Source organism: Paenibacillus chibensis (assembly GCF_004001045.1).
GTDB lineage: Bacteria > Bacillota > Bacilli > Paenibacillales > Paenibacillaceae > Paenibacillus_AQ > Paenibacillus_AQ chibensis.
Genome location: NZ_BIMK01000005.1, coordinates 230,686 through 288,356 on the forward strand (window position 1 = coordinate 230,686; position 57,671 = coordinate 288,356).

53 protein-coding genes (2 of these 53 only partly in view) are annotated in these 57,671 nt (G+C 47.6%); 50 read left to right on the plus strand and 3 right to left on the minus strand.

The features are described from left to right. The 25 genes from flgK to PCH05_RS06155 all read left to right on the plus strand — a co-directional run. A protein-coding gene (gene flgK, locus PCH05_RS06035; RefSeq protein ID WP_127601455.1) for a flagellar hook-associated protein FlgK crosses the window boundary here: on the plus strand, positions 1 to 1,026 show its 3' portion. The gene continues 549 nt to the left of window position 1, outside the view; only the last 1,026 of its 1,575 coding nucleotides appear in the window; its start codon lies beyond the left edge, outside the window; it ends in the stop codon at positions 1,024 to 1,026. A gap of 18 nt (positions 1,027 to 1,044) precedes the next feature. Continuing rightward, on the plus strand, positions 1,045 to 1,932 hold the full coding sequence (flgL, locus tag PCH05_RS06040) for a flagellar hook-associated protein FlgL (protein ID WP_127601456.1): 888 nt from the start codon (positions 1,045 to 1,047) through the stop codon (positions 1,930 to 1,932). Between the two features lie 37 nt (positions 1,933 to 1,969). Beyond that, the gene (locus PCH05_RS06045) at positions 1,970 to 2,362 is read left to right on the plus strand and encodes a DUF6470 family protein (RefSeq protein WP_127601457.1); all 393 of its coding nucleotides are present in this window, start codon (positions 1,970 to 1,972) and stop codon (positions 2,360 to 2,362) included. After that, positions 2,359 to 2,802 carry a flagellar assembly protein FliW gene (gene fliW / locus PCH05_RS06050; protein WP_246049377.1) on the plus strand — a complete coding sequence of 148 codons (444 nt, stop codon included), beginning with the start codon at positions 2,359 to 2,361 and terminating at the stop codon, positions 2,800 to 2,802. The genes PCH05_RS06045 and fliW overlap by 4 nt, the downstream gene beginning before the upstream one ends. Then, a complete protein-coding gene (gene csrA, locus PCH05_RS06055; RefSeq protein ID WP_127601458.1) occupies positions 2,802 to 3,041 on the plus strand; it encodes a carbon storage regulator CsrA in 240 nt (79 codons plus the stop codon). The genes fliW and csrA overlap by 1 nt, the downstream gene beginning before the upstream one ends. A gap of 29 nt (positions 3,042 to 3,070) precedes the next feature. Continuing rightward, on the plus strand, positions 3,071 to 3,442 hold the full coding sequence (locus PCH05_RS06060) for a flagellar protein FlaG (protein WP_246049378.1): 372 nt from the start codon (positions 3,071 to 3,073) through the stop codon (positions 3,440 to 3,442). A 29-nt stretch (positions 3,443 to 3,471) separates the two neighbouring features. Next, positions 3,472 to 4,893: a flagellar filament capping protein FliD gene (gene fliD, locus PCH05_RS06065; protein WP_127601460.1), complete on the plus strand. Its 1,422-nt coding sequence runs from the start codon at positions 3,472 to 3,474 to the stop codon at positions 4,891 to 4,893. Between the two features lie 29 nt (positions 4,894 to 4,922). Next, the gene (fliS, locus tag PCH05_RS06070; protein WP_127601461.1) at positions 4,923 to 5,312 is read left to right on the plus strand and encodes a flagellar export chaperone FliS; all 390 of its coding nucleotides are present in this window, start codon (positions 4,923 to 4,925) and stop codon (positions 5,310 to 5,312) included. Continuing rightward, positions 5,305 to 5,697, plus strand: a complete 393-nt coding sequence (locus PCH05_RS06075) for a flagellar protein FliT (protein ID WP_127601462.1) — start codon at positions 5,305 to 5,307, stop codon at positions 5,695 to 5,697. The genes fliS and PCH05_RS06075 overlap by 8 nt, the downstream gene beginning before the upstream one ends. Positions 5,698 to 5,838: 141 nt before the next feature. Further along, positions 5,839 to 6,654: a flagellin N-terminal helical domain-containing protein gene (locus tag PCH05_RS06080; RefSeq protein WP_127601463.1), complete on the plus strand. Its 816-nt coding sequence runs from the start codon at positions 5,839 to 5,841 to the stop codon at positions 6,652 to 6,654. A 153-nt stretch (positions 6,655 to 6,807) separates the two neighbouring features. Continuing rightward, positions 6,808 to 7,389 carry a DUF8042 domain-containing protein gene (locus PCH05_RS06085; RefSeq protein WP_127601464.1) on the plus strand — a complete coding sequence of 194 codons (582 nt, stop codon included), beginning with the start codon at positions 6,808 to 6,810 and terminating at the stop codon, positions 7,387 to 7,389. Position 7,390: 1 nt separating this feature from the next. Beyond that, positions 7,391 to 9,250: a motility associated factor glycosyltransferase family protein gene (locus tag PCH05_RS06090; protein WP_127601465.1), complete on the plus strand. Its 1,860-nt coding sequence runs from the start codon at positions 7,391 to 7,393 to the stop codon at positions 9,248 to 9,250. Positions 9,251 to 9,301: 51 nt separating this feature from the next. Then, positions 9,302 to 10,369, plus strand: a complete 1,068-nt coding sequence (locus PCH05_RS06095; protein WP_127601466.1) for a UDP-N-acetylglucosamine 4,6-dehydratase family protein — start codon at positions 9,302 to 9,304, stop codon at positions 10,367 to 10,369. Then, positions 10,317 to 11,030 (plus strand): acylneuraminate cytidylyltransferase family protein, encoded by a 714-nt coding sequence (locus PCH05_RS06100; protein ID WP_127601467.1) that lies wholly within the window; start codon positions 10,317 to 10,319, stop codon positions 11,028 to 11,030. Before PCH05_RS06095 ends, PCH05_RS06100 begins: the two co-directional genes overlap by 53 nt. Further along, positions 11,008 to 12,087, plus strand: coding sequence for an N-acetylneuraminate synthase (gene neuB, locus PCH05_RS06105; protein ID WP_127601468.1), 1,080 nt, complete (start codon positions 11,008 to 11,010; stop codon positions 12,085 to 12,087). The genes PCH05_RS06100 and neuB overlap by 23 nt, the downstream gene beginning before the upstream one ends. Next, positions 12,084 to 13,223 (plus strand): UDP-N-acetylglucosamine 2-epimerase, encoded by a 1,140-nt coding sequence (gene neuC / locus PCH05_RS06110; RefSeq protein WP_127601469.1) that lies wholly within the window; start codon positions 12,084 to 12,086, stop codon positions 13,221 to 13,223. The genes neuB and neuC overlap by 4 nt, the downstream gene beginning before the upstream one ends. Positions 13,224 to 13,236: 13 nt before the next feature. Next, the gene (locus tag PCH05_RS06115; RefSeq protein ID WP_127601470.1) at positions 13,237 to 13,869 is read left to right on the plus strand and encodes an acetyltransferase; all 633 of its coding nucleotides are present in this window, start codon (positions 13,237 to 13,239) and stop codon (positions 13,867 to 13,869) included. Positions 13,870 to 13,883: 14 nt separating this feature from the next. Next, a complete protein-coding gene (locus PCH05_RS06120; protein ID WP_127601471.1) occupies positions 13,884 to 15,023 on the plus strand; it encodes an aminotransferase class I/II-fold pyridoxal phosphate-dependent enzyme in 1,140 nt (379 codons plus the stop codon). A 131-nt stretch (positions 15,024 to 15,154) separates the two neighbouring features. Further along, positions 15,155 to 16,714 (plus strand): lipopolysaccharide biosynthesis protein RfbH, encoded by a 1,560-nt coding sequence (gene rfbH, locus PCH05_RS06125; protein WP_246049379.1) that lies wholly within the window; start codon positions 15,155 to 15,157, stop codon positions 16,712 to 16,714. A gap of 19 nt (positions 16,715 to 16,733) precedes the next feature. Continuing rightward, positions 16,734 to 17,537, plus strand: a complete 804-nt coding sequence (rfbF, locus tag PCH05_RS06130) for a glucose-1-phosphate cytidylyltransferase (protein WP_127601472.1) — start codon at positions 16,734 to 16,736, stop codon at positions 17,535 to 17,537. Further along, the gene (gene rfbG, locus PCH05_RS06135) at positions 17,534 to 18,616 is read left to right on the plus strand and encodes a CDP-glucose 4,6-dehydratase (protein WP_127601473.1); all 1,083 of its coding nucleotides are present in this window, start codon (positions 17,534 to 17,536) and stop codon (positions 18,614 to 18,616) included. Before rfbF ends, rfbG begins: the two co-directional genes overlap by 4 nt. Next, the gene (locus PCH05_RS06140) at positions 18,616 to 19,500 is read left to right on the plus strand and encodes an NAD-dependent epimerase/dehydratase family protein (RefSeq protein ID WP_127601474.1); all 885 of its coding nucleotides are present in this window, start codon (positions 18,616 to 18,618) and stop codon (positions 19,498 to 19,500) included. Before rfbG ends, PCH05_RS06140 begins: the two co-directional genes overlap by 1 nt. Further along, positions 19,493 to 20,278 (plus strand): transketolase, encoded by a 786-nt coding sequence (locus PCH05_RS06145; RefSeq protein WP_127601475.1) that lies wholly within the window; start codon positions 19,493 to 19,495, stop codon positions 20,276 to 20,278. The genes PCH05_RS06140 and PCH05_RS06145 overlap by 8 nt, the downstream gene beginning before the upstream one ends. A gap of 1 nt (position 20,279) precedes the next feature. Further along, positions 20,280 to 21,173, plus strand: coding sequence for a transketolase family protein (locus PCH05_RS06150; protein ID WP_127601476.1), 894 nt, complete (start codon positions 20,280 to 20,282; stop codon positions 21,171 to 21,173). Between the two features lie 40 nt (positions 21,174 to 21,213). Beyond that, on the plus strand, positions 21,214 to 21,972 hold the full coding sequence (locus tag PCH05_RS06155) for a TylF/MycF/NovP-related O-methyltransferase (RefSeq protein ID WP_127601477.1): 759 nt from the start codon (positions 21,214 to 21,216) through the stop codon (positions 21,970 to 21,972). Between the two features lie 76 nt (positions 21,973 to 22,048). On the opposite strand, the gene PCH05_RS06160 is transcribed toward PCH05_RS06155, so the two are convergent. Continuing rightward, entirely contained in the window at positions 22,049 to 23,914 is a 1,866-nt protein-coding gene (locus PCH05_RS06160) for a glycosyltransferase family 2 protein (RefSeq protein WP_127601478.1), read from the minus strand. A 339-nt stretch (positions 23,915 to 24,253) separates the two neighbouring features. Between PCH05_RS06160 and PCH05_RS06165 the strand changes: the two genes are divergently transcribed. The 15 genes from PCH05_RS06165 to PCH05_RS06235 all read left to right on the plus strand — a co-directional run bounded on the left by PCH05_RS06165 (position 24,254) and on the right by PCH05_RS06235 (position 42,525). Continuing rightward, a complete protein-coding gene (locus tag PCH05_RS06165) occupies positions 24,254 to 24,451 on the plus strand; it encodes a cold shock domain-containing protein (RefSeq protein WP_018887618.1) in 198 nt (65 codons plus the stop codon). Between the two features lie 267 nt (positions 24,452 to 24,718). Continuing rightward, positions 24,719 to 25,294, plus strand: a complete 576-nt coding sequence (gene hpf / locus PCH05_RS06170) for a ribosome hibernation-promoting factor, HPF/YfiA family (protein WP_127601479.1) — start codon at positions 24,719 to 24,721, stop codon at positions 25,292 to 25,294. 454 nt (positions 25,295 to 25,748) lie between these two features. Next, a complete protein-coding gene (gene secA, locus PCH05_RS06175) occupies positions 25,749 to 28,253 on the plus strand; it encodes a preprotein translocase subunit SecA (RefSeq protein ID WP_127601480.1) in 2,505 nt (834 codons plus the stop codon). A 227-nt stretch (positions 28,254 to 28,480) separates the two neighbouring features. After that, positions 28,481 to 29,594, plus strand: a protein-coding gene (prfB, locus tag PCH05_RS06180) for a peptide chain release factor 2 (protein ID WP_127601481.1) whose coding sequence is annotated in 2 segments (ribosomal slippage) — positions 28,481 to 28,552 and positions 28,554 to 29,594 — 1,113 coding nt in all. Because the reading frame shifts where the segments join, the coding sequence is not laid out codon by codon here. A gap of 153 nt (positions 29,595 to 29,747) precedes the next feature. Next, positions 29,748 to 30,638: a YitT family protein gene (locus PCH05_RS06185; RefSeq protein WP_127601482.1), complete on the plus strand. Its 891-nt coding sequence runs from the start codon at positions 29,748 to 29,750 to the stop codon at positions 30,636 to 30,638. A gap of 282 nt (positions 30,639 to 30,920) precedes the next feature. Further along, entirely contained in the window at positions 30,921 to 31,988 is a 1,068-nt protein-coding gene (gene argC, locus PCH05_RS06190; protein ID WP_127601483.1) for an N-acetyl-gamma-glutamyl-phosphate reductase, read from the plus strand. A gap of 20 nt (positions 31,989 to 32,008) precedes the next feature. Beyond that, a complete protein-coding gene (gene argJ / locus PCH05_RS06195; RefSeq protein WP_127601484.1) occupies positions 32,009 to 33,235 on the plus strand; it encodes a bifunctional glutamate N-acetyltransferase/amino-acid acetyltransferase ArgJ in 1,227 nt (408 codons plus the stop codon). Between the two features lie 97 nt (positions 33,236 to 33,332). Then, positions 33,333 to 34,100 (plus strand): acetylglutamate kinase, encoded by a 768-nt coding sequence (gene argB, locus PCH05_RS06200; RefSeq protein WP_246049389.1) that lies wholly within the window; start codon positions 33,333 to 33,335, stop codon positions 34,098 to 34,100. Positions 34,101 to 34,354: 254 nt separating this feature from the next. Then, positions 34,355 to 35,554: an acetylornithine transaminase gene (argD, locus tag PCH05_RS06205; RefSeq protein WP_246049380.1), complete on the plus strand. Its 1,200-nt coding sequence runs from the start codon at positions 34,355 to 34,357 to the stop codon at positions 35,552 to 35,554. 57 nt (positions 35,555 to 35,611) lie between these two features. Next, positions 35,612 to 36,565: an ornithine carbamoyltransferase gene (gene argF, locus PCH05_RS06210; RefSeq protein ID WP_127601487.1), complete on the plus strand. Its 954-nt coding sequence runs from the start codon at positions 35,612 to 35,614 to the stop codon at positions 36,563 to 36,565. Between the two features lie 97 nt (positions 36,566 to 36,662). Further along, positions 36,663 to 37,895, plus strand: coding sequence for an argininosuccinate synthase (locus PCH05_RS06215; RefSeq protein WP_127601488.1), 1,233 nt, complete (start codon positions 36,663 to 36,665; stop codon positions 37,893 to 37,895). A 97-nt stretch (positions 37,896 to 37,992) separates the two neighbouring features. Then, entirely contained in the window at positions 37,993 to 39,396 is a 1,404-nt protein-coding gene (argH, locus tag PCH05_RS06220; protein WP_127601489.1) for an argininosuccinate lyase, read from the plus strand. Positions 39,397 to 39,598: 202 nt separating this feature from the next. Next, entirely contained in the window at positions 39,599 to 40,153 is a 555-nt protein-coding gene (locus PCH05_RS06225; protein WP_127601490.1) for a type IV pilus modification PilV family protein, read from the plus strand. Beyond that, complete coding sequence (locus tag PCH05_RS06230; protein WP_127601491.1) at positions 40,137 to 40,703, plus strand: PulJ/GspJ family protein; 567 nt, start codon at positions 40,137 to 40,139, stop codon at positions 40,701 to 40,703. The genes PCH05_RS06225 and PCH05_RS06230 overlap by 17 nt, the downstream gene beginning before the upstream one ends. Before the next feature lie 43 nt (positions 40,704 to 40,746). After that, positions 40,747 to 42,525 carry a hypothetical protein gene (locus tag PCH05_RS06235; RefSeq protein WP_127601492.1) on the plus strand — a complete coding sequence of 593 codons (1,779 nt, stop codon included), beginning with the start codon at positions 40,747 to 40,749 and terminating at the stop codon, positions 42,523 to 42,525. Between the two features lie 207 nt (positions 42,526 to 42,732). Here the strand turns inward: PCH05_RS06235 and PCH05_RS06240 are convergent, their stop codons facing one another. Continuing rightward, positions 42,733 to 46,413 carry a DUF5057 domain-containing protein gene (locus PCH05_RS06240; protein ID WP_127601493.1) on the minus strand — a complete coding sequence of 1,227 codons (3,681 nt, stop codon included), beginning with the start codon at positions 46,411 to 46,413 and terminating at the stop codon, positions 42,733 to 42,735. A 257-nt stretch (positions 46,414 to 46,670) separates the two neighbouring features. Between PCH05_RS06240 and PCH05_RS06245 the strand changes: the two genes are divergently transcribed. From PCH05_RS06245 to PCH05_RS06275, 7 genes are all read left to right on the plus strand, one after another. Continuing rightward, complete coding sequence (locus PCH05_RS06245; RefSeq protein ID WP_127601494.1) at positions 46,671 to 48,335, plus strand: GspE/PulE family protein; 1,665 nt, start codon at positions 46,671 to 46,673, stop codon at positions 48,333 to 48,335. Positions 48,336 to 48,351: 16 nt separating this feature from the next. Beyond that, a complete protein-coding gene (locus PCH05_RS06250) occupies positions 48,352 to 49,401 on the plus strand; it encodes a type IV pilus twitching motility protein PilT (protein WP_246049381.1) in 1,050 nt (349 codons plus the stop codon). Continuing rightward, a complete protein-coding gene (locus PCH05_RS06255) occupies positions 49,401 to 50,606 on the plus strand; it encodes a type II secretion system F family protein (RefSeq protein ID WP_127601495.1) in 1,206 nt (401 codons plus the stop codon). Before PCH05_RS06250 ends, PCH05_RS06255 begins: the two co-directional genes overlap by 1 nt. A gap of 67 nt (positions 50,607 to 50,673) precedes the next feature. After that, a complete protein-coding gene (locus PCH05_RS06260; RefSeq protein ID WP_127601496.1) occupies positions 50,674 to 51,123 on the plus strand; it encodes a prepilin-type N-terminal cleavage/methylation domain-containing protein in 450 nt (149 codons plus the stop codon). Positions 51,124 to 51,567: 444 nt separating this feature from the next. Then, the gene (locus PCH05_RS06265; RefSeq protein ID WP_127601497.1) at positions 51,568 to 52,317 is read left to right on the plus strand and encodes a prepilin peptidase; all 750 of its coding nucleotides are present in this window, start codon (positions 51,568 to 51,570) and stop codon (positions 52,315 to 52,317) included. A gap of 12 nt (positions 52,318 to 52,329) precedes the next feature. Continuing rightward, complete coding sequence (pilM, locus tag PCH05_RS06270; RefSeq protein WP_127601498.1) at positions 52,330 to 53,985, plus strand: pilus assembly protein PilM; 1,656 nt, start codon at positions 52,330 to 52,332, stop codon at positions 53,983 to 53,985. Next, positions 53,963 to 54,559: a type 4a pilus biogenesis protein PilO gene (locus PCH05_RS06275; protein ID WP_164766560.1), complete on the plus strand. Its 597-nt coding sequence runs from the start codon at positions 53,963 to 53,965 to the stop codon at positions 54,557 to 54,559. Before pilM ends, PCH05_RS06275 begins: the two co-directional genes overlap by 23 nt. A 69-nt stretch (positions 54,560 to 54,628) precedes the next feature. On the opposite strand, the gene PCH05_RS06280 is transcribed toward PCH05_RS06275, so the two are convergent. After that, positions 54,629 to 55,621 (minus strand): ketoacyl-ACP synthase III, encoded by a 993-nt coding sequence (locus tag PCH05_RS06280; protein ID WP_127601538.1) that lies wholly within the window; start codon positions 55,619 to 55,621, stop codon positions 54,629 to 54,631. Between the two features lie 238 nt (positions 55,622 to 55,859). Between PCH05_RS06280 and PCH05_RS06285 the strand changes: the two genes are divergently transcribed. The 3 genes from PCH05_RS06285 to PCH05_RS06295 form a co-directional block, all read left to right on the plus strand. Next, the gene (locus tag PCH05_RS06285; protein ID WP_127601500.1) at positions 55,860 to 56,345 is read left to right on the plus strand and encodes an RrF2 family transcriptional regulator; all 486 of its coding nucleotides are present in this window, start codon (positions 55,860 to 55,862) and stop codon (positions 56,343 to 56,345) included. Positions 56,346 to 56,474: 129 nt separating this feature from the next. Further along, positions 56,475 to 57,368, plus strand: a complete 894-nt coding sequence (locus tag PCH05_RS06290; protein ID WP_127601501.1) for an rRNA adenine N-6-methyltransferase family protein — start codon at positions 56,475 to 56,477, stop codon at positions 57,366 to 57,368. A gap of 272 nt (positions 57,369 to 57,640) precedes the next feature. Continuing rightward, positions 57,641 to 57,671: the beginning of a YhbD family protein gene (locus tag PCH05_RS06295; RefSeq protein ID WP_127601502.1), read on the plus strand. The gene runs 608 nt beyond the window's last position; only the first 31 of its 639 coding nucleotides appear in the window; its start codon is at positions 57,641 to 57,643; its stop codon lies beyond the right edge, outside the window.

Genomic DNA, 57,671 nt, shown 5'->3' on the forward strand with positions numbered 1-57,671 from the left:
ATCGATAACATCGCACAGCTCAACCTGGCGATCCGTAAGAACGAAGCGCTGGGCGACAATGCCAACGATTACCGCGACCAACGGGATCTTCTCGTCGACAAGCTGTCCTCGATTGCGGATATTACGGTTACCGAAGGCGCCGACGGCATGTACAGCATTACTGCGGCAGGCGTAAACGTGATTGATGGGGAAGCCGTAACACCACTGACGAGCGATGCCGCCCAGACGGCGACCTCGGGACAACTGAACGGCTACACGAAATCTTTGCAGGAAGTCCAGAAAATTCGGGATCAGCTGAACGGCATGGTGAAAACGCTTGTGACCGGAACGGCCAAAGTGACCCTGGATAACGGCTACGTGACGCCGAAAGACATGACCGCGCTGAACGATGTGACCCTGAAGGACGGAAGCATCATTACAGCAGGTAATACGATCCCGCAAGGGTCGGTTATTGCCTCCAAGATGGAGATAGAGGTAAACGGGTTTAACGGGCTTCATGAGCTTGGATACGGCTTGTCCGATCCTGCGACAGCGGGCATTCCATTCTTCGTAACATCGGACGGCGGGGATTTCTCGATCGATAATATTCAGGTCAATCCCGAGATCGTGAAGGATACGAACAAAATTGCAGCCTCCTCCAAGTATGAAACGGTGGGCGGCGTGAATAAAACGATCCGCGGCAACAGCGATATCGCCAACGCGCTCGCGGGTCTGAGAGATAACGTATTCAAATTCCCGGATTCACTGACTTCGCTTTCCCAAGGCACGACGGACGACTATTTCCGGGCTTTGACAGGCGACCTGGGCATTCGGGCAAGCAATACGGAACGGAATTTCAACAACCAGCAGAACATGACCGATTCGCTCCAGATTTCCAGACAGGAAGTCAGCGGCGTATCCATGGATGAAGAGATGTCGGATATGATCCGCTTCCAGCAGGCTTATAATGCCGCGGCGCGGGCGATGACGACGGTGGACGAAATGCTTGACCGGATTATCAATAACATGGGCGTTGTCGGCCGATAGTAGCGGAGGAGGATGGCAATGAGAGTAACGAATAATATGCAGAGCATGCAGCTGCTCAAGAACCTGAACAACATCAATACCAGCATGACCAAGGGGCAGAACCAGCTGGCTACCGGACAAAAGATCAACAAGCCCAGTGATGACCCCATCGGCGTGGGCTACCAAATGCGGTACGATACGGACCTTGCCCGCAGTGACCAGTTCATGCAGAATGCCCAAACCGGCAATGATATCCTGAAAACGATGGATTCCTCGTTGTCCCAGGCCAATGATGTGCTGAAACGAGCGCGTACCTTGGCGCTGCAGGCTTCGAATGGAACCTATGATGGAGAGCAACGAAAGGCTATCTCTGCAGAAATTAAGCAACTGAAGGAACAGCTGGTGGAGATCGGCAACAGTCAATATAACGGTCGTTATCTGTTCAACGGCCAGAAAACGGATGTGGCGCCGTATACTTCGGCGAATGCAGCGAATGACGTGACGGACCAAGGTGTATTCTCGCTGCATGTGAGTGCGGCTGTCGCTGTGCCTGTAAGTATAACGGGCGAAACGATCTTCGGAGCAGCAGGTTCAGATAACGTGTTTAAGGTACTGGATGACTTGGCGAATGCACTGGATAACAATCAAGTTGCGGGTATCTCGGCGAGTTTGGATAAAATTGATGCGGTTTCCGATAAAATCTCGATCAGCTGGGCTGAAATCGGCGCGAGAATGAATCGCTTCGACCTGATGCAGAACCGGATCACGGATAATCAGGTGAACTTGAAAGAGCAGCGCTCCCAGGTAGCGGATGTCGATTTTGCGACTGCGATCACCGACCTCAAGTCGAAAGAGAATGTGCTTCAAGCTGCACTTTCCACTGGAGCTCGTATAATGCAAACCTCGCTGCTTGATTTTATGAAATAGAATGTGATTTGAGCCTCTAAAGAAAGGATGGATTTGCTTGGTAGGAATTACGCCAGCAAGCTCCGGACCGCTATATGTCCCTGCTGAGTTAACGATCCGGACACAGGCTGCGGATCTGCAGACCGATATGACCGAGGTGTATGAAGATCTGGGACTGAAACGTCCATCGACGTTCAGGCAGGAAGACACGGCGGAAACCCGGCAAATCCTTCTTGAGAATATTGCATTGAAGGCTCAGGAGGGCGACCGGATGCTGAACCCTAAAGCCCGTAAAGGAAATGTATTTGGAGATGTTGCTCATCAACGGTATATGCGGACTGGACCCAAGGAAGTAACGATTGAGGCGCTGCCAAGGCATGGCGTGTACATCGATTTCCGGATTCATCCGCCTGAGATCCATATTGAAGCGAAAGGAGCTCTCCCATCGTGAACAGTAAGCACAAACAGCAGGTGATCCAAAGCTCAGTTTATGGTTCCTTGGAAATAGCGGAGGATCAAATCTACCATTTCGAGTCTGACATATTGGGGATTCCACACATCAGAGAATATGCGCTGCTGCCCATCGATGATACGCTCTTCTTTTTACTGCACGCGGTTGAAGAGGACGTAAGCTTCGTACTTTTGCCGGCCGCACAGGCGGTAGAAGGATACGGCTTTCAACTGCAGGAGGAGACGGTCAGCCTGTTACAGCTGGACTCTCCTGACGACGTCGGCGTCATGCTGATCGTGAATATTCATGATCAGGATATTTACGTCAATCTGAAAGCACCGATCATCCTTTCACCCCACTCCCATAAAGGCTGCCAATTCATCATTAATGATCAGGATCTGCCCATCAGGCATCGCCTTGAACGCAAGGGGGAATCCTGATGCTTGTACTCAAGCGCCGGATCGGTGAGACGGTCATGATCGGCAATGACATTCAGGTGCAGATTCTTGGGATTGAAGGGGATCAGATCAAGCTTGGTTTCGTAGCTCCTAAAGACGTGCAAATATTGCGGGAAGAATTGTACCAGGGAATCGTAGCAGAGAACATAGCGGCTAAGGAACAAACAAAACAAGGCCAGCAGGAGGAAATCCTTAACTTGCTTAAACAATTTAAAGTGTAATCCATTTTAAAGATTAGGTGGGATTGAGGTTGAATATTGGTCGGGTGGACCGGGTTACCCCGGAGGTTAGCATCAAAAAAAGCATTGAGGATATCAGCTCCCTAACGGAGTCCTCGAGCAAACTAGCAGGAGATTTACAAAACAAAACCTTTTCGTTTCAAAACCTCAGCGAAGAGGAAAAGAAAAAGCTGGACGAGCAGTTGAAGAAGTTGAACGAGTCCATCTCCTCCACTGGCAAACAGCTTCACTTCAAGTATAACGATGAAGCCAAGCAGCTCTACGTGGAAGTCGTGAACAGCAAGACGCAGGAGGTTATCTCAAGTCTTCCGCCGGAGTTTCTGATTGATCTCTCGATTAAGATGAAGGAAATGATCGGGATGTTTTTGGATAAAAAGGTTTAATAAATATTTCGAAAGGATGGTAATGAGATATGGCAACAATCAGTTTTGCAGGACTAGCTTCGGGGTTTAACTCCACCAGCTATATTGAAGCTGTAATGAAGCAGGAAAGCATTCCACTGACGAATTTGCAGACGAAAAAGACCAACACAACTGCGTATAAAAATACCTTTGATTCCATTAATACAAAGCTTCAAGCCTTAAAAGATGCAGCATATGCTCTTAAGGATAAATCGGTTTTCCAACAGACGAGTGCAACAAGTTCGGATACAACTAAGGTTTCGGTAACGGCAGGAGAAAGTGCATTTTCCGGGAGCTACCAAGTAGATATAGTCAATTTGGCTAGATCGCAGCAGTCAAATAGTACAGCTTTTGATTCAAGTACTGATTTTTCGACTCTGCCCGATATGCTTAATTTCGGAACGGACAAAGATGGCAACGCGATTAACGTCGATATTAAAGATGCAAAAGGCAAGAATCTGGATGACGCACTCAAGATCATAAGTGATCGCATTAATGCGGCAGGCATTGGCATTAATGCTGCAGTAATTGAAACGTCAAGTGATAAAAGGGTACTTACCCTCACAGCAGCTAAATCTGGTGAAGCTGGTAAATTTACAAATCCTACGGATTCTTTTTTCGGATTTGTTACGGATCCAAATCAGGCTGCAAAGGATGCAACGGTAAAAGTTAATGGCATCGAGATTACAAGCTCAACTAATGAACTCAAAAATGCTGTTCCAGGTGTCACGCTTCAGTTAAATGCAACTGGTACCTCGACCGTTAAGGTGGCAATGGACTCCGATAAAGTCGCATCAAAAGTGGAAGCATTTGTAAAGGCATATAATGATGTTATTAACTCAATCAGAGACGTTACAAAGAAATCAGAGAAAAATTCGGATGGGACTTTAACGTTGACTTTACAGGGAGATTCGACATTAAGAGATCTTCAGTCACAGTTAAATGACATGATGAATAATATCATGGGCAATTCGGATGGATATAGGTTGTTGGGGGAAATTGGCCTTGAGGTTGACAAGGGAGTAACTTCTGCATCGTTGATGACAGGTAATATAACTTTTGATAAAGACAAGTTCAAAACGAAGCTTGCTCAGAATCCTCAGGCTTTGCAAAATATGTTTACGAGCATAGCAACAAGAGATGATGACAACAAAGTTACATCTGGGTTTGATGGTTTAGGGGCTTTATTTGACGATAAACTCAAGTTGTGGACCAATACTGTCGACGGCATTATGACTTCAAAAATTAAAGGGTATACATCGGATATCTCGTATATTGATGAACAAATTACAAGTATGCAGGAAAGACTGGATATGCGTGAAGCTAATTTGAAAAAGCAATATGCAAATCTTGAAGTTGTCATGACCGGGCTAAATAACCAAAAGGATTGGATTACAAGTCAAGTTGCACAGTTGAACAAGTCATCCAAATAATAGACTGTAAGGCATGGAGTTGAATTCATATGACAGCACCTAATTTAGCAGGCTATAAAGCATATCAGAATAATAAGTATCAAACGGCATCTCCTCATCGGTTGATACTTATGCTTTATAATGGAGCGATTCAGTTTGCGGGAAACGCGGTCCAGGCAATACAACAGGGGAATATTTCTGATGCAAATAAGTACATTCAGAAGACTCAGGATATCGTCTACGAGTTGCTCTCATCGTTAAATGTGAAGCAGGGCGGTGAACTAGCAAGGAATTTGCAGAATTTATACTTTTATGTCATTGACCGTCTCATCGAAGCCAACTTAAAAAAACAAGAAGAACCGCTTCATGAGGCTATTAAGATAATTTCCGAGATCAAATCTTCCTGGGACGAAATAGGAAGGAGAGGTACTCTTGGATAACGGCAACATGCATTTATATCAAGAACTTCTGGAATGTACGAGTAAACAAAGACAAATTATGGATGATCTTAGTATCAATTTAGAAAAGGAAGGAGATATTCTTCCTTTTTTTTTAGAATATTTTGAATATTGGGATCGAATTACAGAGGCGATAGGAAATTCGAAACCAGAAGAGAGAATTGAAGAGTATGAATCTCAGGCATTACTTAACATTATGGAGTCAATTAATGCGAATGTGGAGCATATCCATGCACAACTTCAAGTAAAAACCGATCATACAGGAAGTGACTTGCGTGGTGTTCGGACTCAGCAAAAGGTATTAAATGCATACTATAATTTAAATAATAAGGATCAAGTTGCTTTGTATTTCGATGCTAGAAAATAATTAATCTGTCCTAATTGAATGAGGTAAAATAATTTATGAAAAAACTTAATAAACTCTAAACTAGCGGAAAGATTTACCGATATATATATTAGGCCACAAGGATGTGACCAATTCTAACCGAAATCATGGAGGATGATCACGATGGGTATGTTTATTAACACTAACGTTGGCGCAATCAACGCTAACCGTAACCTGAGCTTCAACAATACGAACATGAGCAAAACAATGGAGAAGCTGTCTTCCGGCTACCGTATTAACCGTGCTGCCGACGATGCTGCTGGTTTGGCAATTTCCGAAAAAATGAATTATCAAATCAATGGCTTGAACCAAGCACAGCGTAATGCTCAAGACGGTATCTCCCTCTTGCAAACAGCTGAAGGTGACTTGACTGAAGTTCACTCCATGCTGCAACGTATGAACACTCTTGCTAACCAAGCAGCAAACGGTACTTATCAAAATGAAGACCGTTCTAACTTGCAAAAAGAAGTAACGCAATTGGTTACTGAAATCAACAGAATTACTGCTAACTCTAACTTTAACGGAGTAAGCCTGTTGAAATCTTCGGGATCTGTTAAATTCCAAATCGGTGTAACATCCGGTGAGTCCCTGACTGTTACTTTGTCTAGCAACAAAGCTAGTGCTCTTGGTATCAGCGGACTTTCGATCAGTACGGCTACTAAAGCGACAAGTGCTCTTTCGCTGATCAAATCTGCAATTTCTAAAGTTTCTACTAACCGTGCTAATCTGGGCGCTTATCAAAACCGTTTGGAACACACTATCAACAGCTTGGGTGTAACATCCGAAAATCTGTCTGCCGCTAACTCCCGTATCAAAGATGCTGATATGGCTACAGAAATGACAGCTTTCACAAAGAATCAAATCCTTGTTCAAGCTGGTACAGCTATGCTGGCGCAAGCAAACTCCGCTCCACAAGCTGTTTTGAAACTGTTGGGATAATTAGCTTTATAAAATCAGGAGAGGTCCAGCAATTGCTGGACCTTTTTTTTATGCTGAAATTCTCTTCAGAATATGTACTTTGTGGAATGTATTCATTACAAGCGAGGAAAATCCGATAAATATAGTAAACAAGAACGTAAGGTTGTGATAAAAATGAAAGTAACAATTGATAATCATGAAGCACAATATCTTGCACATGATATAGAAGCAATTAATGAATGGTGGAAGAAATCCACTTCTCAAATTTACAATCAAAAACGCTTGATATACTGCTTAGAAATAGATGGAGTGAAGATGTATACTGGCTATGAATCTGTTATTGTTAACAATTACAATAACATAGATAAAATTGAAATTATGACAAAAGGATACGAAGAAAGCATTTGTGAAACCTTACAGGAGATGGGATTATATCTGAAAGTTTTTATTCCAAGATCGCTTATTATAGCCGATTATTTTTTTGGTGAGGTTTCAGAGGAAGCATGGGGTGAATTTTCAAAATTCATTGACGGTCTGAATTGGATTATAAGTTCGCTTGAATTTATACAAACTATTTCTGATCCTTGTAATGATGCTGTAGAATTAGTACTACGCAAGTTAGAACCAGTGGTTGCCAATTTAGAACAGAGTATTCGAAATGGCGACCATGTTGACGTGGCTGATTTAATTAAATATGAACTAATTCCTATTATTGAGCCTTTGCAACAGATTTGTGGGATACAACAGGGGGATTAACATGACTTTTTATGAGTCTAATAGTAATTTTTTAAAGAAACAGTATCCTTCTTTAGCAGAACTGTTTAAAAATGAAGATAAAAACGCTAGTCAAATAATTATGACTCGCAACAATGAGCCGAATATACAGATTTCCCTTAATAAGGGAGACTATTTTTTACACAGTAAGTATAATGCTCGGGAAGAAGCTATGAAATGGGTACAATCAATCCATCCTGAAATAAAAGAGGCCAAGCATATTTGTATTTTTGGAATTGGACTAGGCTACTTTTTGGAAGAGTTGTTGGAAGAATGTGAATCAAAAGATGTTTTTATTCTTGAACCTAGTGTAGACGTATTCGATCAATGGATACGCACCAGAGATATAAAGAAGGTGTTGTCTCACCCCAAAATTCGAATCGTTGCTGTCGGAGCAGATGCATATCTGCCTCTTCAAGTCGCAGATGAAATTGCAGGCTTCATCTCAGGGACATTTAAATTGGTTGTTCCGCCAATTTATAAAAAGATTTATCCGGATTTACTCATGAATTTTGAAACGAGTCTAAAAGAAATGATGATAAAGTCCATCTCTAACATGCAAACCAATAAAATGTACGAGAAAACTTGGGTATCCAATATCCTATTTAATTTAAGTACAATAATAAGAAGTTCATCTTTATTGGAAATGAAAGATGTATGGAAGAATACGGGAACGAAAGCTATTGTTGTGGGCTCGGGCCCTTCTTTAAAAAAGGACGTGCATTATTTACGCACCTTGAAAGATAAATGTCTAATTATTGCTGCAGGATCAAGTGTCCAGGCATTACAGCATTTTGATATTAATCCGCATTTTGTTGTGAGCATGGATGGAAGTGCAATTAATAATAGGGTTTTTGAGAATATTGATACCTCTATATCACCATTGGTGTTTTGCCCGCCAGTTTATTATGAAATTGTTGATCAATATCAATGCGAAAAATATTATGTTGGATTCGAAAATGATCCAATTACTAAATATATGATGGAGACTGATGAACTTCCTACAGTTCTTTCAACCTCAACTGTTACAGGCACAGCCATGCAAATTGCGGAATTTTTTGGAATAGAGGAAATTATACTGATGGGGCAAGACCTATCATATACGGAAGATGAGTATTATGCCCCAGGTGTTAATCATGTAACAGAAGATGAGAAGAAGAAGAAGGTTGCTTGTACCAATGAATGGGTGGAGAATGTAGACGGAGGACGGAACAAAACAACAGAAAGCATGGAGGTACTTCGCCAGGATGTAGAGCTCCTTGTTCAAATAATGAAATATAGAGGCATAAGTATTATTAATACATCCAAAAAGGGCGCCGTAATTCAGGATACAACGTGGGCATCTATGGATGATTTAATCCGTAATTTAGAGCAATCGGAACCCCAAGACTTTGATTTATCAAAGTTTATTGCAGCTCCTAATCTCCCTGACAAGATTAGTGAAGCGAATCGACTTATTGTAAAGTTACAAAACATCTCAAATGATAATAATAGCTTATGTATTGCATTAAAAAAACTAATAGACAGCATAAATAAGCTTCAAAAGGCACATTCCATAAGGAATTATAATAAAGTTAACAATGAGATTTTGAAAATAAACGAGATCTGGAACAAAATAACGGAAACAGAAGTGTTTATTATTTTTTATAATTACTCATTAGCTCATCACATCAATATATACATGCGGTATGTGCCTGAGATTATTGAATCTCATAATATTTTTAAAAAGGCAGAATTAATTATATCTCATTTGGGTTCATTGATTAATAGAATGAAAGAATTCAGTCCGGTATTAGAGAATGTTATTGAATCTTCAATTAAACGGTTACAGGAAAGTAAATAAAGTATCCAATTATCATAATAAAATCCACTAAACACGACTAGGGGAAAATATATGTTTAAAGACAAGACAGTATTGGTAACAGGTGGTACCGGCTCAATTGGCAGTGAGATTGTCAGATGCATATTGAGAGAGAACCCCAAGGTAGTACGCATCTATAGCAGGGACGAAAGTAAGCAATTTGCTCTTCAACAGGAGTTTGAGCAATATAGTAATGTGCGCTACCTGATTGGAGATATCCGAGATAAGGAAAGGTTAAGCTACGCTGCTGAAGGTGTCGATTTTATTTTTCATGCAGCTGCCTTGAAACATGTCCCGGCATGTGAGTACAATCCTATGGAAGCAGTCAAGACCAATGTATTGGGTGTGCAAAATGTGATTGAGGTAGCAATTGAGCACAACGTTGAGAAGATGATAGCCATTAGTACGGATAAGGTCGTGAATCCCACTAATACCATGGGAGCTACTAAGCTGCTGTCGGAGAAGCTTATATCTGCAGCTAATATGTATAAGGGAAGTAAAAGGACTGTTTTTGCATGTGTTCGATTTGGCAATGTAATGGGTTCCAGGGGCTCTGTGATTCCTCTTTTTAAAGAGCAGATTATGAAAGGACATGACATTACAGTTACTCATAGGGAAATGACTAGATTTATGATGTCGATTCCTCAGGCGGCTCAGCTTGTTTTAGAAGCAGCGAAACAGGCCTATGGCGGGGAGGTATTTGTACTAAAAATGCCTGTTTTAAAAATTATGGATCTTGCGATTGCATTAATTAAATCATATGAAAATATTCGTGGTGAATCTTATAGAGGAAGAATTACAGAAACCGGAATTAGACCTGGAGAAAAATTATATGAAGAGCTTATGACACTGGAAGAGTCCGAACGAGCTCTTGAAAATAATGAAATGTATGTAATTACATCCCCTTTTCGAAAAGAAGAAGCAGAATATCAAGCGTTTGATAAAGCGAAGTATATGGAATATTCTTCAGTAAATGCTGTTCAACTTCAATTAGAAGATATCATCGAGCTTCTTGAAAAGTATGGTTTAGATTTTGGAGGACATATCTATGAAAGAGATACAGGGGTTATTGGCGGTTATTCCAGCCCGCGGCGGCTCTAAAGGCATCCCTCATAAAAATATGAGGCTTCTTAATGGTCGACCCATGATTCAATATACGATTGAAGCAGCTTTGCAAGCAAAGAGTATTGAAAAAGTCCTTGTTTCTACAGATGATTCTGAGATTTTTGAAATATGTTCACGTCTCGGCGCTTGGCTTCCATTCTTGAGGCCTGATTTTTTATCAACGGATCATGCAAAAACGATTGATGTCCTAAAGCATGCGACGATAGAAGCAGAAAGGCTTCTGGGTAAAAAGCTTGAACATATCATGTTATTACAACCAACCTCACCACTTAGAAATAAAAAAGATATAGAAGCTGCCTTACAGATCTACATGGAGAACGAAGCCGATTCCTTGCAAAGCGTATCTCCTTCATTGGTTCATCCTTATTTATTAAGGACAATTAAAAATAATATATTAGCCCCATTATTGGAGCAGAACGATCCCAACCAAAGAAGGCAAGATTTAGCCGATATTTATCAGCTAAATGGAGCCATCTATATCGTCAAAAGAGATTTGCTTATGGAGCATAATACCATTGTTGGGAATAATAATGCGGCCTATGTAATGCCAAAAGAACGTTCTATCGACATTGATGATATGTATGACTTTTACTTGACTGAATGTCTTTTGAGATATGAAGAGAATTCTCTTTATTAGGGAAAGTGAGAGTGATTCTGTGTTAATAAAGAGTGTATTAGAAGAAGACAGATCACCAGCGTACTTAATAGCGGAAATTGGCGTTAACCATAACGGTTCTTTGGAACTTGCGTTAAAAAGCATTGAAGCGGCAAAGTCAGCTGGTGCGGATGCCGTGAAATTTCAAACCTTTAGAACAGAGAATTTGGTTACGAAATATGCTCAAATGGCGGAATATCAATCCGAAAATTTGAATGATCATACTTCGCAAAACCAGTTTGACATGTTGAAGAAAATAGAGTTGAGTTTTAATGATTTTATCATTCTGCAGAAAAAATGTTTAGATTTGGATATTGATTTTCTTTCTACTCCTTTTGATGAAGAAAGTGCCGAATTTCTACATTCGATTAATATAAATGCATTTAAAATAGGTTCGGGAGATATGAACAATATTCCCTTGTTGAAAAAAATTAGTGCTTATAAAACGCCAATTTTACTTTCTACTGGAATGGCTACGCTTGAAGAAGTGCGGGAATCCTTAGCGGTAATCACAGAGAGTCCTGTTGCCCTTTTGCATTGTACCTCCGATTATCCAGCTCCTCTTGCAGATGTGAATCTCCTTGCGATGAAAACGATGCAAAATGAGTTCGGAACCGTGGTTGGCTATTCTGACCATACAGATGGTGTAGAGGTTTCGGTTGCGGCTGTTAGTCTCGGAGCAAAGATCATCGAAAAGCATTTCACACTGGATAAATCACTGCCAGGTCCTGACCATAAGGCATCAATGACGCCTGAACAGTTCACAAATCTTGTTCGCTCCATTCGAAATGTGGAGTTAGCGCTTGGTGATGGGATAAAGCGCTGCATGCCTTCGGAGGAAAATACCAAATTGGTGGCTCGTAAAAGTATCGTTGCAGCTCGTCAGATCCATTCAGGTGAGTTCATCACAGCAAAAGATCTAAAGGTTAAGCGACCAGGAAATGGACTGGCACCGAAACATATAGATGATCTTGTTGGAAAAATGGCTAAAGAAAGTATTGATATGGATCAATTGGTACTGTGGGATGATGTGGAATGATTAAAATATTAGTCATTACCGGTACAAGAGCTGATTATGGAATATATTACCCTATTTTAAAAGCGATGCAATCTGATTCTTATTTCGATTTGCATTTATTGGTTACTGGCATGCATTTATCGCCGCAGCATGGATATTCGATTCAACATATTAAAAATGATGGCTTTCAAATTAGCGCGAAGGTAGACACGCTTTTGTTAGGATCATCTCATGGAAATATGGCTAGATCCATTGGGCTGGCTGTGCTTGGAATGACTCAGAGTATGGAACAGATAATGCCTGATATTGTCATGGTTCTGGGAGATCGCGGTGAAATGCTTGCTGGCGCCATCGTCGCTTCGCATATGAACATTCCTGTAGTGCATTTGCATGGTGGAGAAGTGTCGGGCACCATTGATGAATCCGTCAGGCATGCAATAAGCAAACTTTCGCATATACACTTTGCAGCAACGGATGAGAGTTCTAAACGATTGATTCGCCTTGGAGAAGATTCTTGGCGGGTTCATACGGTAGGTGCACCAAGAATCGAAACAATACAGTCGGCATTATTACCCGGTATACAGGACATTAAAGGGAAGTATGGTTTAAAATTCAGTGGCAGTTACATTTTGTTCATCTATCATCCCGTCACCACTTCGGCAACGGAAGGAAACAAGCTGAAGGATATATTAAATGTTGTTTTGGGACAAGGTGATGACGTTATATGTGTTCTTCCGAACGCCGATGCATGTTCTGATGACATTCTTAGCGTGTATAGGGAGTTTGCAGAAGTAAGTAAAATTCATTTGGTAAGCAATTTTGAACAGATGGATTATTTGTCCGTGTTAAAGCATGCCAATATATTGGTGGGGAATTCTTCCTCAGGCATTATCGAAGCTGCATCATTCCATATTCCCGTCATCAATATTGGAACAAGACAGCAGGGGAGAGAACGTTCTGTCAATGTTATAGATATATCGGAAGATCCGGTTGAACTGGAAAATGCATTTAAGCTTGCCTTTTCCAATTCCTTTAAAAATAAGGTTGATTCTTGTCAGAATGTATATGGTCGAGGGAATACAAGTGCCCAAATCATGGACATTCTTAAACAACAACAACTGGATCAGAATCTGATTCAAAAGACCATAGCATATTAAGGAGGAGGAGAAAATGTCCTATATCATAGTCGGAGCAGGGGGACATGCGAAGGTCATTTTCGACATCTTAATAGCTCAACAAAAAGAGATTGAAGGATTTATAGATGACTATTGCACGGAGTCTCCTATTGAAACAGTGCCAGTTTTGGGTACGACCGATCAAATGGATGGGATATTAGATAATTTTCCTGAATCAAAGTATATCGTAGCGATAGGCAGTAATCGATTGAGAAAAAGCCTGGTTACCAAACTCTCATCGTACTCAGTTCAATTCGGTACGGCCATACATCCTGCGGCTGTTATAGGTTCTGGAGTTCAAATGGGTGATGGATCGGTGATCATGGCCAATGTTGTAGTGAACTCAGGCGCAGTCATCGGAGAGCATGCTATTTTGAATACGGCATGTACTGTGGATCATGAATGCATTCTGCATGATTTTGTTCATATATCTCCGGGTGCTCACTTAGCAGGGAATGTCAAGGTTGGAAGTGAAGCACAAATAGGAATTGGGGCATCCGTTATTCAGGGAATTGAAATTGGAGCAAAGACCGTCGTTGGTGCAGGTGCCTGTGTAGTACGGGATCTGCCTCCAAATATAGTAGCAGTAGGCTGCCCGGCTCGGAAAATGAAAACCAACACGAAATAGAGGGAGTGATAATAATGTATGATCGAGAACGGATTTTTTTATCCTCGCCCCATATGAGCGGATACGAGCAGCAATATATTAATGATGCCTTTGAGAAGAATTGGATAGCGCCCCTGGGCGAAAATGTAGATCACTTTGAATCTGAGGTGGCAGAGTATGTATGTTGCAAGGGAGCCGTTGCGCTTAGTTCAGGTACGGCGGCGATTCATTTAGCACTTATATTGTTAGGAGTTGAGAGAGACGATATTGTATTTTGCTCTTCCCTCACTTTTATTGCGAGCGCCAACCCCATTCTCTATCAAGGGGCTACACCTGTATTTATTGATTCGGAACCGGAAAGCTGGAATATGTCGCCCGCTGCACTTGAAAGAGCATTGAAAGAATATTCGGCTAAAGGAAATCTTCCTAAAGCTGTAATCGTCGTCAATCTGTATGGCCAAAGTGCTGATTATGATGAAATAAAGAAATTATGTGATTACTATGGAGTACCTATCGTAGAAGATGCTGCCGAATCACTTGGCGCGACATATAAAGGAAAAAAGAGCGGAACCTTAGGCAAGTTCGGCATTTTTTCGTTTAATGGAAATAAAATCATTACCACTTCCGGTGGTGGAATGCTCATATCCGACGATATTGAAAAACTCGAAAAAGCTCGGTTTTATGCAACGCAAGCGAGAGATCAGGCAATACATTATCAACATAGTCAGTTGGGATATAACTATCGTTTGAGTAATGTTCTCGCAGGAATCGGGAGAGGGCAGCTCAGAGTTCTTGATGCGCGGGTATCCAAAAAAAGGGAAATTTTTAATATTTATAAACAGCAGCTATCTGACATCGAAGGAATTCAATTCATGCCTGAAGCTACCTATGGTCAAACTACCCGTTGGTTAACTGCTATGACGATAGATCCACAAAAAATTGCGGTTAATCATGCTGATTTTGTTGGATACTTAAATCAATACAACATTGAATCTAGACCCGTGTGGAAACCGCTTCATCTGCAGCCATTATTTAAAGATACAGATTACTATTATCATGATGAAGATGTAAGTGCTTGCTTATTTCACCAAGGATTATGTTTGCCTTCAGATACAAAAATGACAGTAGAGACACAGTTGGATGTAATTAAGAGGCTAAGAGATATCCTTAAATAAAATAAAGGAAGTAAGGGCGGAAAGTTAATTTAAGTGAATCTAGAGTTCTCTCAGATCTATTCTAGCTCATGAGAAATTTATAAGTATCGGAATATGATCTCGGAATTCTTAAATAAAGTGGGGAACATTACATGTATCATTATGGGGATATTATCAAAGTTATAGAAAATGATATCGATAAAGAACTATTTGGAATTGTACTTGAAGAATATCAGAACGGCGTCGTGATACTTAGTGCAGAACCTACGGCTGATTTTAATGCTGTAGCTAAGGACTGTACAATCACTTTGGAAAATAATCAAACTGTTTCACTTAAATATTCGAATAAATTATTTATTGAATACCATAATGTGAAACTAATAGGAATGCTTGATCATGAGTTATTAGAACAGGTAAAAAGAAATGAAATATTATCAAAGGTAGATGAATTTTACCGATTGTTTCATGATCCGAAAGAGCCATTCAACCCGGAGAAATCTTCACTTGCTTATGGAGGCCGTGTATATGACGAGAAAGAAATGAAGAATTTGGTGGATTCTTCATTGGACTTTTGGTTAACAGCGGGAAGATTCAGCAAAAATTTCGAAAAGGAATTTGCAAAATTTATAGGTGTAAGGTATGCATTGTTAACGAACTCAGGCTCATCCGCAAACCTACTAGCCTTTTCGGCGTTAACCTCCCCGAAACTAGGAAGTCGTAGAATTGAACCTGGAGATGAGGTTATTACCGTAGCAGCAGGTTTTCCTACTACTGTGGCTCCCATGGTACAAAACAAAGCGGTACCTGTTTTTATAGATGTAGAGCTGGGAACTTATAATATTTTTGCAGAAAGAATTGAAGATGCTATTACATCGAAAACAAAGGCCATCATGATAGCGCATACTATGGGGAATCCTTTCGAATTATCTAAAGTCATGGAACTGGCGAAAAAATATAATTTGTGGGTGATTGAAGACAATTGTGATGCTCTTGGATCGCGATATAAAAATCAATTAACTGGAACATTCGGTCACATTGCAACATCCAGTTTTTATCCTCCTCATCATATGACTATGGGTGAAGGCGGAGCCGTATATACGAACGATCCTCAATTAAAGCTGATAATTGAATCCTTTAGAGATTGGGGCAGGGATTGTTGGTGTGCATCTGGTTGTGACAATACATGTAAAAAACGTTTTGGATGGGAACTGGGGACACTGCCTTTCGGTTACGATCATAAATACACCTATTCTCATATTGGATATAATTTAAGGGTTACGGATATGCAGGCAGCGATCGGGCTTGAACAATTAAAAAAGGTGCCCAGTTTCACCAAAGCCCGAGTCAATAACTTTAATCGAATGCTGGACGGGCTAAGCGATTTAGGACAATATTTCATTCTTCCCCAAGCTACCGAACATTCAGATCCAAGTTGGTTCGGATTTATTTTAACCTTACAAGACAACGTAAGATTCACTAGAAATGAAATTGTGAATTATTTGGAAAGCAATCGGATCCAAACTCGGATGCTGTTTGCTGGCAATCTTACTAGACAGCCGGCTTTTGAAGGGGTAAATTATCGAATTCACGGTGACTTGAAAAATACCGATAAGATTATGAATGATACATTTTTACTAGGTGTTTATCCTGGGCTAACAAGCGAAATGATAGATTATATGGTTCATAAAATCAGAGAGTTCGTTTGCAACTAAATCAATTGGGGATGTTTAAATGAAGGTAGTTATTCTTGCAGGTGGGTACGGAACTAGAATAAGCGAAGAATCCCATTTAAAACCTAAACCGATGATTGAAATCGGACAGAGACCTATACTCTGGCATATTATGAAGATTTACTCAAGCTATGGTTTCAATGATTTTATCATTTGCTTAGGATATAAAGGATATGTTATTAAAGAGTATTTCGCCAATTATTTTTTACATGAATCGGATATTACATTTGATTTTAGAAATGATAATCAATATATAACGCATAACCATTCGGCCGAGCCTTGGAAGGTAACCTTGGTCAATACTGGAATTGATACTATGACAGGAGGAAGAGTAAAGCGAATTCAATCTTATATTGGTGATGAACCGTTCATGCTTACGTATGGTGATGGAGTATCCGACGTAAATATTAGAGAACTAGTTGAATTTCATAAATTAAGAGGTAGATTAGCTACAGTTACAGCAATACAGCCTGATGGACGATTCGGTGTGTTGGATATCACGGAACAGGATGAAGTACAAGGCTTTCAGGAAAAACCTAAAGGAGATCACAATTGGATAAACGGGGGGTTTTTCGTTTTGCAGCCTGAGGTGTTTGATTATATAGAAGGGGATCATACCTTTTTTGAGAGGGAACCGCTTGAGAAACTTGCCAAAGATGATGAACTGGTCGCCTATAAGCATGACGGATTTTGGCACCCGATGGATACGCTGAGAGATAAAAACTACCTTGAGAATTTATGGTCGAAAAACCAAGCACCATGGAGAATATGGGATAATGAAAATGATAGGGTGCGGACAATATGAACAATTTTTGGTATGGAAAAAAGGTTTTTGTTACCGGACATACTGGTTTTAAAGGTTCATGGTTATGTATGTGGCTATATTTGCTGGGTGCAGAAGTTGTAGGATATGCTACTAAACCTCCCACTTCTCCTAGTCTATTTGAACTTTGTAATGTAGAGAAATTACTTTCTAAATCAGTGTTAGGGGACATAAGAGACCAGGATATATTGAAAAAAGAAATGAATCTGTTTCAACCGGATATTGTTATTCATTTAGCTGCTCAACCGTTAGTAAGGGATTCTTACAGGTTACCGGTGGATACCTATTCTGTTAATGTAATGGGCACGGTGAACTTGTTCGAGGCTGTTAGGAATACCAAAAGCGTAAAAGCGGTAGTCAATGTCACCTCTGATAAGTGCTATGAAAACAATGAGTGGGTATGGGGGTATCGAGAGAATGATCGATTGGGTGGCCACGACCCATACTCTAATAGCAAAGCTTGTGCTGAACTAATAACTTCAGCGTATACAAATTCATTTTTTAACATTCATGATTACGCTAACCATGGAGTTGCGATAGCTTCTGTCAGAGCAGGCAATGTTATCGGTGGAGGGGATTGGGCCAAAGACAGACTGATTCCTGACTGTATCCAAGCTTTGTTGGACAGTAAGCCCATATATATCAGGAGCCCTCATTCCATCAGGCCCTGGCAACATGTATTGGAACCATTAAGCGGGTATTTGTCTGTAGCAGAAAAACTATACGAGTCAGGTACTATTTACAGTGGGCCATGGAATTTTGGCCCTGAAGATGGCGATGCCAGAACTGTTGAATGGGTTGTGCAAAAATTGTGCGATAAATGGGATGAAAATCACGGATACATTGTAGAGGGCGGTTTAAATCCACATGAGGCTTCTTATCTAAAACTTGACTGTTCTAAATCCAAATCGCGGTTGAATTGGTCTCCGAAATGGGATTTAAATGAAGCTTTAAACCAAACCATTGAATGGACGATTGCATACAAGAATGGCTCTGACCTTAGACAAGTAAGTTTTAATCAAATCAAGAAATATGAAGATTGTATTGAGGAAAATCTGTGATGAAAATTTTAGTTACTGGAGCAACCGGATTTATTGGAGCAAGCTTAGTTAGAGCCTTACTTCAGCGCGATGGAAATGAAGTTTACATTACAGCAAGAAAAACCTCTGATTTTTGGAGGATTAAGGACTGTTTACTTGATTCGCGTAATACTTATTATTGTAATTTAGAGAATAGAAACGAGACTTTTAATTTAATTCGAAATATACAGCCTGATATAATTTATCATACTGCAGCATACGGCGGACTTCCGAATCAAACAGAGACGGATCGAATTATTAGTGCGAATCTAAACGCTACAATTAACTTACTGGACGCCGCCAGGTCTTGTGGAGTACAGCAATTCATTAACACGGGAAGCTCCTCAGAATATGGGATAAAGGATCAGCCAATGAAAGAATCCGATTTGTGTGAGCCGGTGAATATATATGGCATAACCAAGCTTGCAGCGACGAACTATTGTAGGATGATGGGCCAAATTCATCATTATAATGTATGTACATTAAGACTATTCTCACCATACGGTGATTTAGAAGATTCAAAACGATTATATCCTTGCATTATTCACGCGTTGAAAAACAATGAAAGAGCGAAACTGTCAAAGCCTAATTCGGTTAGGGATTTTATTGAGATTAATAAAGTTATCGAAGTCTACGAAAAAATCATTCATGTGAATTATGAGCCTGGTGATATCATAAACATAGGTTCAGGGAGACAACAGACCATTGCTCAGTTTTATACCATGCTTGCGCATAAATTGAAAAAGAATATTGAACCGATTTGGGGAGAAGCACCACCTCGGTCAAACGAGCCTCGACATTGGGAGGCTGATATCAGTAAGCTGAATTTATTAATGAGATTAAACGAGGGAGTATCTAATGAATAACCAAAATATTAGAAAATCAATTATTCACATGGTACACTACTCGAAATCCTCACATGTTGGGACATGTCTATCAATAGTGGATATATTAACAGTCTTATATTTTAGTGTTTTGAATATTGACCCACAACGCCCCTCAAAAAAAGATCGAGATAGATTTATATTAAGTAAAGGGCATGGGAGTGCAGCATTATATGCTACTTTAGCCGAGAGAGGCTTTTTTCCGAAAGCTTATTTGGATAAATATTATATTGATGGGGGGATACTGCCGGGCCATCTCGATATGGAAGCTGTTCCTGGGATAGAAACTTCTGCAGGTTCTTTAGGCCATGGTCTATCCATAGGTATTGGAATGGCGATTGCTAATAAGCAAAGCAATAATCCTGGCCATATTTATGTACTGTTAGGCGATGGTGAATGCAATGAAGGCTCTGTGTGGGAAGCGGTCATGTTGGCGACGACGCTTAAATTAAATAATATTACCGTAATAATAGATTATAACAAGTTACAAAGCTTCGGCCGAACCAACGAGGTTATTAATCAGGAAAATATGGCAGATCGTTGGAGTGCCTTCGGATGGCAGACATATGAAGTTGACGGACATAATATGGAGGAGCTAGAACTGATTTTTAATTTGGAACAAACGGGTCCGAAAGCGGTTATAGCTCATACGACTAAGGGTAAAGGCGTTTCTTATATGGAAGATAAATTGGAATGGCACTACAAATCACCAAACGATGAACAGTATATAACTGCAATGAGAGAATTAGGTGGTATGTAAGATGAGAACTACATTTATTCAATCTTTAATCGAAGAGGCTGAGAAAGACGAGCGGATATTTTTAATTACCCCTGATATGGGATATTCCATTTTAGAAGAGTTTCAAGATAAGTTTCCTGACCGATTTTTAAATGTGGGGATTGCTGAACAGAACGCAGTTGGAGTCGCTGCAGGATTAGCTTTGTCTGGAAAGGTGGTTTATATTTACAGTATTATTCCTTTTGTGACGATGCGTTGTTTTGAACAGGTTAGGGTTGATTTAGCGTATATGAATACAAATGTTAGGCTGGTTGGTGTTGGAGCTGGTCTATCTTATGGTCCAGCAGGTACAACTCACCATGCTATAGAGGATATTGCGATTATGCGATCCTTACCGAATATGACAGTGTGTTGTCCAGGCGATCCTGTTGAAGTGAGAGAAATTGTAAAGCAAAGCGTCAAATATAATGGGCCTATGTTCATTAGGCTCGGTAAAAATGGTGAACCTAATATTCATTCAGATAATACCCCAATCGAAATTGGTAAGGCTATTAAGGTGACTCAAGGTAACGACGTAGTATTAATTACTACAAGTAATATGCTTGAACAAGGAAGATTATTGGTTGAGGAATGGGCGAAAAAAGGTAAACATGTAAGACTCATAAGTATGCCTACAATAAAGCCTTTTGATAAAGAATGTATTCTTGAATTAATAGCAGAAAATATTCCGATTTATACTTTGGAAGAGCATAATGTAATCGGGGGCTTAGGTACTGCTGTAGCTGAAGTAATCGCGGAAAGTGGTATAGGTGTTAAGTTCAAACGAATAGGTATTCCAGACACATATACACATATGGTAGGAAGCCAACATTATCTTAGAAGTGAACTGATCATGAAGAGTATTGAAGAAAAATAACCACAATTAGCCGACATAGAAGTAGAAGGAGATAGATTGGATGGGAAACAGCGTACCGAATGGCAGCTTTGATAAAAGGCATTCTCAGAAAGATAGGGAATCGTATCAATTAACGGAACAATCTTTTGAATTATCCCCTTTACGAACCTTTGATAAACTTGAGGCATTTCCACGCTTCGCGACAAAAAGGAGCGTAAGTCGTTTCCTCGTAAAATATGAAATATTTAAACAAATACTACATATCAATGGAGCGATCATCGAATGTGGTGTGTTTAATGGAGCCGGCCTTTTTACATGGGCTCAGCTAGCAAATATTTTCGAACCTACCAATTATAATCGGAAGATTATTGGATTTGATACCTTTGAAGGCTTTCCCGATACAAACGAAATGGACAATAGTGATATTCACAAACCTAAAGTTGGAGATTTAAGGGGGGAGAGTATCGAACATTTACTTCAATCGGTTGAAAAGTATAATTATGAAAGACATTTATCACATATCCCTAACATAGACCTTGTTAAAGGCGATTTTATGAAAACATCGACAGATTATCTTAATAATAATAAACATTTGTTGGTATCGTTGCTATACTTAGATTTTGATCTGTATGAGCCTACCAAGAAGGCCCTTGAGGTTTTCTTACCCAGAATGGGGAAGGGATCCATTATTTGTTTCGATGAATTAAATTGCGAAAATTATCCTGGTGAAACGTTAGCAATGCTAGAAATGTTGGATATTGGTAAATGCCAAATTAATAGATCGCCAATCGATCCTTGGATTTCATACGTTATTCTATAGTTTTTTTGCGGAAAAGCATAAAGGACATAAAGGACCGCAGATAAAAAGACCCTTCACAAAAGGGTCTTTTTGGTCTTTATATTATGGCTTTGTATTGTTCGTAGTATTGGGTGATAATGGCGAAGTCGTTTTGATAATGGTTGTCGTCATGGTTAACGTTTATTTTGTAAAAATCCTCATTAGAGCAGAAGTTATATGACTGTTCTAATAAATCATTGGTGCTATGGCTAGTTTTTTTATAGAATACATTTATTGAAACTGCCGTTAGATAAAGTGTTTTGGCACAAAGCTTGATATACATTTCTCTTAGCAATTCAGGATCGCTATTACAGATTTCCAAATCATTAAATACCTTTGAGAAATCTTTGTGTTGTTCTAATCTCCCCTCAATCGTTGCATAATAAGGTATTATGACATCATTTATCTCCATCTCATCACATTCTGTTTTTTCTGCTTGCCCTTCATTTATAAGAACAAGGTTTGTACTTTGAATACTTCCGTACTGACACAATAACAGTTCCCAAAACATGTGCGGGTACCAGAAGCATACACTATTGTTCAAATTCTCCTTAACGTATTCGATTCCTTTATATTTCTTAAGGAGACTATTGTTATAGATTATACCTGACATATAATTAGAAGAGAGCATGAAATTTAACAACGCCTCTTTGCCTGGAGGGGCAGTTCCATTAGATAAGTTATACTGTGAAGTAGTTGATGTTCTCATTATGGACAAAGTATCTTTTGAAGTGCTAAGTATATTCATAATTTCCGGTAAAACATTTAAATCTAGAATGTCTTCATCACTGATTAACAAGATAAATTCTCCCCGTGCCATTTCACATACCTTGCAAAGATTTAAGGCGTACCCCATATTTTCCTCGAAGGCCCAATACTGTACCCTTGCATCGTCGATCTTCTGAATTTGGTCATAGAATATTTTTGTTTCATTCTGAGTTCCATTGTTCGATATGATGATTTCTATTTCTTCATCATAATAAGATTTCAAAAGCCGGGTTATGTTGTTATATGCACGGTTTCCTCTATTGTAACTAGGAATACAAATACTGAGGAGTGGACGATCTCCTTTTCTATTTTCTTTACTTGTTCTGGATTTATGAATTTCATTGATCGCGAATTGAGGCGCTTCGTTTTTGCTCGAAAGATCAATTATATTTCTTGGGAGGAATGCGTTGGTGTTTGTGAAATACGTATTCAAGTTATTAAGATTATCGAATATTAAAACATTAGATATGACGGTATCTACTAATAAAGCACCTTGCAAACAAGATAAAAATTTCTCCGGGTTGTTTACAACGATATAGGTTTTCTTATTGTTCGTTCTAATTGGATTTGTAAATGTTAAGATGTTGCTCCAATTCCAATCCTCTAACAGCAGAAAATCAGAGAAAGCGTCTGAAGTAGGAAGTGATTGTAAGTTTTGATACTTAAATAAGGAAATTTTATCCATTATGAGCTTCTCTTTTTTATCAAATAAATAGTATTCGTCTAGATTGCCAGTGGGAAGGAGCCAAAAAGGTAACTCGTCAAAATCCACTAGGTGGTTATTATGTAAATATTTATTGGAGTTTAAGAAGTCTATATTGGCTTCATAAATGGATTTAAACTGATTTATATTGGGTTCTATAAAAGCTTTAAAAAGAAACTTTTCGACATCTTCACTAACTCCTGCTGTGCGATCGTATTTTTGAGCCGCTATAAGTATAGTGAAAAATTCTTCGAATTCAGAAGCACCGAAAAGAAAAAAAGCAAAAGAAATCAATACATTAGCTTTTAACTGACCATTTAAATTATCGAACTCATGACTATCCAACTTTTTTACAAGTCCTATATATTCTTGATATACATCATCGATCAATCCATTGCTAAGCATTTCATCTATTTTTAATAAAAGTTGATTTATCTCCGATTCTTTATTCATCAGTAAACCTCTCCTTTTATTTAAGAATACAATATATTATTGGTAATTATCTAGCTATAAAACTATCCTATAGTTCTCTATTTATTCGAAAGTAAAGGGAAGTAACCGATTTAAATAGAAGAAAAAGATCTTTTCGTGTTTAGTTTTCTGAAGAGAAGGTTAATTTTCTTTATACGACAGAATCTACAGCCTTTAAAATCCCAATTAGAGCTCAATACATGTAATTAAATTCCAATAAACCACTTTCCTTTCCAATTGACAATGGACGAGTTCGGGTGGTATATTCAGGAATGTAGACGCAAGTCACACTTTATTTGATGACGAAGGGAATGTTTGTGCATGCAAGGAAAAGTTAAATGGTTCAACGCAGAAAAAGGATACGGTTTCATCGAGACTGCTGAAGGTGGCGACGTATTCGTACACTTCTCCGCAATCCAATCCGAAGGCTTCAAGACTTTGGAAGAAGGACAAGACGTAGAATTCGACATCGTCGAAGGAGCACGTGGACCACAAGCAGCTAACGTAATCAAATTGTAATCATCCGGCATAAGCCGACCTACATAAACGGTTCGATGGTTAAACAATGAATAACGTAGCTAGAGCCCTGGAGAAATCCAGGGTTTTTTTTGTCTTGAGCCAGCCCCCCTGTTTCATTTCCCTCACAACGGTTAAGAAATTCCTACCTCCCCTTCAGCGGGAAGCAGACAAAGTAAAGGCTTTCATTGTGGACGTAGTACACAAAAACGCCTTTTTACTTAGCGTTAACAATTGTGATATAATGGAACTGCAAAGGAGGAGTGCCCTATGAATTTTAGTATTCGAGGTCAACAAATCGATGTGACTGATGCTTTGAAAGACTATGTTGACAAGAAGCTCAGCAGACTTGAAAAGTATTTTGATGCACCCCTTGCCTCAGAAGGATATGTAACACTTGGTGTCGTCCGAGGTTTGCACACCGTGGAGGTGACGATTCCGCTCCCAGGGGTTATGCTCCGGGCAGAAGACCGCAGCGATGATATGTATGCATCGATTGATGCCGTTGTGGACAAGTTGGAACGCCAGATCCGCAAACACAAAACAAAGCTGAACCGCAAATTCCGTCAGGAAGGCAGTTTGAAGACGCTCTTCACGGAGACCGCAGTGGGCCTCGCCCCACCGGAACAGAAGACGGAAGAAGACTATGAGGATTTCGAAGTGGTCCGCACGAAACGGTTTACGTTTAAGCCGATGGACGTGGAAGAAGCCATTTTGCAAATGAACATGGTCGGGCACAATTTCTTCGTATTTTCCAACATTGATACTCAGGAAGTGAGCGTTGTTTACAAACGTAATGACGGCAAGTACGGTTTGATCGAGCAGACGGAATCAGATTCGTATTAAGCTTCGGTTCACTCTGAAGGTACAATTTTCATGATTATGTAAAAATTAATGGCTAAAATGAATGAAAAAAGAGCTCATATCCTGCAACGGATTGGGCTCTTCTTACGTATATAGATAGTGCGGCGAAAAACCGCGCATGCTTTACCATCCGCACGGTTGCGGCTTTACTTACAAACTGTTACAATTTATGCAAACGCCATTTTCAAGCTTTTAATATGTAAGTTTCAACGAATTAACTTCAACCATAACATTTTGTCTGGATGATATCGTTAAGTAATCCGGATAGTTTTCATTCAGCAGATTACCCGCGTTTCTGTATGAATCGGTTCGCCTGCGAATCCAGTCATCCAGCACCTGTCTGTGAGGATGGATGCCGGCACCCGATTTCATTTGTTGATAACCCTGATTTCTTGAAGTTAATTTAAACATTTGTTTTGCGTGAAAGGGGTTAACCATGTTAGGACTTGTTAAAAAAATCTTTGGTGACACGAATGATCGTGATGTCAAACGTCTGATGAAGACGGTCGATCAAATTAACAAAATAGAACCGGACTTCGAGAAGCTTACCGATGAGCAGCTGAAAGCCAAGACCGCGGAATTCCGCGCGCGCATCGAAAAAGGCGAGACGCTCGACGAGCTGCTTCCAGAAGCGTTTGCTACGGTCCGTGAGGCGTCCAAACGTGTTCTTGGGAAAAGACACTACGACGTCCAGCTGATCGGCGGTATGGCACTTCACGAGGGCCGTATTGCAGAGATGAAAACCGGTGAAGGTAAAACCCTTGTAGGTACGCTCCCGGTATACCTGAACGCTCTCCTTGGCAAAGGCGTGCACGTGGTCACGGTCAATGATTACTTGGCACAGCGCGACAGCCAGGAAATGGGCCAAATCTATGAATTTTTGGGCATGACGGTCGGGGTCAACCTGAACGGCATGGACCATGCGGATAAACAAGCAGCTTACGCCTGCGATATTACGTACGGTACGAACAACGAGTTCGGCTTTGACTACCTGCGTGACAACATGGTGCTTTATAAAGAACAGATGGTTCAGCGTCCGCTGTACTTCTGTACGATTGACGAAGTGGACTCCATCCTGGTCGATGAGGCCCGTACACCGCTGATCATTTCCGGACAAGCCCAGAAATCGACGCAGCTCTACTACGTGGCTGACCGTTTCGTGAAGACGCTGCAGGGGGAAGAGGATTACACCGTCGATATCAAGGTCAAATCCGTAGCCCTCACGGAAAAGGGTGTAGCCAAAGCGGAACGCGCTTTTGGTATCGAGAACCTGTACGACCATGCGCATGTGACGCTGAACCACCACATCGTGCAGGCATTGAAAGCCAATGTGATCATGCGCCGCGACGTGGATTACGTCGTTACGGAAGATGAAGTCGTCATTGTCGACGAATTCACGGGCCGTTTGATGGCGGGTCGCCGCTATAGCGACGGTCTCCACCAAGCGATCGAGGCGAAGGAAGGCATCGAGGTTCAGAACGAGAGCATGACGCTCGCAACGATTACGTTCCAGAACTACTTCCGGATGTACCGCAAGCTGGCAGGCATGACCGGTACGGCCAAGACCGAGGAAGAAGAATTCAAGAAGATTTACGGCCTGGAAGTACTTCAGGTTCCTACGAATAAACCGAATCAGCGTGTGGATATGCCGGACGTGGTCTACAAGAGCGAGAACGGCAAGTTCAAGGCCGTAGTTGAAGAAATCGTGGAACGCCATAAAAAGAACCAGCCGGTTCTGGTCGGTACGGTTTCCATCGAAAACTCCGAGCTGATCTCGGAAATGCTGAAGCGTAAAGGCGTCAAGCACCAGGTGCTGAACGCCAAGTACCATGCCGAAGAAGCTGAAATCATCTCCCGCGCCGGGCAGCCGGGCACCGTGACGATCGCCACCAACATGGCCGGACGCGGTACGGATATTTTGCTGGGCGACGGCGTATCGGATCTCGGCGGATTGCACATCATTGGTACAGAGCGCCACGAATCCCGCCGTATCGATAACCAGCTTCGCGGACGTGCGGGACGCCAGGGCGACCCGGGCTCCACGCAGTTCTATCTGTCCCTGGGCGATGAGCTGATGAAGCGTTTCGGCGCGGATAACGTGCTGAACATGATGGACCGCCTCGGTTTCGAAGAAGATCAGCCGATCGAGAGTAAAATGATTACCCGCGCGATCGAATCCGCGCAAAAACGCGTCGAAGGCAACAACTTCGATCTGCGTAAAATCGTCCTTCAGTACGACGATGTCATGAACCAGCAGCGCGAGATTATCTACAAGCAGCGCCGCGAAATTCTGGAGTCCGAGAACATCAAGGATATCGTGATGGAAATGATCAAGCCGGTCATCGACCGCGTGGTCGAAGCGCACTGCTCCGATGAAATTCCGGAAAACTGGGAGCTGCAGGAGGTTGCCGATTACGTGAACGGCAAGCTGCTGGATGAAGGCGCCGTGACACGCGAAGATCTCTGGGGCAAAGAAGTTCCGGACATGGAAGAGTTCATTTTCGACAAAGTAAAAGCCAAATACGAAGAGCGTGAAGAAAGAATCGGCTCCGAGCTCGTACGGGAGTTCGAGAAGGTTATCGTGCTTCGCTCCGTCGACAGCAAGTGGATGGACCACATTGACGCGATGGATCAGCTTCGTCAAGGTATCCACCTCCGTGCATACGGCGGTACGGATCCGCTTCGTGAATATCAGTTCGAGGGCTTTGAGATGTTCAACGAGATGACGGCCAGCATCCAGGAGGAAGTGGCCAACTACGTGATGAAGGCGCATATCGAAGCGAACCAGGAACGCCAGGCGGTCATCGACGAAAGCAAAGTGACGACCAACGGCGAACCAACCGAGAAGAAACCGGTTCACGTCGGCGACCAAGTTGGACGCAACGATCTTTGCCCTTGCGGTAGCGGTAAAAAATATAAACACTGCCACGGTCAAGAATAGTCGCAGCTGTATAAATTGAATTAAAGGGATAAGATAATCACACTTTAGTTCATTTGATGACTGAGGATATGCTAGCTTGGCGACTGATTGAAGCCGGCAGCTGTAAGGAAATTAACCACCCCCTCGAAGGGGATGGAACAGGACTCCCTTGAACGAAGGGCTCGGCACTTATGCCAAATCCCTTTGTTTTAGGGAGTTTATGTCGATAAAGAGGTGAAGAGTGTATCATGATCGATCCATCTATCAAGCATGATTTGCGGGAAATCGCAACGAAACTAACCAATCTTAGGGGGTCTCTTTGACTTAGACCTCAAACAGGAAATGATCGCGAACTTCGAGGAGAAAATGTCCGCCCCGGATTTCTGGGACGACAATGAGAAGGCGCAAAGCCTCATCGCCGAGATGAACGGAGTCAAATCTTCCGTAGACAAATACGAAAAGCTGCAGCAGGAATATGACGATGCCTCGATGATGGCAGAGCTGGCCGATGAGGAAGGCGACGAGTCGCTTTTCGGTGAAATTGCTGAAGCGGTGAAGAGCCTGAAGAAGAAGCTGGAGGATTTCGAGCTCGACCTGCTCCTGAATCAGCCTTACGATAAAATGAACGCCATCCTGGAGTTGCATCCGGGCGCAGGCGGAACCGAGTCGCAAGACTGGGGACAGATGCTGCTGCGGATGTACACGCGCTGGGCGGAGAAGAGGGGCTTCAAGGTAGAGGTCATGGATTACCTCCCGGGTGATGAAGCGGGGATCAAGAGCGTCACGCTGCTGATCAAAGGCTTCAACGCATATGGCTACCTGAAGGCCGAGAAGGGTGTTCACCGGCTGGTGCGCATCTCGCCTTTTGATTCCTCGGGCCGGCGCCATACTTCGTTCGTATCCTGCGACGTCGTACCGGAAATTACCGAAGACACCGACGTGGAGATCCGGACGGAGGATCTGAAGATTGATACCTACCGGGCGAGCGGCGCGGGTGGGCAGCACATCAATACGACGGACTCGGCGGTACGGATTACCCACTTGCCGACCGGCATCGTGGTAACGTGCCAGAATGAACGTTCACAGATCAAGAACCGCGAGCGTGCGATGACGATGCTCCGTTCCAAACTGTATGAGCGCAAAATCGAAGAACAGCAAAAAGAACTGGATGAAATCCGAGGGGAACAGTCGGATATTGCATGGGGCAGCCAGATCCGCTCCTACGTGTTCCATCCCTATAGTATGGTAAAGGACCACCGTACTTCAGTGGAAACCGGCAATGTCGGTGCTGTGATGGACGGGGATCTCGATCCTTTCATCGACGGCTTTTTGCGGAGTCAGATTAAAGTGGATACCGAATAAAACCCATGAAATTCCTACACGCTATGTAGATTGGACGTATGTCCATTTTGCACAGCGGCGTGGGAATTTTTGGCGTCCGACGCTTTTATGGAAGCAGCGGGATGTCTCAGCCTGGAACCAAGACAAAAAGAATACAAGGAGAGAACAAGAAACATGTCTCAAGTCGTGACTTCGAGCCGCAAAAAGGCTCCCCTCATTCCCCCTTCCAGTCCCATGCGCCATTTGGTGGATACCGTTCTGATCGTGGTGGGCTCCTTCATTATCGCTTTAGGATTCAATCTCTTTTTTCTGCCCCACGGTATCGCCTCCGGCGGCGTGTCGGGGATTTCCGTTCTGGCAGAAGCGTGGTTCGGCTTAGAGCCTGCTTTTACCCAGTGGGCATTGAATATTCCATTGTTTATTCTGGGCGTGCTGCTGCTCGGGAAAAACTACGGTATCCGCTCCTTGCTTGGCAGTGTGATTTTGCCACTGTTCGTCTTTCTGACCAAGGACTGGCCGCTGCCTACGGATAATCCGCTGCTGGCTTCGATTTATGGCGGAATCGCGGTAGGCCTTGGCATCGGTATCGTATACCGGGGCAGAGGTTCGACCGGCGGCCTGACGACGCTCGCCCAAATTATCCAAAAATACAGCGGGCTCAGCTTTTCGCTCTGTGTTGTGCTCCTCGATGGCAGCGTGATTGTATTGGCGGCATGCACGCTGTCCCTGGAAAAAGCGCTGTATGCACTGGTTGGACTGTACGTTACAGCGAAGGTGATCGACGCGGTCGAGCTTGGCTTCAACTATTCCAAGGTAGCGTACATTATATCGAATCATACGGAAAAAATCAGCGAGGCCGTTCTGCATGACTTGGACCGGGGGCTTACCAAGCTGAACGCGGAGGGCGGATACACCGGAGACAATCGCACCGTTCTGATGGTGGTTATCGGGCAGAGCGAAACGACGCGCCTCAAGGCGCTGGTGCAGTCTGTGGATCCGGAGGCTTTTGTGATCATCAGCAATACGCATGAGGTGCTCGGGGAAGGATTTAAGGTGGGGTTGTAGAGTGAGATTTCATCTGCATGTTGTCCTTTAATGGAAAAATATAGGTAAATGAATGGGGATGCAAGTGGAAGAAGAATAATGGAATGATCAAGTTTTATCATGGAAAGCTCTGGCGACAGGGCTTTTTTTATTGTTCAAAGCAAAGCGTGCAAAGGAAAAAATCCCTTATGGGACAAGGCGGAATTCGCTCGAAACGGTTGTATTTATATAAATACAGTCGTATAATAATACATATTTATTCAGAGAGATGCAAGTCAGGCAAAGAGAGAGGAGAATTCGGGGATGCCAGGAGAACAAGGGGAAACCAGAAAAATCAGAATTGCGATCGTCGGCTCGACAGGCTATGGCGGGGTGGAATTGATCCGCCTGCTGCAGGCTCATCCGCTTGCGGAAATCACGTCGGTGATTTCATCCTCAAGCGCGGGAACGCCGATTTCGGCGGGATTTCCGCATTTGACAGATATTATTGTGCAGGATTTGGACGGTGTTAATGCCGCGGAAATGGCGGGAAAAGCGGATGTTGTCTTCACGGCAACGCCATCGGGCGTCAGCTCGAAGCTGGTTCCGGAGCTTTTGGAAGCGGGACTCAAGGTCATCGATCTGTCCGGCGACTTCCGGATCAAGGACGGGGCCACGTATGAGAAGTGGTATAAGCATCCTGCGCCCGAAGCGGCTGCCCTTGAAAAAGCGGTATACGGCTTATGCGAGATTTTCGGCGAGGAAGCCGCAAACGTAGATTTCATCTCGAATCCCGGCTGCTATCCGACGGCGACGCTGCTCGGATTGATTCCGGCTATCAGCTCCGGATGGATCGACCCGAAAAGCATCATCATCGACGCCAAATCCGGCGTATCCGGCTCGGGCCGGGGCACCAGCCTGACTTCGCATTACGCGGAGATTAATGAAAATTTCAAAGCTTACAAAGTCAACAAGCATCAGCATATCCCGGAAATCGAGCAGGTGCTGGAACAAGTGACCGGAGAACCTGTTACCGTGACCTTTACGACCCAACTCGTTCCCATGACGCGCGGCATTATGAGCACGATGTATGCCCAGATGAACGGGGTGTATAACGACGAGGATTTTGTGGATCTGTACCGGCAGTATTACAAAGACCGTCCGTTCGTGCGTGTACGGGATAAAGGAATTTGGCCGGCCACCAAAGAGGTGTATGGTTCGAACTATTGCGATATCGGCTTTGCGGCGGATGCCCGCACGGGACGCGTGACCATCATTTCGGTGATCGACAATATTGTCAAAGGCGCGGCAGGTCAAGCGATACAAAACCTGAATCTGATGATGGGATGGGAGGAAAATCTCGGACTGGGCTACATACCGGTGTATCCGTAAGTCGCGGGATGAACAACATTATGGGACATGACAAATTCACCGCCGTACAGGGCGGTTCGATTATAACGCCGAAAGGCTTTTCCGCAGGCGGTTTGCACTGCGGTCTGAAGAAAACCGAGCGCCATGATCTGGGCGCGATTCTGTGCGAGGTACCGGCGGTGGCGGCGGCCGTGTATACGACGAACGTGTTTCAAGCGGCACCCCTGAAGGTGACGCGAGAGAGCCTGCATAACGGCAGGCTGCAGGCGGTCGTCGTGAACAGCGGCAACGCCAATGCGTGCACGGGGCAGCAGGGCGAAGCCGATGCGTATACGATGCGTGCGGAAGCTGCGCGTCATCTTGGCGTTGAGATCGAGGATGTGGCCGTTGCTTCAACAGGCGTCATCGGCGAACTGCTCAAGATGGATCGCGTGACGGCAGGAATTGCCGGTCTGCCGCAGCGTTTGAGCAGCGAGGCGAACGGTGCGGAGGATTTCACACAGGCCATTCTTACGACCGATCTGGTGAAGAAGGAAGCCTGCGTATCCGTAAACGTGAACGGCAAGGAAGTGACCATTGCCGGGGCAGCCAAAGGATCGGGCATGATTCATCCGAACATGGCGACCATGCTCGCTTTTATGACAACGGATGCGGTAGTGGGGGAAGATGTCCTGCAGCGGCTGCTCCGTCAGGCAACGGATGTGACGTTTAACATGATTACCGTGGACGGCGACACCAGTACCAATGACATGCTGATTGCCATGGCGAGCGGGCTTGCGGGGAATGAAGAATTGAGTCCTTCCCATCCGGATTGGGAGGCTTTTGCAGCGGGCTTCACGTATGTATGCCAGGTGCTGGCGCAGGCCATTGCCCGCGACGGCGAGGGAGCGACAAAGCTGGTTGAGGTCGACGTGAATGGAGCGGTGAGCGATTTGTCCGCACGCGCCATTGCCAAAACGGTCATCGGTTCAAGCCTCGTCAAATCGGCCGTATTTGGCGCCGATGCGAACTGGGGGCGGATTATTGCCGCGGTTGGACGTGCCGGCGAACCGGTGAATCCGGAAACCGTCGATATTCACATTGGCGATATTTCGGTTCTGGAAGGCTCGCGGCCGGTAGCCTTTGACGAGGATGCGGCGCTTGCGTATCTAAAAGGAGATACCGTACGCATCGTGGTGGATCTTCACCATGGAGAGGGCAAGGCCACAGCTTGGGGCTGCGACCTGACGTATGATTATGTGCGCATTAACGCGGCTTACCGGACGTAACGGATAGATGGGAGAAGGAGAGAGCGCAGTGAACACGTTGAAACATCAGGAAACAAGTCAGCCGGGGGCGGAGACTTCCGGCAAGCAGAGCTTCGTCATGAAATGCGGCGGCAGCACGCTGGCGGCACTTCCGGATTCCTTTTTCGAAGACTTGAAGCAGCTGCAAGCCTCCGGCATCCAGCCCGTTATCGTCCATGGCGGCGGTCCGGCCATATCGGAGAACCTGGAGAAGCTTGGGATTGAAACGGAGTTCGTGAACGGTCTGCGCCGGACGACGGAAGCGGTGTTGGACGTAGTGGAGATGGTGCTTGCGGGCAGCATTAACAAGCAGATCGTCAGACGCATCCAGCAGAGCGGCGGCAAAGCGCTAGGCATTTCCGGCGTGGATGGCGCCCTGATCCAGGCCCGGCCTGTCGCCAATAGCGCCGAGGTTGGTTGGGTCGGCGACGTGACGCATGTGGAGTCGAATATTATCCAAGGCATCATCGGTATGGGGTATATGCCGGTCATTGCGCCGGTCGGCGTGGATGCGGGCGGACAGCGTTATAACATCAATGCCGACACGGCTGCCGGCGCGGTGGCTTCGCATCTCGGGACGGAGCGGATGATCGTGGTGACGGATGTTCCCGGCATCATGAAAGAAATCGAGGGCACGAAGCAGGTTCTGCCTGTGGTGAGCGTGCAGCAGATTCAGGACATGATCGCAAGCGGTGATATTTACGGCGGGATGATTCCGAAGGTCAAAGCGGCCGTGAGCTGCATCCAGGGCGACGTGCAGGAAGTGGTTATCGTGAACGGCAGCGAGCCGAAAATATTGAGCCGTGTGCTGCAAGGCGAAACGATCGGGACGCGGATCGTGAGATAAGGAATAACCTGAGGCAGGTTTGATTTTAATCATCTTATAGGCGAATAGGAAGAGACGAAGGGGAATTTTGGAACTGAAGGAGCGATAGCGACCGCCTTTGTCTCCGGATTTCAACCGCAATGGCGGTATGAATAAAAGAAATCTGGAGACAACAGCGGCCGGAAGTCCAAATATTCGCCGTAGGCGCTACTTGGAGCCGATGTGAATGATCCGTAACCGATTTTAAAAATAATCCAATGACAGGAGTGATTTACATGAGTAACGCGGCAGGACAGTCCAGCTCGCTGTTTCCGACCTATGCAAGATATCCGATCAGCTTGGTCAAAGGCAAAGGCAGCTGGCTGTGGGACGACCAAGGCAACCAATACCTGGATTTCATGAGCGGCATTGCCGTCACCAACCTGGGGCATGCGCCCGAGAAAGTCACCGCCAAGCTGAAGGCTCAGCTGGATGAGCTGTGGCATGTTTCGAATCTGTTCCAGATTCCGAACCAGGAGAAGGCAGCTTCGCTGCTGACGGCAAATAGCGGCGCGGATGCCGTGTTCTTCTGCAACAGCGGCGCCGAAGCCAACGAGGCAGCGATCAAGCTGGCCCGTCGTTACCATCAGAAGATTAAAGGCAGCGGCCGTTTTGAAATCATCACCTTCGTTCAATCCTTCCATGGCCGGACGCTGGCTACGCTGACGGCAACCGGACAGGATAAGGTAAAAGAAGGCTTCCTGCCGCTGCCAGCCGGCTTCAAGAGCGTACCGCTTCATGATCTGGATGCGCTCAAAGCAGCTATTACCGATCAAACCGCGGCGATCATGCTGGAGCTGGTTCTGGCCGAAGGCGGCGTGCTGCCGGTGGAAGCGGATTTCGTTCATGCCGTGAAGGCGCTGTGCGAACAGCATGGCCTACTCCTGATCATTGACGAAGTGCAGACGGGCATGGGGCGTACGGGCAAATTGTTCGCTCATGAGCATTACGGCATTCAGCCGGATATTTTCACCTTGGCGAAAGGTATCGCAAGCGGCTTCCCGACGGGGGCTATGCTCGGCAAAGCCTTCCTGCGGGACGCATTCAGCGCAGGCAGCCACGGCTCCACCTTTGGCGGAACGCCGATTGCTACGGCCGCGATCATCGCAACCATCGAAACGATGCTGGAGGATCAGCTTCCGCAGCGTGCCGCCGACATGGGGGCGTACCTGAAGGAGCAGCTGACGGAGAAGCTCAGCGGCAATCCGCATGTCAAGGCCATCCGCGGTCTCGGACTCCTGATCGGCATCGAATGCGCCGAGCCGGTAAACGAGCTGATTCTCGAAGCCCAGAAGCGCGGCCTGCTCTTCATCAGCGCGGGGCCGAACGTCATTCGGCTGCTGCCGAACCTGTATGTAACGAAAGAAGAAATCGATCAAGCGGTCAGCATCATCGCCGCCGTGATCCATGACTATACAGCGGTAAAAAAAGACTAACCGATAAACAGAGATCGAGCGCTTCTATTGGTTTCATCTCACAAAGGAGGAACACCCATGACTCAAGCAGAACAGCTGCAGGTGAACTTGAAAGGCCGGGACCTGCTGGAACTGGACGATTACACCACCGAAGAGATTCAGTACCTGCTGGATCTCGCCATTGAATTAAAGCGCAAGCAAAAAAACGGCGAAGTGTACCAGCCGCTGAAAGGCAAAACGATCGGACTTATTTTTGAAAAATCCTCTACCCGTACGCGGGTTTCCTTTGAGGTCGGGGCGTTCCAGCTCGGCGCGCACGCGCTCTTTTTGAGCAAAAACGACATCCAGCTCGGACGCGGCGAAATCATCAGCGATACGGCGCAGGTGCTTTCCCGTTATCTCGACGGCATCATGATCCGCACGTTTGGTCATCACAATGTCGAGGACCTCGCGAAATATGCATCCGTACCGGTCATAAACGGCCTCAGCGATTTGGCGCATCCATGCCAGGTGCTGGCTGACTACCAGACGATTCTCGAGCAAAAAGGCAAACTGAAAGGCCTGAAGCTGGCTTACATCGGCGACGGCAACAACATGGCGCACTCCCTCATGATCGGCGGAGCAAAGCTTGGCGTGCATGTATCCATTGCAAGTCCGGAGGGCTATGAACCGGATGCCGAAGTCGTGAAGCAGAGCCGCGAGATCGCGAAGGCGACCGGAGCGGAAATCGTCGTGACCCACAGCCCGCAGGAAGCCGTGAAAGACGCCGACGCGATCTATACCGACGTCTGGGCGAGCATGGGCTTTGAAGAAGAACAGAAAATCCGCGAGGCCGCATTTAAAGACTACCAAGTCGACGAAGAGTTGGTGAAGCACGCCAAGAGCGATTACCTCTTCATGCACTGCCTGCCGGCACACCGCGGTGAAGAAGTGAGCGCAGGCGTGATCGACGGCAAAAACTCCGTCATCTTCGATCAGGCAGAGAACCGCCTGCACGCGCAAAAGGCTTTGATGGCCGCATTGATGGGTTAGAGTAGGCTGGTATTATCGAATGAAACTTTTCAAAACTTCAGCCTCCCGAATGGGATATAATTGAATAACGAAGCGTACAAGGAAAGGAAGTTCAATCATGGCAAAAGAAAAAATCGTGCTCGCCTACTCCGGCGGGCTGGACACCTCGATCATCCTCAAATGGCTTAAAGAAACCTACGACGCCGAAATCATCGCTTTCACAGCGGATATCGGTCAAAAAGAAGAGCTCGACGGCCTCGAGGAAAAGGCGCTGGCAACCGGCGCATCCAAAGTATACATCGACGACCTGCGCGATGAATTCGCAAAGGACTTCATCTATCCGATGTTCCAGGCAGGCGCGCTGTATGAAGGTCAGTACCTGCTCGGCACCAGCATCGCACGTCCGCTGATCGCCAAGCGCATGGTGGAGATCGCCCGCGCGGAAGGCGCAACCGCGATTGCCCACGGCGCTACCGGCAAAGGTAATGACCAGGTTCGTTTCGAGCTGGGCGTAGCCGCACTTGCACCGGATATTAACGTCATCGCGCCTTGGCGCCTGGAAGAGTTCCGCAATGACTTCCCGGGCCGCGCCGAGATGATCGCTTTTGCCGAGAAGCACGGCATCCCGGTTACCGCATCCGCTGCCAAGCCGTATTCCATGGACCGCAACCTGCTGCACATCAGCTATGAAAGCGGCGTGCTTGAGGATCCTTGGTTTGACGCAAGCGCACCGGAAAACAAAGACATGTTCCTGCTGAGCAACTCTCCTGAGGATGCTCCGGACGAAGCGGAATACCTCGATCTGGAGTTCGTCCAAGGCAACTGCGTGGCGCTGAACGGCGAACAGCTGAATCCGCTGCAGGTCATGGAGAAGCTGAATGAGCTTGGCGGCAAGCATGGCATCGGACGCGTCGACATGGTGGAGAACCGTTTTGTCGGCATGAAGAGCCGCGGGGTATATGAAACGCCGGGCGGAACGATTCTGTTCACCGCTCACCGCAAGATGGAATCCATCACGATGGACCGCGAAGTCATGAACCTGCGTGACAGCCTTATCACCCGCTACAGCACGCTCGTATACAACGGCTTCTGGTTCGCGCCGGAACGTCTGGCTGTGCAAGCGCTGGTCACGGAAAGCCAGAAGAACGTATCGGGTACCGTGCGCGTGAAGCTGTACAAAGGCAACATTATCGCTGCAGGCGTGAAGAGTCCGGTCAGCTTGTACAATCCGGATATCGCGACGATGGAAGCCGATCCGACGCAAGCGTACGATCAAGGGGATGCAACGGGCTTTATCCGCTTGAACGCGCTTCGTCTTAAAGTAAGCACAGGCGTAGAGCAAAGCAAATAAACATATATGCCGCGGGAGCGGCAGGGCAGCAGCGGCCGTTCCTTTTCCGGGCGAGAAGGGGCGGCCCTCTGCCGTAACAGAGAGGAGAGAACCTATAGTGAGTAAACTGTGGGGAGGGCGCTTCACGAAGCAGACCAACCATTTGGTGGACGAGTATACCGCGTCGATCGGGTTTGACCAGGCGCTGGCCGAGGAAGACATCCAGGGAAGCCTGGCACATGTGACGATGCTGGGCAAATGCGGGATTTTGCCGCAGGAGGACGTGGAAACGATCAAAGCCGGTCTGAACAAGGTGCTGGAGAAAATCCACAACAACGAGATCGAGTTCTCGGTATCCGATGAAGACATCCATATGAATGTGGAGAAAAATCTGATCGCCGAGATCGGCCCGGTCGGAGGCAAGCTGCACACAGGACGCAGCCGCAACGATCAGGTGGCCACTGATATGCACCTGTACCTGCGCAAACGCGTGGTGGAACTGTCGGGCATGCTGCATGAGCTGCAAAAGGCGCTCGTGGTACAAGCCAGGGATAACCTGGATACGATCGTACCCGGCTACACGCATCTGCAGCGGGCACAGCCGATTCTGTTTGCCCATCATCTGATGGCTTATGTATCGATGTTCCAGCGCGACATTGAGCGTCTGATGGACAGCTACAAGCGCATCAACGTGCTTCCGCTGGGCGCAGGCGCGCTGGCCGGAACGACGTTCCCGATCGACCGCCATTTCGTGGCAGAGCAGCTGCAGTTCGACCGCGTGTATGAGAACAGCCTGGATGCCGTCAGCGACCGTGACTTTATTCTGGAGTTCCTCTCCCATGCTTCGATCATCATGATGCATCTCTCCCGCCTGTCGGAAGAGCTCGTGCTGTGGAGCAGCACAGAGTTCAACTTCATCGAGCTGGACGATGCCTTCTGCACAGGCAGCAGCATTATGCCGCAGAAGAAAAATCCGGACGTGCCGGAGCTGGTTCGCGGCAAAACGGGCCGTGTCTACGGCAATCTGATGGGTCTGCTGACGGTGCTGAAATCACTGCCGCTGGCGTATAACAAGGATATGCAGGAAGACAAAGAAGGCATGTTCGATACGGTTGCAACCCTTGAGGGAGCGCTGCAGCTGTTCGCGCCGATGATCGCCACCATGAAGGTGAACAAAACGCGGATGCGCGAAGCCGTGAACAAAGACTTCTCGAACGCGACCGACATTGCCGATTTCCTCGTGGGCAAAGGCCTTCCGTTCCGTCAGGCGCATGAAGTCATCGGGAAAACGGTGCTTTACTGCATTCAGAACGGCAAATATTTGCTGGATCTGACCCTGGACGAGTTCAAGCAGTTCTCGGAGCTCTTCGACGACGCGATCTATGAAGTGCTGCAGCCGGAGACCGTAGTGAACGCACGCAACGTATATGGCGGTACGGCTACCGACCAGGTGGCCGATGCGATCAAGCGCAGCGAAGTGCTGATGCGCATGACCGAGCAGTGGCTGGAAGAGCATCAGTAAACCTTTTGTATAAAATAGTTCATATGTACTATACGATGTAATGTAAAGCCGGTACCGGAATCTATGATTCTACCGGCTTTTTTTGCCGTTTTTCATAGGTTGGGGATTGCTGTCAGAAGCGGACAAAGCATATAATGAAATAGTACATATTATCCATTTTTAGCTAGATATATGAAGATCACGCGAAGGAGCGTCGGCAGAAGTGCTGAAAACCGTCTCGAAGCAGGAAAAAGGTTTTACTTTAGTAGAAGTTCTGGCGGCCATAGTGATCTTTTCCATCGTTTCTATAGTTCTTACCTCCTATTTCAGCAATGCGCTATCCTATTCCAAATCCAACCAGAATCAAACCGTCATGATCAACCTGGCGCGAAACGCCCTTGTGTATATGCAGAAGCAAAATGATGAAGCGTTAAAAGAGTTCTACCATGTCGGGGAGTTCGGCAGAGAACATCCGAAGATCCTCGGAAGTACGGCCGCATCGTCTCCGGGCACTTACAGCGGGGCATTGCCGGATACGGATCCCGCGACGCTTGCCGCTGTGCTTCATCCTACGGTGAACAATGTTGCTTATGAGATTGATATCGAATATGAGGCGGACTTGCATCAGCAGATGCTGAGCACGGACGATCCGCAAAAGCAGAAGATGAGCCGGAATTTGTTTCCCGTCAAGGTGATCATCCGCGGAGCGGGCGGGCCGGGCGGCCATCAAGCCGACAGTGTGGTGGAGGGATATATTACGAATGAACAACTTCGTTAAACGACTCCGCCGGGAGGAAGGCTTTACGCTGCTGGAGATGATCGCGACGCTGACGGTGATGTCCCTGGTGCTCGGCCTGGTCTATTCGTTAACCGTCTTCGGGATGCGCAGCTATCATAAAATTTCGATTGAAAACTCGCTTCGGGATGAAGCGGATCTGATGATGTCGGCGGTGATCACAGAGCTGTACACGTATGCACCAGACTCCATCGAGCCGCAAATAGCGGGAAGCACGACCTCGGTCGTGCTGCGCAAGAGCGGGGTGCAGCCGCATCGCATTCAGATCCGGGACGGCAAGCTGACCATCGAGCCATATCTGGATCTGGCAGCGGGCGGAACGGGGGGTGCCGCGGATAGCGTCGTGGAACCGGTGGGAGCGGAAGCGACCCGGAACCTGGATTCCGTGCTTACAGAAAACGCCTCCTTGACCGTGGACTGCAGCGGGCTTTCGGTATGCCAGAGCGGCACGCTCTCCATAGCCCTCGAACTGGAGCAGAACTACGAGAACCGGCCGTACAAGCTGCGTATGCAGAGTCGGTTTGGCTTTTAAATGGCAGGCCTGCTTGGAATAGCCGAAAGTGGAGGGAATGCAGATGAAGAAAATTCGTTTTCGCGATGAGCGCGGTTCGGCTCTGGTGCTGGTCCTGTTCATGGTGCTCCTGCTGACGATTCTGGGGACGGCTGTGGCGGCGGCGGCCATCGGCGGGGCCCAGCGTACCCAAACCCGCGAAAATGACGTGCAAAGCCTGCATTTGGCGGAAAAATCATTGGATGAAGGCGCGAGCTATATTTTTTCGGAGCTGCAGGGGCAGGTCGTTAATCCGGAGGATTTGGCGTCAACGATTGCCGGTTACGTGGCGGAATTGCAAGGGGAAATCAGCGCCGGAAAATTAACGCTCGGCTCCGAGCTTGGCAAGGACAAGGTATCCGGGAAAATTACGAGCATCGTCTTTGATCCCAGCCGGCCGCGCAAAAGCACCGAATATCCGATTACACTGGAGTCCGAAGCCGAAGTGGGCGGAGTCAAGCGCAAGCTGACCCGGGAGATCATTATCGATACCTATCCGGATTTTCTCCGCTATGCTTTAGGCTCGGAAGGGAATCTGATCCTGAACGGGTCCCCTGATGTAAAGGGGAATATCTATGCGGGGAATACGCTGCTGCTGTCCAACAGGGCGCTGTATACCCATGGCAACGCGTATGACGTATCGACGCTGTTTCCGGTGCTGCTTCCTTCCGGGGGAGCTGGTGGAGATGGCGAAGCTCATGTCCAGTCGCTGAAAAAAGTGGAGTGCGTTGACCAGGGCGTCGGCGGATCCCCATTTCAGGCCGGGGGCTGCGAGAAGCCCCTCGGATCGGCCTTCGACCCTGCGAAGAGCCTTCGCATCAAGCCGCTGAGCAAATTCGTCAGCATTAATGTTGTCCAGTCATTTGATGACAAGGTGAAAGAAGCGCTGGGTCCCGTGCCACCGAGCCTGAATGGATCGAATCCAAGCGGGAAATCGCTTGTCGATGGCTATCAAGACCACTACAAGCAAGACGATCAAGCCCCGTTCCTGCAGCTGGAAATGCCCAAGGAGCCGGAGTATCCCGCAGTGCCGGGAGAGGGCGCATCCAAAGAGGAGATCGACCAGTACAATAAGCTTATGGATGAGTACAAAGTGAAACTCGAAATTTACAAGGAAGAACTGAATAAGCTTGTGGCGCAGCTGACCGGCTTAAACCAATCCGCCATCTTCAGCGGGGATTTAACGGTAGACGGCAGCAAGCTGCAAAGCCTGAACATCAATAAAGCTCCAGGGAGCGGGCAAGCCAACTGGCTGATCGTCAATGGCAATTTGAATATCGATGCGCGGTCTGCCGGAGATATCCGCATCGCCGGCAACATTCTGGTGACGGGGAATGTCGCGATCAATGGCAGCGTTCAATTTGATTCCACGGTCTTTACCTTAGGGAAAACCGAAATCGTGGACGCGAGCATCCAGGGCCTGGGCGGCAAAGAGCTGGTGCTGATCGGACAAGGCCCGATCGAGATCTACAGAGTGGATGCGTTTAAAAATACGGAAGAGCCTACGCTGCTGAACGCATTCTTTTATACGGATGGCCAGGCGGAGCTTTACGGCGTCGGGTCTGCATTCCACCTCAAGGGCGGGTTTTTCGCCAAGGGCGACTTGACGATCAATGCGGTGCGCGGCCGTGCGGGCGAGCCTTCGGGCGCCTACGACCCGCTCAGGTTTGACCAGCAGGTAGGAGAGCAGCAAGCCGCGCGCTTCAGCGTGGAATATAACGGTGATGTGTTCCAGCATCAATATGCCGGCCTGCCAAGGGTCAGCACCATCAGCGTCAGAGTCGGCAGCCTGAAGCTGGAGTAGCGCGGCTGAAGGTTCTTGTTCAGAGGCGTTCCGATCGGTACACTCATCACCCTAATATAATGAAAAAGAAAGGACCGCCGGATCATCCGGCGGTCCTTCTTCCATAAGATAAGAGTTTATCAATAACCCCGTTCCCCGCCAAGTGCCTGAATGGACTTCGTTCGGAGCAAGCCCGGTCATGCAGGGGATTTTTAAGCTGGATGAATATTAGTAACGATCATTGCCGGCCCCGCCGGCTGGCTTTTTCTTCACTTCGATGATGATTTCCGCTTTGATGTTCTCATCGTCCATGAACTTTACGCGTACGGTGGATTGCCCCACATGCTTGCCGGTGATGGTACCCGCATTCGTGCCTCTCGCGATCACCGTAACATTACCTGTGTTGTCGCTGCTCCAAATCAGGCTCTCCTTGATCTGATCCGGCACGACGCCTCCATGGGGCAGCATGGCCAGCTTGGTGGTGAGATCGAACACATCACCTTCATAGATGGTTAAGCTGTACGGAAGCTGCAGTCCGGTCAGGCTCTGCTTAATCTCCACGGCATGCTCCGCGACCAATTCGCCGGCCTTAAGCTGAACGATGACCGTACCCTTTTGCTTGCCGGTGACTTTTACGCCGTCCGGTGTCACGTCCAGGGATGCATATTTCCCGTCATCCGCATTTTTGAACGACCATAGGAGCGGCGGAACGTTCTCGGCATCGGCCGGGTTCAGCACCGGCTTCAGAACGAGCGTTTTGCCGATGATAACGGAGGAATCGCCATCGATCCCGATCGACTCCAGCGGGTTGATAATCTTGACTTGAGCGGAAGCGGTGGACTGGACTTTATCGCTTGATCCCGCGAATTCCGCCGACAGGGTTACCTCGATCGTAACCGTCCCCGCGTTTTTCCCTTTCAGATCCCGGCTCCAACTATCCCCGGTGTCGATGAGCTCAGCCTTTGGATTCGCACCCACTTCCGTGACCGTCCAGGTCAGCTTGGCATTCTGCAAATACTGCCGGTCGATGATGGCCTGCAGCTTGCCGGTTTCGCCCTTCTTGATTTCCTTCGGAGCCTTGAGCGTAAGAATCGGATCGACGACCGTAATGGTCGACTTGGAGCTAAGGTTGCTGCCGTCCGTCGAATAAACGGTCACATCCGCGGTGCCCACGCTGGCCCCGACCACCTTGCCTTGCTGATCAACCGAAGCGATTTTCGGATCGCTGCTGCTCCAGGTAAACACGAGCGATTTGGGGTCGACGTCTGTAGGCGTATAGGTAACAGGGATGACAATAGAGGCGCCTTTCAGGATCGTGTAATGATCCTCTATTTTAAGAGTCTCCAGGCGCTTCTTGACGGAGAACGAGATCACCGGGAAATCCGCCTTTTTAGATTTCTCGTCAATATCCGTAAACTTCATGGAAGACTTGTTTAACAGGTAGTTCCCTTTTTCTTTGGGAATCAGCGAGACGGTGAACCGGACCTGCTTGACGGTCGGAACGTAGCTGCTTCCTACTAGCTGGTAAGGGACGTCCGGGAGCGTTCCTTTGAGCGTATAGCCTGCCGCGAGGGTGCCGCTTTTGATGATGCTGCCGCTTCCTTCATCGAAGGTGATTCCTGCGACCTCCAGATTTGCAGGAAGCTCCTCGGTAAACTCCAGATTTTTCACGATCATTTTCGCTGGATCCTGGGTGCCCAGCTCTTTGGCGATGTTCACAGGCTGCACGGTGTAGTGAATCGGTATTGTTTCCTTCGTGAACAAATCCCTGCCCTGATATGCCGAATCGAGACCGCGGTCTACCTGCAGGCTGTCTTTAAACTTTTTGACGGTAATGTTGATCGTCTTCGGCTCTGCCTGGGCGCCGTGGAGGTCGCTCGCCGTGATGACGATTTTCAGCTGCCCTTGATCCTGCACATCCTTTAACGGATTGTCCAAATCCAGTGAAATGGTCGAGCCGGAAAGCACTGTTTTTTCCTCGCCTATGAAAATTTCCTTGTTATTCTGCAGCATTTTCACCTGGGTTTTAATATTCCGGTCCTTCAGGTCCAGGTCGTTGACGGTGTAGCTGACCGGTATTTTTTGATAAGAAGGAATGACTGCGCCCTCCACGGGGCTGATCGGCTTGATGTCCGGCGCATGGTTGGCTCCGATAAAGGCTCGGAACATAGTGTTGACGAACAGGCGCTGCTCCCAGTCCGGAAAGTTGTTGCTCGTATGTCCGGTTCCGGAATAGGTCACATTGCCTTTGGTATAGGTGTAATAATGATTCCAGCTGTCGTCGACGTCGCGCTGGGTTGCTGCGTTCGCGTCTGATTTGATGTTGTACCATGGGACCACGGCGGGGTCCTCCAGGTCCAGCGTGAAGTATTGGTTATGCGTTGTGGCGATTTGGCCGACGGAGGCCGATTTCCCTTTTTGAGTCAGATCGAACGGAAACTGCGTCAGGAGACCTGTATTCACGTTTTTGGTCGACGTGCTGGACAAAGGGTTTCCGAATCCCAGGTTGGTCTCCGGAGCGATTTGTCCGGTATCGGCTTGGAAATACTTGACCCAGGCGTTCTGCGAGGTTGAGCTTTTATAGATCGTGTCATGCGTAAACATGACGCCTTGTCCCGATTCGATGAAGGCATGAACCGCGAGCGCTTGATCGTCCTTTAACGGGCTGCTCTCGTTGTAGGTGTCTTTGAAGCCGAATACGATCATATCGAATTTGCCGTTTAGCTGCTTATAGTACGCTGAGCTGAAGTCCGAGAAGGATACCGGAGTGATTTGGAGCTCGTAATCGCTGCTTTTCAGATAGGAGGCGTCCGTGATTCTCTTCGTCAGATCGCTGCTCGTATCTTTATCCGGCATCACCTGTAGTACTTTGACCACCGTTTTCTCATCCTGGTACCGGATGGTTCCGCTCACGCTGTCGGTAAGCCCGTTTACATTGTAGAGATCGAGCTTCCAATAGAGCAGCCCGGAGTAGGCTTTAGGCAGATTGTAGGTGATTTCGTTGCCGGTAGGCTGCGTAATGGTTTTCAGAGCAACCTGGTTGTCGTCCGTATATTTAAGAACTTTATCGACGGAAAGCGACAGCTTCGCGGTAACGCTGTTGCCGGACTCGCTCAGGTTTGGGACATTATAAGCGTTGAATTTGAACGTCAGCGTATCTCCCGCCTTATAGATTTTACTGCTGCCGGACGAGTAATCCGCGGGCTGAGAGGTCAGATCGATTCTGGGACGCTGATGCAGCTGCTGATACAGCGTGGAGCCCGCCTTGTTCATGTCGGTCACGAGCTGGTTCAGCTTGTTATCATTGACGAAGTAAACGTTGCTTTTGGAGCTGCCTTGGGGCGTGTTATAGCCATTGAACAGATCGTACAGATTGCGTTTTCCCTGCTCATTGGGGAGCTGCTTCAGCACGTTTTCGTTCACGATGACCGGCAGTCCCTTGTTAATATAGTTCGTTCTGATTTCATTGGCTTTCAAGCTCGTGATGTCATTCATCACGTAAGAGGTCTGATGGGCTTTGGTCTGGTTGGTTTTATCGTCGGTTTTCTTGAACGGAGCGACGCCGTTGGTGCTGTAGTTGGTGCTTTTGCCTTTATTGGCGTCCGTCTGGTTATTCGGATCATTCAGATTATAAGCATCCGCAATATAGATCGCGTCATACGTGCCGCTGATATCCTCGCGCATCGCCACGAACGTTTTCATCCGCATGACATCCACGCTGACGTTGGGCATGTTCTTCAGCTTATCCTTAAGCACGGAATAGCTCGATTGATCTACGATTTCCAGAATACGGACCGGATAAGCCGGTTCGACGACAGCATTCACCATTGTCCAGCGATAGGGAATAAACAATGCCAAAAGTACTACCGCGAGCATGACCGGGATTATGAGTCTGTATTTCCTCTTCATTCCAATCCTCCTAAAATAGAATATGGAAAAATGTCAGTTATAGCACGAATTGCGCGAGTTGTACTCGATATGTACAGGGTTTTTTATTGTAAAATTAACCAATCTATGCTATATATCATTTTAGGATATAAGTCTCGTGTTATCAACTTAAATATATGAAAAAAGACACAGGTTTAATAGAACTATACTACCGAATTACCTCTTTCGCATTTGCGTAAATTTTTGCCGAAAAAGTTCTTTTTGTGGAGGGATTCGACATGGCTATTGTCAAAAAAAGGCTGGGGGATTTGCTGGTCGAAAATCATGTGATTTCGCATGAACAGCTGCAGGAAGCGCTGGGCGAACAAAGTAAATCCAAGCGCAAGCTCGGGGATCTCCTCATTTCTCAAGGCTATATCACGGAGCAGCAGCTGATTGAAGTGCTGGAATTTCAGCTCGGCATCCCGCATGTCAGCCTGTTCAAATACCAGATCGACCCGGCGATCACGCAGATCATTCCGGAAAGCATGGCGAAGCGGTACCAGGTGCTGCCCTTCATGAAGGATGGAGGCAAGCTGATGGTGGCGATGGCCGATCCGCTGGATTATTTTGCGATTGAAGAGCTGCGGATGACCACCGGCTTCAAGATTGAGCCTGCGATTTGTACGAGGGAGGAGCTGCAGCGCTCGATTGCGCGTCACTACGGGCTGCGCGATTCGATGAATCAGATGATGGTCGATTTGCCTTCCGCCGAAGATATCGAAGAAACCGAGATTACGGACGAGGATTCGCCGATCGTGAGGCTGGTCAACCAGATGATCCAGCAGGCCGTTCATCTCAAAGCTTCCGACATCCATGTCGATCCCGGCGAAAACAATCTGGCGATCCGTTATCGGATCGACGGCCAGCTGCGGACCGAGCGTCATCTTCCGAAGCAGATGCAGGGCTTTATCACGGCGCGCCTCAAAATCATGTCCAAGCTCAACATCGCCGAGCGGCGTCTGCCGCAGGACGGCAGAATCAAGATGCAGTTCGATTACAAAATGGTGGATATCCGCGTGTCGACGCTGCCGACCATCCACGGCGAAAAAATCGTGCTTCGGCTGTTGGATCTCAGTACCGGGGTTAAGCCGCTGGAGCAGCTTGGGTTCAATGGGCGCAATCTGCAGATGTTCCGGGATATGATCGAACGTCCATACGGCATTCTGCTGATCACGGGCCCGACGGGCAGCGGCAAAACGACGACGCTCTATTCGGCGCTGAACCATCTGAATGTGGAGAATGTGAACATCATTACGGTCGAGGATCCGGTAGAGTACCAGCTGGAAGGGATTAATCAGGTGCATGTGAATCCGGCGATCGGCTTTACATTTGCGGCCGGGCTCCGTTCCATCCTCCGTCAGGACCCGAACATCGTGATGGTGGGGGAGATTCGGGATCATGAGACGGCGGAAATCGCCGTACGGGCCTCCCTGACGGGCCATTTGGTGCTGTCCACCCTGCATACCAATGATGCGGTCAGCACGATTACCCGTCTCCGCGACATGGAAATCCAACCGTATTTGATCGCCTCGTCGCTGGTGGGCGTGGTGGCGCAGCGTTTGGTGCGCCGGATCTGTCCGGAATGCAAAACCGCGTACACGCCAAGCGAGCAGGAGCAAATTTTGCTGAGCAGCCATGGTTTTCAGGCGGACAAGCTGTACCGGGGAAAAGGGTGCGGCAACTGCAACCGGACCGGCTATCGCGGCCGGGCGGCCATTCATGAGGTACTTTGCATCGATGATGAGATGCGCCAGCGGATTACGGGCTCGGCCTCCGTGGACGAGCTGCGGGAGGCGGCCAAGCGGCAGGGAATGACAGGACTGATGGAGGACGGCTTTGAGAAAGTCATCCAAGGCGTGACATCCCTGCAGGAAGTACTCCGCGAGACGGTTGCGAATTAAAGGAGGCGAAAATGAGATGCTTCATACGGAAGCGGGCATGAGGACACTGCTGCAGAAGGCTTTTGAAATGGGCGCCTCCGACCTTCATGTTTCGCCCGGCTCGCCGCCGGTGCTGCGCATCGATGGCGTGCTCATGCCTTTGCAGGAGCAAGCGCTGTCGGCGGAAGATATTCGCGGGATGGCGCAGGCTGTGATGGGGACGGCGGAGCAGGAACGGTTTGAAGCGGCGGGAGAGGTTGATTTTTCGACCCAGCTGGAAGGAGTCTGCCGGTTCCGGATGAATATATTCCGCCAGCAGCATGGGGCTGCGATCGCGGCGCGTCTGATTCCGGCGAGCGTGCCGGATCTGGCGGAGCTGGGGCTTCCTCCGGTCATCCGCACGCTCGCGCACAAGCCGCACGGCCTCATTCTCGTGACCGGTCCGACCGGTAGCGGGAAATCCTCCACGCTGGCTGCACTGATCGACCATATCAACCAAACGCAGCACAAGCATATCATTACGCTGGAGGATCCCATCGAGTACATACATTGCAGCAGGTCATCGCTGATTCAGCAGCGGGAGGTCGGGAGCGATACTGCGAGCTTTGCCCAAGGCCTGAGAGCAGCGCTGCGCCAGGACCCGGACGTGATTCTGGTGGGAGAGCTGCGGGACCTGGAGACGATTTCGGCAGCCGTGACGGCCGCGGAAACCGGGCACTTGGTGCTCGGGACGCTGCATACGACCGATGCGCCGCAGACAATCGACCGCATCATTGATGCTTTTCCGGGACATCAGCAGGGGCAGATCCGCATCCAGCTCGCCAGCGTGCTGAACGCGATCGTGTCGCAGCGGCTCCTTCCGAGAAAATCGGGCAAAGGCCGGACCTGCGTCACCGAAATCATGATCAACACGCCAGCCGCGGCCAATCTGATCCGGTCCGAGAAAAATCACCAGATCCGCAATCTGATGCTGACCGGCAGAAGTTTAGGGATGCATACGATGGATATGTCGATCCGGGAGCAGCTGCAAAGCGGCGTTCTGGATGCGAAAACCGCGCAGCCGTTTCTGGCGGAAGGAGGCAGCTGATGCCGCAATTCGAATATGTAGTGCGAACGAGCGGAGGCAAGGACTTGAAGGGCAAGCTGACCGCCCTGGACAAGCCTTCGGCGATGGACGAGCTGCGGAAGAGGAACCTGACCGTGTTTTCGCTCTCCGAGCAGCGCAGCTCCATTTTCCAGCAGGACATGTACATCGGCAATCCGGTCAAAACCATTCATTTTATCATTTACTGCCGCCAATTCGCGACTTTAATCCGGGCCGGGGTTAGCATCGTTGATGCCAACCGGATTTTGGCTGAACAGACCGAAAGCAAGGCGCTGCGCAAAGCACTTCAGGATGTCGGGTCGAGTCTGCTGCGCGGGATCGCCTTTTCGACGGCCGTTCAGGATCATCGCAAAATTTTCCCGAACCTGTTTGTCAGCATGATTCGTGCGGGCGAGGAATCGGGGGACCTGGAAGGAACACTGGAGCGGCTGGCGGTCTTTTTCGAAAAGCAGCACAGCACCAAGGAAAAAATCAAATCCGCCCTCACCTATCCGGTCACGGTCGGACTGATGGCCATCGCCGCCGTCGTGTACCTGCTGTATGCGATCGTGCCGCAGTTCGTCTCTATGTTCGAGTCGATGAACGCACAGCTGCCGGCGATTACGAGAATGGTACTGGCGCTGAGCAACAGCTTTAAGCATCAGTGGTTTATCTGGATTGCCGGCCTGCTGATCCTCCTCATTGCCTATCAGTGGATCAAGCGTACCGAGCGAGGGGCCTACCTGCTGGATTACGCCAAGCTCAAAGTCCCGGTGTTCGGCAAGCTGAATCAAAAAGGCTCCATCGCCCAGTTCTCGCGCACCTTCTCATCGCTGTACGCCAGCTCGGTGCCGGTGCTGCAGGCACTTACGATCGTCGAAGAGGTGGCGGGCAACAAGGTCATCGGTCAGTACATCCGGGCCGCGGGAGAATCGCTCCGTCAGGGCAATCCGCTCTCCGACCCGCTGAAAAAAGCATGGGTGTTCCCGCCGCTGGTCACGCAGATGATCGCCATCGGCGAGGAGACGGGCGCGCTTGACCTGATGCTGTCGAAAGTGGCCGATTTTTACGAGATGGACGTGGAGAATACCGTCGACCGGTTGAAGTCGCTGCTGGAGCCGCTGCTGATCGCCTTCCTCGCCGGCGTGGTGGGAATTATCGTGGCGGCGATTATGCTGCCGATGTTCAGCTTGTATAACAGCATCTAGAGCCATACGGTTCTGAATATATGCAAATGATCTCATGAATCCAAATCTAATTGAGGGGGATATTCGTATGGAAGCTGTATTGAAAAAGCGTTTCGGCAAGTTGGGAAGAGAGGAAAAAGGCTTCACGCTGATCGAGCTTTTGGCGGTAATTGTGATTATCGGGATTATCGCGGTGATCGCGATTCCGTTGATCGGGAATATTCTTAGCAAATCGAAGGATAGCGCGGATTTGGCTACCGCGAGACAGGTGTATGATGCGGCCAGATTATATATCACGAGTGAAGGAAATGGGGATTTTAAAGCTACAGAAAATAGAACCATTAGTATTGAAAAATTACAAGATAGTGGATATCTTGACAAATCCCTATATTTGCCGAGTACGAAGGCTCCTATTTCAAAGACGGGCGTAGTGACATTCTCTGATTTAGGACAACTTGTTAGTGTTACATTAAATTCGAAGGTTTATAATGCGGAAAATGTATTGAGTTCAAGTTCAAAAGCAGATAAAGCAGAGTAATGAAAAATTTAAAGGATTATTTTATTCCTGTATTAATATTTAAATTCATTTACGCACCAGCGGAGCAGACGGAATCGTTCTGAAGAAGCGCAAGCGTTCGCCTTTGTCGTCGGATTTCTACCCTGATCCTATTCCAATCCAGGAAATCCGTAAGACAACAGCGATCGGAAGAATGATCCGTGTGCGCAGCGGCCTTCGAAGCGCCATATTACCTTTTTAATTAACGCTATTAATAAATCTGAATTCTACTAAATTAGCAACATAAACTAGCATCATAAATATCGTAGCAACATCAACCTATAGCAACACATCACAGCTTCACTAGAATCATCAACCTAACAACATACCAATTGCAGCAACACCACCTTTCATATTATTCACATCACCACCCAGGAACCGGATCACCACTTCCGGTTCCCTTTTACAATCAAAGGAGCCACGCCAATGACACTGATCATCCCCATCTACGCCCTGATCTGCGGATTGCTGCTGGGCTCTTTTTATAACGTTGTCGGACTGCGCGTCCCTGCTGGCGAATCGATCGTTCACCCGCCGTCGCACTGTACGAAATGCGGAACGCGCCTGAAGCCCAGAGACCTTGTGCCTGTGCTCAGTTTCCTGCTCTCCCGCGGCCGCTGCCGTCACTGCGGCATCAAGCTCTCCGGATTGTACCCGCTGGGCGAGCTGCTGACGGGATTGCTGTTCCTATGGGTTGTCCTGCAGGAGGGCATTAGCGGCAGGGGGATGATCGGGCTGCTGCTGGTCAGCTTGGCGGTGATCGTTACTGTCGCGGATATGAAATACATGCTGATTCCGAACAAGGTGCTGCTGTTTTTTACGCCGATCCTGCTCGCCATGGTACTGCTCTTCCCGGATGGTTCGCTCTGGAGCCATCTTGCCGGAGCGGCAGTGGGGGGTGGAATTCCGCTTCTGCTCGCGCTTTTTGGCGGCATGGGGATGGGGGATGTGAAGCTGTTCGCGCTGTGCGGTTGGGTGCTCGGCGTGCCGAACGTGCTGATTGCTTTTTTGGCGGCATGCACTATGGGGACGGTCGTATATGGGCTGCTGATCTTGTGCGGCATCGTCCGGCGCAGACAGCCGGTACCCTTCGGGCCTTGGCTTGCCGCAGGAGCGCTGCTGGCTTACGGGTACGGTTCAACAATGATAAGCGGGTACCTCTCGCTATGGAATTAGGAGGTTCATCATATGAGGCTTAGGGGGAACAGGCCGCTGGGTCTTGCCATTGAGCAGACAGGCATCCGGTACGTACGGCTGAACACCAAAAAAGCATCGGGGGTCGCCCGTAAAGGCATGCTGCCGCTCCCGGCGGGCATGATCATCGACAACGATATCGCCGACCGTCACGGGCTCGGAGAGTTGCTGAAGCGATGGGTGAAAAAAGAGGGACTGCGCGGGTCGCAGGTGTCCTTGTCCATTCCTCCATCCCAAATCATCATCCGTAAAATGGCCATGCCGACCACGAATCGCAAGCAGCTGGATCAGCTGGTGCGGCTGGAGGTGGAGACAGGGCTGCATCTGCCTTTTGACCATGCGGTTTACGATTACATGGTGACGGATACCGATGAAACCTCGATGCAGCTGCTCGTGTTTGCCGCGCCGGGTCAGCTTATCGAAAGCTATATGGAACTGCTGCATGAAGCGGGATTGAAGGTCCAGAATATCGAGATATCCGCCACGGCCTTGGCCAGAGCGGTTGTGCTGCGAGAACACATGGACTTTACGGATACGATGCTGATCCATCTGGACCGGACCATGCTGGATGTGTACCTGTTCCACGACGGGCATCCCTTGTTTCTGAGGACGATCAATTTGTACGATTTAACACCGCCGCCGGGAGAACCCTCCTATTGGCCCGGCGAGGGTACGGCTGCGCAGGAAGCGGCGGCTGCATCGCAGACGCTCAGCAGCGATCCGAAAGAACCGGAGCCGGAACAGCTCTCGGCGGAGCAGCTGGTGGAGATTACGGCCGAAATTTCACGTATGCTGAATTTTTATCAATACAGCCTGCATGACGGTTCGACCCGGATTACGGATGTCATTGTGACCGGGCCTGCGACCGGCCGTGTGCAGCTCCTGCGGGAGCTGCATCAGATGCTTCCGGATATGGATATTCGGTCGGCTGCGTTTCAAGAGGCTGCCAGGCGCGGCCTGAGTCCGGAAGATGAAGACATGAATGATTTCCGGGTTGCGCTTGGCGCATCCTTGTATGGTCAGGGCGTGAACGACCTGCATCTGATGCCGCGGGAAGACCGGGAAGCACAGGTGTTTCCTTATATCATATTGTCTCTGGTTGCGGTCTGGCTGATCGGCATGGCCGGCATGGGCTGGTGGTATATGGCCTCCCAGGGGGAGAACATCGCCCTTTCCGATCAGATTCAAGGCGTCCAGGATCAGACCGCCACCATTCAGAAGGATCTCGCGGCGCTGAATACCGGAGGTGCGGCGGCAAACAATCCGCAGCAAATCGTTCAAGAGGTGTTCGAATCTCGCATGGATGCGGTGGCGGTTCTGGATGATCTGGACGTCAAGCTGCCGAAGGGGGCGGTCATTCGCAACATTGCTTATAACCAATACGGTGAAATCACGCTCTCTGTAAACATGCTGAAAATGGAGGACGCCGCGGCTTATTTATCCCAGCTGGAGAAGATGCCATTTGCCGTCAAGGCCACGATCGAAAAGCTGACGGAGGAACAGGGCATGAAAGCGGGCGGCACGACCGAAGGCATGGATGCGCAGGCCATCAAACCGAAATACGCCGTCATGTACAAAATCAATTCAAGCCGGCTTCAGGCCGTCGAACCTGCGAAGGAGGGTGACCATGCTGGAGAAGATCAACCGTAACCGTTCCGTCATTCTGCTGGGCATGGTAGCCCTGTTTCTGTTGGCGTTCGCCTTCTACATGTTTGCGCTGAAGCCTTCCATGGATACCGGGACAGCCCGCCAATCGGAGCTTTCGACGCTGCAGGAGGAAAGGAATCTGCTGGATCATAAGCTAGCCGATCTCCGCAGCAAAAGCAGCAGCGACGATCCGGAATTCCAGAGCGCGCGTGAAGCGCTGCCGCTGGATGCGGATACGCAGGAGCTGGTGCTGCAGCTGAAGAAAATTCAGGATAAGTCCTTTGCCAAACTGACGGACATTGAGTTTCAACTCCAGGACGGCAACCAGATTGCCCTCATGACCGGCAAAAAGCCGGAGGATTACAGCGCCGTCAAGGAAGTGAAAATGAAGGCGGTGCTGGAAGGCGGATATAACGAGATTCATGAGTGGATGAAGGAGCTGCAGTCCTCTCCGCGGCTCATCACAATCGATTCGTTCAGCTTTCAACAGCCCTATGAGCAGCGGAATCCCGGCAGCATTTTGACGGCGAATATTTCGTTCACGGCCTATTATACGGCGGCGAAACCGAAATCATGATGCTCACTTATACACAAAGACAGCCGACTCTATCTATACCCCAGAGTCGGCTTTTTTCGCTGCAGCAGCTTAGTTTAAATCCGGCACGCCCCATTTTATAACAAGACCCGTGTGCGTCAAACCGCCGCCGAATCCATATAGAAGCAGCGTATCGCCTTGTTTTAAACGGCCTTCGCGTACGCCGAGTCCAAGGGAGAGCGGAATGGATGCCGCGGAGGTATTTCCCATATATTCCACGCTGTACAGCGTGTTGTCCAGAGCGAATCCGGTTTTCTCGCAAATTGACTCGATCATCCTTAGGTTGACGCTGTGGGGCACGAACCAGTCGATGTCCGCCGTTGTCATCCGGGCACGCGACAGCAGCTCCTCGATTCCGGACGTGACGGTCCGTACGGCCCATTTATATACTTCCCGGCCGTTTTGCACCATGCTGCCTTCGCCTTCTAGCGGAAGCCCCTTCATGGTGCTCGATAGTCCTGAACGATAGAGGTGCGCGCCACCGCTGCCGTCCGTCCCCTGGATGGCTGCGATAAAGCCGGGTTCGGCCTCGTCGGCTTCCACAAGCACTGCTCCGGCGCCGTCCCCGAACAGAATGCAGGTCGACCGATCCGTATAATCCGTCACCTTGGACAGCGTTTCTCCGCCGACCACCAGCACTTTGCGATGCAGCCCGGCACTGATCAGCCCATTCGCCACATGCAGGCTGTAAGCAAATCCGGCACAGGTCGCGTTCAAGTCAAATGCGCCGGTGCTTGGGATATCGAAATGCTCCTGGATTTGGCAGGCCACGCTGGGAAAAGCGTAGTCTGCGGTCGTCGTCGCTACGATGATCAGATCGACATCCTGTACCTGTTTACCGTAAGTTTGCATGAGATTCTCAACCGCATGAATGCAGAGGTCGGACGTAAACTCTGTCTCGCCGCTGATGCGGCGCTCTCTCATGCCCGTGCGCTGTACAATCCACTCATCGTTGGTATCCACCAGCTTCTCAAGGTCCTCGTTTGTTAATATACGATCCGGCACGTACGTTCCAATGGCCGTAATCCTTGCTCGGGATGACAGGGTATGCATGGTTAACTCTCCTCCTCATGGGCGATGAAAATCAAATTTTAAATGGCTTCAGTAAAATTAATATCAAGTATTAGTACTCGGTACTAATTATATGCAAATTCGAAACACTTGCAACCCTAAAACGTGATTATGGTGTATCGATAACGTTATATTATTGAAAAATAGAGCAGAATCGTTTATTATGGACATCACATATCTATAATAAAATATCGAGAAAGGAGAGGAACCGATGCAATTCTCCAAAAGTACGGATTATGCCCTGCACGCCTTACTCCATTTGGGGCATCCGGATCGTCACCACAACGTCGGAATCAAGGAATTGTCTGCGACGCTCGGCGTTTCAGAAAGCTATTTATCCAAAATCATGTCCAAGCTGCGACAGGATGGAATCGTCCGTGCGGTACCGGGGGTGAACGGCGGATACGAGCTTGCGCGGCCGGCGGAACAGATTACTTTTCTGGATGTGATTCAAGTGATTGAAGGAAGACAGCAGATGTTCGAATGCTCGAATTCGAAATCACAGCAGCATCAGCTGTTAGCTGAAGAAGGAGCGGCACAACCGGATCGCAAGCGTCCAGGACAAGGCGAATGCTTGGTTGAGCAGGTGATGGAAGGCGCGCAGCAGCATCTCTATCAATATTTGCGGGAGCACACGATCCAGTCCGTCCTGGATGAGGCTTTCAAGCGCAGACATCAGGAGGCAAACAAGAAGTGATGTACTTCTTGTGTTTCAATTATGGATATTACAGGTCTATGTAAGACAAATTCTAAAAGACATCGGTATACGTTAAGGATGTGCCCTCCAGGAAGGTTCTCCATAAAAATCAAGGAAAAGGCAGGTAGGATGATGAACGATTTTTTTAATGAAGCCGTATGGGAAAAGGCGTGGAAAGATCATGGTGACACTATCATGAACAAGATGAAAAGGGCTGGTTTCTCATTGGCCCATTCGTTTGATCAGAAAGCGAAGTCTTTCGACGAGCAATCGTTTCGTGAAGAGGGGAGAAAACGGACCAAACGAATCATGAACTGGCTTGAAGGCCAAGGGGTTCGATTCGACCATGCCTCGGTGCTGGATATCGGCGCCGCCTCCGGCGTATTCACGGTGCCGTTTGCGGAGCGCGGAGCTCGTGTAACGGCGTTGGAATCCTCACTTCCTTTGGTCGAGCTGCTGAAAGGGAACATCGCACCATTCCCCGAAGACAGGGTGAAAATTGTACCCGGGCTGTTTGAAGATGTGGATGTGCAGGCCAGCGGGTGGAGTCAAGCCTTCGACCTCGTCTTCGTCTCGATGTGCCCGGTCATTCGGGATTGGGGAAGCGTGGAGAAAATTCTCCAATGCGCGCGCCAGTTTTGCTATATCAGCTTGCCTGCGGGTTCCGCGGAGCACAGCCTGGTGAATGAAATTTGGCCGCTGATCACCGACAAGCCTTTCCAGAAGCAAGCGATGGAAATGGGGTATCTGCTCCATTTGCTGTACCTCAAAGGCTACTCCTACGAGTCACTGATCACACGGGAGACGAAAACGGTGGAACTAACCCGGGAAGCGGCGCTGCAGGAAATGATGCAGGTGCTTCACAGTCACGGTCTTGCAGATGATCGGAGCCGTCAAACGATCGCAGATTATTTGGAGCGGACCTATCCATCCGGCAAGGTGACCGTTCATCAGGGCGGCCGTTATGGCAAGGTGTTGATCCGACTGCAGGATCAGAACATGTACACCAGAGAAGACCTGTAACGGAAGGTCCAGCCAAGGAACGTCAGGGTGTTTGTCGGAAACCAGATAGCTGCTTTTCCGCGTATCCCACTGCCTTCATCGCATTATAGTACTTCGGATCGTCTTCGTTAATAAGAGCTCTGTCCTTGCCTGAATATCGGGCGGCAGAGCTCTTTTTGCTGAACGTAATCTAGAGTGGTCAAGGAACCATGCTTAAAAAATAAAAAAATGAACTTACACTTATTTACAACGTAACAATGTTATGTTACATTATTTTGTGAGGAGGCGATGTCATGAACGAAGACGATCTGATTTCGAAAAAGG

Excerpts from the sequence above, each read along its gene's own strand:
- neuC (WP_127601469.1), top strand. The coding sequence starts at position 12,084 with ATGATTAAAATATTAGTCATTACCGGTACAAGAGCTGATTATGGAATA.
- PCH05_RS06085 (WP_127601464.1), top strand. The coding sequence starts at position 6,808 with ATGAAAGTAACAATTGATAATCATGAAGCACAATATCTTGCACATGAT.
- argJ (WP_127601484.1), top strand. The coding sequence starts at position 32,009 with ATGGGACATGACAAATTCACCGCCGTACAGGGCGGTTCGATTATAACG.
- PCH05_RS06115 (WP_127601470.1), top strand. The coding sequence starts at position 13,237 with ATGTCCTATATCATAGTCGGAGCAGGGGGACATGCGAAGGTCATTTTC.
- PCH05_RS06165 (WP_018887618.1), top strand. The coding sequence starts at position 24,254 with ATGCAAGGAAAAGTTAAATGGTTCAACGCAGAAAAAGGATACGGTTTC.
- PCH05_RS06160 (WP_127601478.1), bottom strand. The coding sequence starts at position 23,914 with ATGAATAAAGAATCGGAGATAAATCAACTTTTATTAAAAATAGATGAA.
- PCH05_RS06255 (WP_127601495.1), top strand. The coding sequence starts at position 49,401 with ATGCCGCAATTCGAATATGTAGTGCGAACGAGCGGAGGCAAGGACTTG.
- neuB (WP_127601468.1), top strand. The coding sequence starts at position 11,008 with ATGAAGAGAATTCTCTTTATTAGGGAAAGTGAGAGTGATTCTGTGTTA.
- flgL (WP_127601456.1), top strand. The coding sequence starts at position 1,045 with ATGAGAGTAACGAATAATATGCAGAGCATGCAGCTGCTCAAGAACCTG.
- secA (WP_127601480.1), top strand. The coding sequence starts at position 25,749 with ATGTTAGGACTTGTTAAAAAAATCTTTGGTGACACGAATGATCGTGAT.
- PCH05_RS06260 (WP_127601496.1), top strand. The coding sequence starts at position 50,674 with ATGGAAGCTGTATTGAAAAAGCGTTTCGGCAAGTTGGGAAGAGAGGAA.
- argB (WP_246049389.1), top strand. The coding sequence starts at position 33,333 with ATGAAATGCGGCGGCAGCACGCTGGCGGCACTTCCGGATTCCTTTTTC.
- PCH05_RS06155 (WP_127601477.1), top strand. The coding sequence starts at position 21,214 with ATGGGAAACAGCGTACCGAATGGCAGCTTTGATAAAAGGCATTCTCAG.
- PCH05_RS06150 (WP_127601476.1), top strand. The coding sequence starts at position 20,280 with ATGAGAACTACATTTATTCAATCTTTAATCGAAGAGGCTGAGAAAGAC.
- PCH05_RS06290 (WP_127601501.1), top strand. The coding sequence starts at position 56,475 with ATGATGAACGATTTTTTTAATGAAGCCGTATGGGAAAAGGCGTGGAAA.
- PCH05_RS06145 (WP_127601475.1), top strand. The coding sequence starts at position 19,493 with ATGAATAACCAAAATATTAGAAAATCAATTATTCACATGGTACACTAC.
- PCH05_RS06285 (WP_127601500.1), top strand. The coding sequence starts at position 55,860 with ATGCAATTCTCCAAAAGTACGGATTATGCCCTGCACGCCTTACTCCAT.
- argC (WP_127601483.1), top strand. The coding sequence starts at position 30,921 with ATGCCAGGAGAACAAGGGGAAACCAGAAAAATCAGAATTGCGATCGTC.
- PCH05_RS06245 (WP_127601494.1), top strand. The coding sequence starts at position 46,671 with ATGGCTATTGTCAAAAAAAGGCTGGGGGATTTGCTGGTCGAAAATCAT.
- fliS (WP_127601461.1), top strand. The coding sequence starts at position 4,923 with ATGACAGCACCTAATTTAGCAGGCTATAAAGCATATCAGAATAATAAG.
- PCH05_RS06240 (WP_127601493.1), bottom strand. The coding sequence starts at position 46,413 with ATGAAGAGGAAATACAGACTCATAATCCCGGTCATGCTCGCGGTAGTA.
- PCH05_RS06140 (WP_127601474.1), top strand. The coding sequence starts at position 18,616 with ATGAAAATTTTAGTTACTGGAGCAACCGGATTTATTGGAGCAAGCTTA.
- rfbG (WP_127601473.1), top strand. The coding sequence starts at position 17,534 with ATGAACAATTTTTGGTATGGAAAAAAGGTTTTTGTTACCGGACATACT.
- PCH05_RS06185 (WP_127601482.1), top strand. The coding sequence starts at position 29,748 with ATGTCTCAAGTCGTGACTTCGAGCCGCAAAAAGGCTCCCCTCATTCCC.
- pilM (WP_127601498.1), top strand. The coding sequence starts at position 52,330 with ATGAGGCTTAGGGGGAACAGGCCGCTGGGTCTTGCCATTGAGCAGACA.
- PCH05_RS06250 (WP_246049381.1), top strand. The coding sequence starts at position 48,352 with ATGCTTCATACGGAAGCGGGCATGAGGACACTGCTGCAGAAGGCTTTT.
- PCH05_RS06095 (WP_127601466.1), top strand. The coding sequence starts at position 9,302 with ATGTTTAAAGACAAGACAGTATTGGTAACAGGTGGTACCGGCTCAATT.
- PCH05_RS06265 (WP_127601497.1), top strand. The coding sequence starts at position 51,568 with ATGACACTGATCATCCCCATCTACGCCCTGATCTGCGGATTGCTGCTG.
- PCH05_RS06275 (WP_164766560.1), top strand. The coding sequence starts at position 53,963 with ATGCTGGAGAAGATCAACCGTAACCGTTCCGTCATTCTGCTGGGCATG.
- PCH05_RS06120 (WP_127601471.1), top strand. The coding sequence starts at position 13,884 with ATGTATGATCGAGAACGGATTTTTTTATCCTCGCCCCATATGAGCGGA.
- PCH05_RS06080 (WP_127601463.1), top strand. The coding sequence starts at position 5,839 with ATGGGTATGTTTATTAACACTAACGTTGGCGCAATCAACGCTAACCGT.
- PCH05_RS06235 (WP_127601492.1), top strand. The coding sequence starts at position 40,747 with ATGAAGAAAATTCGTTTTCGCGATGAGCGCGGTTCGGCTCTGGTGCTG.
- PCH05_RS06215 (WP_127601488.1), top strand. The coding sequence starts at position 36,663 with ATGGCAAAAGAAAAAATCGTGCTCGCCTACTCCGGCGGGCTGGACACC.
- fliD (WP_127601460.1), top strand. The coding sequence starts at position 3,472 with ATGGCAACAATCAGTTTTGCAGGACTAGCTTCGGGGTTTAACTCCACC.
- PCH05_RS06090 (WP_127601465.1), top strand. The coding sequence starts at position 7,391 with ATGACTTTTTATGAGTCTAATAGTAATTTTTTAAAGAAACAGTATCCT.
- rfbF (WP_127601472.1), top strand. The coding sequence starts at position 16,734 with ATGAAGGTAGTTATTCTTGCAGGTGGGTACGGAACTAGAATAAGCGAA.
- argD (WP_246049380.1), top strand. The coding sequence starts at position 34,355 with ATGAGTAACGCGGCAGGACAGTCCAGCTCGCTGTTTCCGACCTATGCA.
- rfbH (WP_246049379.1), top strand. The coding sequence starts at position 15,155 with ATGTATCATTATGGGGATATTATCAAAGTTATAGAAAATGATATCGAT.
- argF (WP_127601487.1), top strand. The coding sequence starts at position 35,612 with ATGACTCAAGCAGAACAGCTGCAGGTGAACTTGAAAGGCCGGGACCTG.
- hpf (WP_127601479.1), top strand. The coding sequence starts at position 24,719 with ATGAATTTTAGTATTCGAGGTCAACAAATCGATGTGACTGATGCTTTG.
- csrA (WP_127601458.1), top strand. The coding sequence starts at position 2,802 with ATGCTTGTACTCAAGCGCCGGATCGGTGAGACGGTCATGATCGGCAAT.
- PCH05_RS06100 (WP_127601467.1), top strand. The coding sequence starts at position 10,317 with ATGAAAGAGATACAGGGGTTATTGGCGGTTATTCCAGCCCGCGGCGGC.
- PCH05_RS06230 (WP_127601491.1), top strand. The coding sequence starts at position 40,137 with ATGAACAACTTCGTTAAACGACTCCGCCGGGAGGAAGGCTTTACGCTG.